57 protein-coding genes (2 of these 57 cut by a window edge) are annotated in these 55,954 nt (G+C 69.5%); 31 read left to right on the forward strand and 26 right to left on the reverse strand.

Annotated features, from left to right (window positions below; translation table 11 throughout):
• Positions 1-120, forward strand: the final stretch of a protein-coding gene (locus tag EV193_RS18630; protein WP_242613492.1) for a TetR/AcrR family transcriptional regulator. Its footprint begins 492 nt before the window's first position; 120 of the gene's 612 nt are visible here — the last part of the coding sequence; its start codon lies off the left edge, out of view; its stop codon occupies positions 118-120.
• Positions 121-182: 62 nt separating this feature from the next.
• Here the strand turns inward: EV193_RS18630 and EV193_RS18635 are convergent, their stop codons facing one another.
• The 4 genes from EV193_RS18635 to EV193_RS18650 are packed head-to-tail and all read right to left on the reverse strand — an operon-like array spanning position 183 to position 3,129.
• On the reverse strand, positions 183-1,001 hold the full coding sequence (locus EV193_RS18635) for a methyltransferase domain-containing protein (RefSeq protein WP_130345459.1): 819 nt from the start codon (positions 999-1,001) through the stop codon (positions 183-185).
• A 45-nt stretch (positions 1,002-1,046) separates the two neighbouring features.
• Positions 1,047-2,075, reverse strand: coding sequence for an S-adenosylmethionine:tRNA ribosyltransferase-isomerase (locus EV193_RS18640; RefSeq protein ID WP_130345460.1), 1,029 nt, complete (start codon positions 2,073-2,075; stop codon positions 1,047-1,049).
• On the reverse strand, positions 2,072-2,446 hold the full coding sequence (locus tag EV193_RS18645; protein WP_130345461.1) for a VOC family protein: 375 nt from the start codon (positions 2,444-2,446) through the stop codon (positions 2,072-2,074). The genes EV193_RS18640 and EV193_RS18645 overlap by 4 nt, the downstream gene beginning before the upstream one ends.
• Positions 2,443-3,129: an SDR family oxidoreductase gene (locus EV193_RS18650; RefSeq protein WP_130345462.1), complete on the reverse strand. Its 687-nt coding sequence runs from the start codon at positions 3,127-3,129 to the stop codon at positions 2,443-2,445. Before EV193_RS18650 ends, EV193_RS18645 begins: the two co-directional genes overlap by 4 nt.
• 228 nt (positions 3,130-3,357) lie before the next feature.
• Between EV193_RS18650 and EV193_RS18655 the strand changes: the two genes are divergently transcribed.
• Together EV193_RS18655 and EV193_RS18660 are read left to right on the forward strand one after the other, a co-directional pair.
• The gene (locus EV193_RS18655) at positions 3,358-4,488 is read left to right on the forward strand and encodes a GAF domain-containing sensor histidine kinase (protein WP_130345463.1); all 1,131 of its coding nucleotides are present in this window, start codon (positions 3,358-3,360) and stop codon (positions 4,486-4,488) included.
• Positions 4,481-5,113 carry a response regulator gene (locus EV193_RS18660; protein WP_130345464.1) on the forward strand — a complete coding sequence of 211 codons (633 nt, stop codon included), beginning with the start codon at positions 4,481-4,483 and terminating at the stop codon, positions 5,111-5,113. Before EV193_RS18655 ends, EV193_RS18660 begins: the two co-directional genes overlap by 8 nt.
• Here the strand turns inward: EV193_RS18660 and EV193_RS18665 are convergent, their stop codons facing one another.
• On the reverse strand, positions 5,114-5,923 hold the full coding sequence (locus tag EV193_RS18665) for a BTAD domain-containing putative transcriptional regulator (protein WP_130345465.1): 810 nt from the start codon (positions 5,921-5,923) through the stop codon (positions 5,114-5,116).
• A gap of 170 nt (positions 5,924-6,093) precedes the next feature.
• The gene (locus EV193_RS18670; RefSeq protein WP_130345466.1) at positions 6,094-6,546 is read right to left on the reverse strand and encodes a hypothetical protein; all 453 of its coding nucleotides are present in this window, start codon (positions 6,544-6,546) and stop codon (positions 6,094-6,096) included.
• A gap of 234 nt (positions 6,547-6,780) precedes the next feature.
• Here EV193_RS18670 and EV193_RS18675 point away from each other — a divergent pair, with 234 nt between their 5' ends.
• A complete protein-coding gene (locus EV193_RS18675; RefSeq protein ID WP_130345467.1) occupies positions 6,781-7,419 on the forward strand; it encodes a DUF1707 domain-containing protein in 639 nt (212 codons plus the stop codon).
• Between the two features lie 80 nt (positions 7,420-7,499).
• Here EV193_RS18675 and EV193_RS18680 read toward each other — a convergent pair whose 3' ends face one another.
• Positions 7,500-8,744, reverse strand: a complete 1,245-nt coding sequence (locus EV193_RS18680) for a S8 family peptidase (RefSeq protein WP_130345468.1) — start codon at positions 8,742-8,744, stop codon at positions 7,500-7,502.
• Positions 8,745-8,841: 97 nt separating this feature from the next.
• Here EV193_RS18680 and deoC point away from each other — a divergent pair, with 97 nt between their 5' ends.
• The 10 genes from deoC to EV193_RS18730 all read left to right on the forward strand — a co-directional run bounded on the left by deoC (position 8,842) and on the right by EV193_RS18730 (position 16,463).
• Positions 8,842-9,807, forward strand: coding sequence for a deoxyribose-phosphate aldolase (gene deoC / locus EV193_RS18685; protein WP_130345469.1), 966 nt, complete (start codon positions 8,842-8,844; stop codon positions 9,805-9,807).
• Positions 9,807-11,240, forward strand: a complete 1,434-nt coding sequence (locus tag EV193_RS18690; RefSeq protein ID WP_130345470.1) for an aldehyde dehydrogenase family protein — start codon at positions 9,807-9,809, stop codon at positions 11,238-11,240. Before deoC ends, EV193_RS18690 begins: the two co-directional genes overlap by 1 nt.
• The gene (locus tag EV193_RS18695) at positions 11,233-12,099 is read left to right on the forward strand and encodes an aldehyde dehydrogenase family protein (RefSeq protein WP_130345471.1); all 867 of its coding nucleotides are present in this window, start codon (positions 11,233-11,235) and stop codon (positions 12,097-12,099) included. The genes EV193_RS18690 and EV193_RS18695 overlap by 8 nt, the downstream gene beginning before the upstream one ends.
• A gap of 35 nt (positions 12,100-12,134) precedes the next feature.
• Positions 12,135-12,461 (forward strand): hypothetical protein, encoded by a 327-nt coding sequence (locus EV193_RS18700; protein WP_130345472.1) that lies wholly within the window; start codon positions 12,135-12,137, stop codon positions 12,459-12,461.
• Positions 12,458-13,456, forward strand: coding sequence for a C40 family peptidase (locus EV193_RS18705; protein WP_207222706.1), 999 nt, complete (start codon positions 12,458-12,460; stop codon positions 13,454-13,456). The genes EV193_RS18700 and EV193_RS18705 overlap by 4 nt, the downstream gene beginning before the upstream one ends.
• Before the next feature lie 65 nt (positions 13,457-13,521).
• Positions 13,522-13,929 carry a YbaB/EbfC family DNA-binding protein gene (locus tag EV193_RS18710; RefSeq protein WP_130345473.1) on the forward strand — a complete coding sequence of 136 codons (408 nt, stop codon included), beginning with the start codon at positions 13,522-13,524 and terminating at the stop codon, positions 13,927-13,929.
• A 101-nt stretch (positions 13,930-14,030) separates the two neighbouring features.
• Entirely contained in the window at positions 14,031-14,375 is a 345-nt protein-coding gene (locus EV193_RS18715; RefSeq protein WP_130345474.1) for a hypothetical protein, read from the forward strand.
• 2 nt (positions 14,376-14,377) lie between these two features.
• On the forward strand, positions 14,378-15,469 hold the full coding sequence (locus tag EV193_RS18720) for a C40 family peptidase (RefSeq protein WP_242613493.1): 1,092 nt from the start codon (positions 14,378-14,380) through the stop codon (positions 15,467-15,469).
• Between the two features lie 11 nt (positions 15,470-15,480).
• Complete coding sequence (locus EV193_RS18725) at positions 15,481-15,888, forward strand: YbaB/EbfC family nucleoid-associated protein (RefSeq protein ID WP_130345476.1); 408 nt, start codon at positions 15,481-15,483, stop codon at positions 15,886-15,888.
• 50 nt (positions 15,889-15,938) lie between these two features.
• Positions 15,939-16,463 (forward strand): YbaB/EbfC family nucleoid-associated protein, encoded by a 525-nt coding sequence (locus tag EV193_RS18730; protein ID WP_130345477.1) that lies wholly within the window; start codon positions 15,939-15,941, stop codon positions 16,461-16,463.
• Between the two features lie 3 nt (positions 16,464-16,466).
• Here the strand turns inward: EV193_RS18730 and EV193_RS18735 are convergent, their stop codons facing one another.
• A complete protein-coding gene (locus tag EV193_RS18735) occupies positions 16,467-17,567 on the reverse strand; it encodes a serine hydrolase domain-containing protein (protein ID WP_242613494.1) in 1,101 nt (366 codons plus the stop codon).
• Positions 17,568-17,826: 259 nt separating this feature from the next.
• On the opposite strand from EV193_RS18735, the gene EV193_RS18740 reads away from it, so the two are divergent.
• Positions 17,827-18,762, forward strand: a complete 936-nt coding sequence (locus tag EV193_RS18740; protein ID WP_130345479.1) for a threonine ammonia-lyase — start codon at positions 17,827-17,829, stop codon at positions 18,760-18,762.
• 92 nt (positions 18,763-18,854) lie between these two features.
• Complete coding sequence (locus EV193_RS18745) at positions 18,855-20,165, forward strand: primosomal protein (RefSeq protein ID WP_130345480.1); 1,311 nt, start codon at positions 18,855-18,857, stop codon at positions 20,163-20,165.
• 92 nt (positions 20,166-20,257) lie between these two features.
• Here EV193_RS18745 and EV193_RS18750 read toward each other — a convergent pair whose 3' ends face one another.
• Positions 20,258-21,349, reverse strand: a complete 1,092-nt coding sequence (locus EV193_RS18750) for an adenosine deaminase (RefSeq protein WP_130345481.1) — start codon at positions 21,347-21,349, stop codon at positions 20,258-20,260.
• Between the two features lie 253 nt (positions 21,350-21,602).
• On the opposite strand from EV193_RS18750, the gene EV193_RS18755 reads away from it, so the two are divergent.
• Complete coding sequence (locus EV193_RS18755) at positions 21,603-22,592, forward strand: PA containing protein (RefSeq protein ID WP_130345789.1); 990 nt, start codon at positions 21,603-21,605, stop codon at positions 22,590-22,592.
• Between the two features lie 105 nt (positions 22,593-22,697).
• On the opposite strand, the gene EV193_RS18760 is transcribed toward EV193_RS18755, so the two are convergent.
• From EV193_RS18760 to EV193_RS18775, 4 genes are all read right to left on the reverse strand, one after another.
• Complete coding sequence (locus tag EV193_RS18760; RefSeq protein ID WP_130345482.1) at positions 22,698-26,138, reverse strand: DUF2961 domain-containing protein; 3,441 nt, start codon at positions 26,136-26,138, stop codon at positions 22,698-22,700.
• A gap of 310 nt (positions 26,139-26,448) precedes the next feature.
• A complete protein-coding gene (locus tag EV193_RS18765) occupies positions 26,449-27,735 on the reverse strand; it encodes a thymidine phosphorylase (RefSeq protein WP_130345483.1) in 1,287 nt (428 codons plus the stop codon).
• Positions 27,736-27,744: 9 nt separating this feature from the next.
• Positions 27,745-28,068 carry a DMT family transporter gene (locus tag EV193_RS18770; RefSeq protein WP_130345484.1) on the reverse strand — a complete coding sequence of 108 codons (324 nt, stop codon included), beginning with the start codon at positions 28,066-28,068 and terminating at the stop codon, positions 27,745-27,747.
• Complete coding sequence (locus EV193_RS18775; protein ID WP_130345485.1) at positions 28,065-28,805, reverse strand: SDR family NAD(P)-dependent oxidoreductase; 741 nt, start codon at positions 28,803-28,805, stop codon at positions 28,065-28,067. Before EV193_RS18775 ends, EV193_RS18770 begins: the two co-directional genes overlap by 4 nt.
• Positions 28,806-28,892: 87 nt before the next feature.
• Between EV193_RS18775 and EV193_RS18780 the strand changes: the two genes are divergently transcribed.
• Positions 28,893-29,528 (forward strand): TetR/AcrR family transcriptional regulator, encoded by a 636-nt coding sequence (locus tag EV193_RS18780; RefSeq protein WP_130345486.1) that lies wholly within the window; start codon positions 28,893-28,895, stop codon positions 29,526-29,528.
• 10 nt (positions 29,529-29,538) lie between these two features.
• On the opposite strand, the gene EV193_RS18785 is transcribed toward EV193_RS18780, so the two are convergent.
• The 3 genes from EV193_RS18785 to EV193_RS18795 form a co-directional block, all read right to left on the reverse strand.
• The gene (locus EV193_RS18785; RefSeq protein WP_130345487.1) at positions 29,539-31,941 is read right to left on the reverse strand and encodes a penicillin acylase family protein; all 2,403 of its coding nucleotides are present in this window, start codon (positions 31,939-31,941) and stop codon (positions 29,539-29,541) included.
• Positions 31,942-32,005: 64 nt separating this feature from the next.
• Positions 32,006-34,471 (reverse strand): penicillin acylase family protein, encoded by a 2,466-nt coding sequence (locus tag EV193_RS18790; RefSeq protein ID WP_242613495.1) that lies wholly within the window; start codon positions 34,469-34,471, stop codon positions 32,006-32,008.
• Between the two features lie 24 nt (positions 34,472-34,495).
• Positions 34,496-35,665, reverse strand: coding sequence for a DUF222 domain-containing protein (locus EV193_RS18795; protein WP_130345488.1), 1,170 nt, complete (start codon positions 35,663-35,665; stop codon positions 34,496-34,498).
• A gap of 192 nt (positions 35,666-35,857) precedes the next feature.
• Here EV193_RS18795 and EV193_RS18800 point away from each other — a divergent pair, with 192 nt between their 5' ends.
• A complete protein-coding gene (locus EV193_RS18800) occupies positions 35,858-36,247 on the forward strand; it encodes a cytidine deaminase (RefSeq protein WP_130345489.1) in 390 nt (129 codons plus the stop codon).
• Here EV193_RS18800 and EV193_RS18805 read toward each other — a convergent pair.
• The 6 genes from EV193_RS18805 to EV193_RS18830 form a co-directional block, all read right to left on the reverse strand.
• On the reverse strand, positions 36,222-37,487 hold the full coding sequence (locus EV193_RS18805; RefSeq protein WP_130345490.1) for an MFS transporter: 1,266 nt from the start codon (positions 37,485-37,487) through the stop codon (positions 36,222-36,224). The genes EV193_RS18800 and EV193_RS18805 overlap by 26 nt on opposite strands.
• A gap of 44 nt (positions 37,488-37,531) precedes the next feature.
• Positions 37,532-38,068, reverse strand: coding sequence for a hypothetical protein (locus tag EV193_RS18810; protein WP_130345491.1), 537 nt, complete (start codon positions 38,066-38,068; stop codon positions 37,532-37,534).
• A 29-nt stretch (positions 38,069-38,097) separates the two neighbouring features.
• On the reverse strand, positions 38,098-39,357 hold the full coding sequence (locus EV193_RS18815) for an ABC transporter permease (protein ID WP_130345492.1): 1,260 nt from the start codon (positions 39,355-39,357) through the stop codon (positions 38,098-38,100).
• Positions 39,354-40,511, reverse strand: a complete 1,158-nt coding sequence (locus EV193_RS18820) for an ABC transporter permease (protein ID WP_130345493.1) — start codon at positions 40,509-40,511, stop codon at positions 39,354-39,356. Before EV193_RS18820 ends, EV193_RS18815 begins: the two co-directional genes overlap by 4 nt.
• Positions 40,511-42,016, reverse strand: a complete 1,506-nt coding sequence (locus EV193_RS18825; protein ID WP_341273173.1) for an ABC transporter ATP-binding protein — start codon at positions 42,014-42,016, stop codon at positions 40,511-40,513. The genes EV193_RS18820 and EV193_RS18825 overlap by 1 nt, the downstream gene beginning before the upstream one ends.
• A 95-nt stretch (positions 42,017-42,111) precedes the next feature.
• Positions 42,112-43,155, reverse strand: a complete 1,044-nt coding sequence (locus EV193_RS18830) for a BMP family lipoprotein (RefSeq protein ID WP_207222723.1) — start codon at positions 43,153-43,155, stop codon at positions 42,112-42,114.
• A gap of 204 nt (positions 43,156-43,359) precedes the next feature.
• Between EV193_RS18830 and EV193_RS18835 the strand changes: the two genes are divergently transcribed.
• Genes EV193_RS18835 through EV193_RS18845 form a run of 3 tightly spaced genes read left to right on the forward strand, consistent with a single transcriptional unit; the run spans position 43,360 to position 46,346 of the window.
• On the forward strand, positions 43,360-44,823 hold the full coding sequence (locus EV193_RS18835) for an NCS2 family permease (RefSeq protein WP_207222707.1): 1,464 nt from the start codon (positions 43,360-43,362) through the stop codon (positions 44,821-44,823).
• Between the two features lie 29 nt (positions 44,824-44,852).
• Entirely contained in the window at positions 44,853-45,437 is a 585-nt protein-coding gene (locus EV193_RS18840; RefSeq protein WP_242613496.1) for a TetR/AcrR family transcriptional regulator, read from the forward strand.
• 54 nt (positions 45,438-45,491) lie between these two features.
• A complete protein-coding gene (locus EV193_RS18845) occupies positions 45,492-46,346 on the forward strand; it encodes an imine reductase family protein (RefSeq protein ID WP_130345497.1) in 855 nt (284 codons plus the stop codon).
• On the opposite strand, the gene EV193_RS18850 is transcribed toward EV193_RS18845, so the two are convergent.
• From EV193_RS18850 to EV193_RS18860, 3 genes are read right to left on the reverse strand one after another with little or no spacing between them, the layout of a single operon-like run.
• On the reverse strand, positions 46,343-46,696 hold the full coding sequence (locus EV193_RS18850; protein ID WP_130345498.1) for a hypothetical protein: 354 nt from the start codon (positions 46,694-46,696) through the stop codon (positions 46,343-46,345). The genes EV193_RS18845 and EV193_RS18850 overlap by 4 nt on opposite strands.
• Complete coding sequence (locus tag EV193_RS18855) at positions 46,693-47,718, reverse strand: hypothetical protein (protein WP_130345499.1); 1,026 nt, start codon at positions 47,716-47,718, stop codon at positions 46,693-46,695. The genes EV193_RS18850 and EV193_RS18855 overlap by 4 nt, the downstream gene beginning before the upstream one ends.
• Complete coding sequence (locus EV193_RS18860) at positions 47,715-49,022, reverse strand: hypothetical protein (protein ID WP_130345500.1); 1,308 nt, start codon at positions 49,020-49,022, stop codon at positions 47,715-47,717. The genes EV193_RS18855 and EV193_RS18860 overlap by 4 nt, the downstream gene beginning before the upstream one ends.
• Positions 49,023-49,187: 165 nt before the next feature.
• On the opposite strand from EV193_RS18860, the gene sdhC reads away from it, so the two are divergent.
• The 7 genes from sdhC to EV193_RS18890 all read left to right on the forward strand — a co-directional run bounded on the left by sdhC (position 49,188) and on the right by EV193_RS18890 (position 53,980).
• Complete coding sequence (gene sdhC, locus EV193_RS18865) at positions 49,188-49,625, forward strand: succinate dehydrogenase, cytochrome b556 subunit (RefSeq protein ID WP_130345501.1); 438 nt, start codon at positions 49,188-49,190, stop codon at positions 49,623-49,625.
• Positions 49,626-49,628: 3 nt separating this feature from the next.
• Entirely contained in the window at positions 49,629-50,045 is a 417-nt protein-coding gene (locus tag EV193_RS18870; RefSeq protein WP_130345502.1) for a succinate dehydrogenase hydrophobic membrane anchor subunit, read from the forward strand.
• Between the two features lie 31 nt (positions 50,046-50,076).
• A complete protein-coding gene (sdhA, locus tag EV193_RS18875) occupies positions 50,077-51,831 on the forward strand; it encodes a succinate dehydrogenase flavoprotein subunit (RefSeq protein ID WP_130345503.1) in 1,755 nt (584 codons plus the stop codon).
• Complete coding sequence (locus EV193_RS18880; RefSeq protein ID WP_130345504.1) at positions 51,831-52,628, forward strand: succinate dehydrogenase iron-sulfur subunit; 798 nt, start codon at positions 51,831-51,833, stop codon at positions 52,626-52,628. The genes sdhA and EV193_RS18880 overlap by 1 nt, the downstream gene beginning before the upstream one ends.
• A gap of 183 nt (positions 52,629-52,811) precedes the next feature.
• Positions 52,812-53,051: a FitA-like ribbon-helix-helix domain-containing protein gene (locus tag EV193_RS33395; protein ID WP_165401410.1), complete on the forward strand. Its 240-nt coding sequence runs from the start codon at positions 52,812-52,814 to the stop codon at positions 53,049-53,051.
• Entirely contained in the window at positions 53,044-53,451 is a 408-nt protein-coding gene (locus tag EV193_RS18885; RefSeq protein WP_165401411.1) for a type II toxin-antitoxin system VapC family toxin, read from the forward strand. The genes EV193_RS33395 and EV193_RS18885 overlap by 8 nt, the downstream gene beginning before the upstream one ends.
• A 100-nt stretch (positions 53,452-53,551) precedes the next feature.
• Positions 53,552-53,980 (forward strand): type II toxin-antitoxin system Phd/YefM family antitoxin, encoded by a 429-nt coding sequence (locus tag EV193_RS18890; RefSeq protein WP_130345506.1) that lies wholly within the window; start codon positions 53,552-53,554, stop codon positions 53,978-53,980.
• 15 nt (positions 53,981-53,995) lie between these two features.
• Here EV193_RS18890 and EV193_RS18895 read toward each other — a convergent pair whose 3' ends face one another.
• Positions 53,996-54,454, reverse strand: coding sequence for a CBS domain-containing protein (locus tag EV193_RS18895; protein ID WP_130345507.1), 459 nt, complete (start codon positions 54,452-54,454; stop codon positions 53,996-53,998).
• Positions 54,455-54,611: 157 nt separating this feature from the next.
• Here EV193_RS18895 and EV193_RS18900 point away from each other — a divergent pair, with 157 nt between their 5' ends.
• Positions 54,612-55,910: an ArsB/NhaD family transporter gene (locus EV193_RS18900; protein ID WP_130345508.1), complete on the forward strand. Its 1,299-nt coding sequence runs from the start codon at positions 54,612-54,614 to the stop codon at positions 55,908-55,910.
• On the forward strand, positions 55,907-55,954 hold the 5' end (the start) of the coding sequence (locus EV193_RS33770) for a hypothetical protein (RefSeq protein ID WP_207222709.1). It continues 339 nt past the right edge of the window; 48 of the gene's 387 nt are visible here — the first part of the coding sequence; it begins with the start codon at positions 55,907-55,909; its stop codon lies beyond the right edge, outside the window. The genes EV193_RS18900 and EV193_RS33770 overlap by 4 nt, the downstream gene beginning before the upstream one ends.

Genomic DNA, 55,954 nt, shown 5'->3' on the forward strand with positions numbered 1-55,954 from the left:
ATGGTCGACTGGACCCTGGGTGACAAGAAGAGCAGTCCCGATGAGCTCTCGGACGTCGCCGCCGCGATCCTGATGGCGGGCTTCGACCTTTTCCGCAGCGAGATTCCAGAAACCGTCTAGCGCACAACCCACCAGGCCCAACATCGAGAAGACGTTGGCGCGGTTGAAGAAGCGGGCCGAAGCTACGGCTTGACGGCCAGCACGCCGAACATCGTCACGGACAGGAAGAAGTCACCGCGCTCACCGGCGGCCGCCAGGTCCGCGACCAGGGTGTGCCGCTGCTCGTCGGTGATCCAGCCATTGTCCACCGCCGCCGCGCCGAGCATCTGGGTCAGCGGTCCGGCCGCGGCCTCCTGCGGTTGCACCAGTGCCTGCGATCCGATGTCGGTGACGGTCAGTCCGGCGGCGGTGAGCTGGCCGGGCAGCCGCCGTCCGGACAGCGGATTCGACCTGTTCACGCCGATCATCCCGCTCACCACGACCTTGGCCACCTCGGGATCGCCCGGGTGCAGAATCGCGGTCGCCCAGTCGGAGTCGATCAGCACCACGCGCCCGCCCGGCCGGAGCACCCTGGCGAACTCGTCGGCCGCCCGCTGCGGCTCGTCGAGGTGCTGGAACACCCGCTCGCAGCGCAGCACGTCCACGCTGGCGTCCTCGAACGGCAGCGCGTAGGCGTCACCGTCGACGAACCGCGCCACCGACCCGGCCTCGGCCGCCCGCTTCTCGGCCAGCGCGCGCATCGCCGGGTTCGGCTCGATCCCGAGCGCCTCGCCGTCGGTCCCGACCTCGGTGGCGAACCGTTGCGTGCACTCGCCGGTGCCGGACCCGACGTCCACCACCCGCTCACCGGGGCGCACGGCCAGCCCGTCCATCGCCCAGTCACGCAGCCGCCGCACACCGTCCAACGCGGCCTGCATGTCCAGAATGAACGCCAGCCGCTCGGTGTCCTGCTCGCGGATCTCGTTGGCGTGGAAGGAAACCCGATCGGTACCACTGGTCATGACACATCACCCCTGTGTGGAAGATCGCCCCGGTCGCGGTCGAGGTTACGGCAGCAACAGGTTCACATCGCCGAACTCGTGCCACAGGTAGCCCTCCGCGACCGCCTCGGCGTAGACCCGTTCCAACAGCCCGAACCCGGCGACCGCGGCCAGCATGTCCAAATGAGACGCTCGCGGCTCGTGGAACCCGGTGAGCAGGCCGTCCACCGCGCGCACCCCGCGCTCCGGCGTGACCACCAGCTCGGTCCAGCCGGACGCGGCGCGCACCACGCCGTCCTCGCCGGTCGCCGTCTCCAGCGCGCGCACCGCCGTGGTGCCGATCGCGATCACCCGACCGCCGGCCGCGCGCGCCTGGTTGACCACCCGCGCGGTGTGCTCGGACACCGCGTACCGCTCCGGGTACGGGCGCTCGTGCGCCTCCGGTGAGGCGACGCCGGTGTGCAGCAGCAGCGGCGCGAACTCGACGCCGGCCGACACCAGCCGGGTGACCACCGCGTCGGTGAACGGGCGGGCCGCGCTGGGCATCTCGGCGCTGCCCGGGGTCGTGGCGAACACGCTCTGGTAGAACGACAGCGGCCACGGCCGGCGCACGTAGCCGTACCGGATCGGCGAGCCGAAGTGCCGCAGGAACGACCGCACGCCGAGCACCGTTCCGGTGTCCACGTCGGCCTCCCACAGCCGGCCGGTCGAGAACGGCTCGCGCAGCGTGACCGAGCCGCCGCCGGGCAGCGGGTAGCGGTCGCCGGCCATGCCCTCGACGTACTGGGCGGTGGCCTTGCCGTCGGACCGTCGCAGCTCGATCAGCCACCGGCCGTGCGCGAGCTCGGTGGAGAAGTGCACCACCAGCCCGCTGCCCACGACTCCGACCGCGGCGGGCAGGGTCGCCGAGGTGTTGACCACCAGCACGTCGCCGGGTTTCAGCAGGCTCGGCAGCTCGGTGAACCGGTGGTGGCTCACCCGTCCGGTCGCCGCCGAGCCGGCCAGCAGCCGCACGCCGTCCCGCTCCAGCCCGCGCGCCTCCGGTGGCGCGGGCGCCTCCAGTTCGGCGGGCAGGGTGAATTCCAGTGTCTTCATGATTCGCTCCAGACCATCACGTGCGCGCCGGCGGGGCCGCCGCGCAGTTCGAATCCGTAGTGGCCGCGCGGGTAGGTGTGCGGCCGGTGCACGATGTCCTCATCGGACGGGCTCCAGCGGATGAACAGCTCGTCGACCTCGCGGACGCTGGACAGCTCGAAGGCAAGCGGCACAACGGTTTCCGGCTGTGATCCCATCTGGGGCGAGACGAACTCCAGGTAGGCGCCGTCGGCAACGCGCAGCACCGCGCCGTGCTCGCCGTCGCGCCGCCATTCGTCCACTTGCGACAGTCCGATGTGGTCGGTGAAGTACCGAACCGCACTGTCCACATCGGACACCTGGTACGGCAGCCAGAGCGCGTTCGGGCTCATGGCGCGACCAACAGATCGGCCAGCCGCACCCGGCCGGACACCGGCTTGTCGGCGAGCAGTCGCAGGAACGCCGGCAGCACGGTCTCCGGCAGCGGCCGGTCGGAGATGTCCTCGCCGGGGAAGGCGTCCTGGTGCATCCGGGTGCGCAGGTCGCCCGGGTCCACCCACCAGACCCGCACGCCGGGCTCCTCGGCGGACAGCACGTTGCTGGCCTGCTCCAGCGCCGCCTTGGCCGAGCCGTATCCGCCCCAGCCCTCGTACGGCTCGCGCGCCGCGTCGGAGGTGATGTTGACCAGCGCGCCGGACCGCTCGCGCAGGCCGGGCAGCACCAGCTGGGTGAGCGCGAGCGGGGCGAGCACGTTCGCCTCGTACACATCGCGCAGCACGTCCAGCGGGTACTGGGCCAGCGACGGCTGCGGGCTCGGGCCGAGGATGCCGGCGTTGTTCACCAGCAGGTCGGCTCCGCCGAGCCGGTCGGCGGCCTCGACGAGCGCGAACCGGTGCGCGGCGACCGTCACGTCGCCCTGGACCGTGGTCACCTCGCCGTCGATGGTGGCCGCCGCGGCGTTCAACGCGGCGCCGTCCCGCCCGTCCACGACGAGCTTCCACCCGGCTTCGCCCAACCCGGCGGCCAGAGCGAGTCCGAGCCCCCGGGACGCCCCGGTGATGATCGCGACCGACATGGCAAACCTCCTGATTACTTGATGTATGCCACGACGCTATGCCGGCACGGCGTCCCCGCCATCGGGCTCGAGGCGCGATCGACCTACGACCTTCGACCTACGCCGCACGACGCGGTGCGAACGCGCGAGTCCCGCGCTCAGACACGGTGAGTCCCGCGCTCAGGCACGCCCGAACGCGGGACTCGCTGGTGCAGGGCGCGGGACTCGCGGGCGGGTACCGTCCACGGTGTGGAACGGTTCGGGCGGGACGAGCTGCGCGAGATCAGTGCCGCGGTACTCGCGGTCACCGCGCACCTGTCCGTGCGCGACGTGCTGCGCACGATCCTGGTGTCCGCGCGCCGGCTGCTGGACGCGCGCTACGCCGCACTCGGGGTGCCCGACGAACAGGGCTCGTTCCAGGAATTCCTGGCCGACGGGATCTCCGACGAACAGTGGGAGGCGATCGGCCCGGTCCCCCGCCAGCACGGCCTGCTCGGCGTGATGCTGTCCGACCCCAACCCGGTGCGCCTGGACGACATCCGGGCGCACCCCCAGTTCGGGTGGTGGCCGGACGCGCACCCGGTGCTCGCCGACTTCCTCGGCATGCCGATCGTGGACGGCGAGGAGATCCTCGGCGAGATCTTCCTGGCCAACAAGCGCACCCCGGGCGGGTTCACCGAGGACGACCAGGAGCTGCTCCGGCTGCTCGCGTCGCACGCGGCGATCGCCCTGGTCAACGCGCGGCTCTACGAGCGCAGCCGGGAACTGTCCATCGTTGAGGAACGCACCAGGATCGCCCGCGAACTGCACGACGCCGTGACCCAGAAGCTGTTCAGCCTGCGCCTGACCGCCGACGCGGCCGCCCAACTGGTGGCGCAGGACCCGGAGCGGGCCGTCGCCGAACTGGAGAACGTGCGCACGCTGGCCGCCGAGGCGTCCGCCGAACTGCGCTCGGTGGTGATCGGCATGCGGTCCGCGGATCTCGCCGGCGACGGGCTGGACGTGGCGCTGCGCAAGCAGGTCGAGCTGCTGGACCGGGTGCACGACGCGACGATCACCTTCACCGCGGGCACGGTCTGCCGGCTGTCCCCGGTACAGGAGGCGGCCGCCTACCGGATCGCCCAGGAGGCGTTGCACAACGCGCTGCGGCACGCCGACGCCGCCACCGTCCACGTGCGACTGTCCACAGTGGACAGCAAGTTCACCCTGGAGATCGCCGACGACGGGACCGGGTTCGACCCGGCCAAGGCCGAGGAGTCCGCGCGCCGGCTCGGCATCTCCTCCATGCGCGAGCGCGCGCGAACCGCGGGCGGCAAGCTGGCCGTCGCGTCCACCCCGGGCGAGGGCACCACGGTGCGGCTGGAGGTGCACTGTGGATAACAACATCAAGGTGCTCGTCGTGGACGACCATCCCGTTGTGCGACAAGGGCTTCGCACGTTCCTGGACCTGCAGCCGGACATCACCGTGGTCGGCGAGGCCGGCGACGGATCGTCGTGTGTGGAGGCGACCGAGCGGCTGCGCCCGGACGTCGTGCTGCTGGACCTGATGATGCCCGGCGTGGACGGCGTGACCGCGCTCCGCGAACTCCGCGAACGGCGGATCAGTACCAAGGTCCTGGTGATCACCAGCTACACCGACCCGGCCGCCGTGCTCCCCGCGATGCGGGCCGGCGCGGCCGGTTACGTCTACAAGGACGTCGACCCGCCGGCACTCGCCGCGGCGATCCGATCCGTGCACGCCGGGCACGTACTGATGCACCCCGACGTGCTCAGCGCGCTGGCCGCCGGCGAGCCGACACCGCCCGCCGCACGCCTGACCGCGCGGGAGACCGAGGTGCTGGGGATCCTGGCCCGCGGCCGGTCCAACCGCGAGATCGCCCGCGCGCTGAACCTGTCGGAGAAGACCGTGAAGACGCACGTGAGTGCGATCCTGACCAAGCTGGATCTATCCGATCGCACACAGGCCGCACTGTTCGCGGTGCGCAATGGTTTGGTCGACACCTGATCAGCGCTCCTGCCAGTCCAGGATGCTCGTGTGCAGCTCACGCATGCGAGGGGTCGGCTCGACGCCGAGTTCGGTCACCAGCAGGTGCCGCCAGTCGTTGTAGACGAGCAGCGCGTCGGCGACCCGCCCGGACTTCGCCAACGCGATCATCAGCGCGGCGCGGAGCTTCTCCCGCAGCGGGTGCCGCTGGACGAGGTCGACCAGCTCTGGCACCAGTCGCTGATGCTGGCTCAGGGAGAGCTCGGCGTCGATGCAGTCCTCCATCGCCGCCAGCCGGAGCTCGCTCAGCCAGGTGTCGGCCCGTCGCACGATCGGCGCGGTGAGCTCGGGCTGCACCGTGCCCTCCCAGTCCTGCAGCGTGGCGCGCATCAGCCGGACACCGGACAGGGGTTGTCCTCCGGTCAGCAGCACCCGCGCCGAGCCGATCTGGTTGCGCGCCCGATCCAGGTCCAGTTGTCCGGCGCCGACGACGATGCGATACCCGGCGCCCACCGTCTGTATCGGTGAGGCGATCCGCTCGGACACCTCGCACATCTTGCGCCGCAGCCGCGAGATCAGGTCCTGCACCCGCGCGCGGGCCGAGGTCGGCGGCTCGTCGTCCCACAAACCCTCGACGAGTTGATCGACGGTGACAACACGGTTGGCATCGAGCAACAACGCGATCAGCATTGCCCGCTCCTGCGGAGGTCCGAGCGACAGCCATCGAGTTCGCGCGAACTCCACACGTAACGAACCGAGCAGAAAATACGACCAACCATCGGCGCAATCTCTGCCCGCGGCCGGATCCATGACGCTTTTCCCCACAGCCATGGCCTGTCCCCCTGGCACTTATCTTTCCCTCAGTGAAACCCATCGTCACATCGCGAAGCATCCGCGTGTACCTCCGAACGAGGGACGTGAACGATCGTGCCTGAAACGAAATAAAGAATCCCGCTCTCGCCGTTGTCGGTGAGAGCGGGACATTCCATCGGCTGTTCGGGTTAAGCCTGGCCGCGCACCCAGGCGGTGCATCCGACACCGCTCAGGCACACCCTCAGCAAGACGTACTTGCCCTCCGCGATCTCCAGGTTGCGGTGACCGCAGCCCGCCGAGGCGCCGTTGCCGTCGGCGACCGAGGCCCGCACGGCCCCGTCCCAGTACAACTGCGAGGTCACGGTTCGCCCGTCCGCGCTGCGGTCGCAGGCGTACAGGTGCTCGCCGTAGGAGTAGAAGTAGCCCTGCCCGCGGAGCACGCCCCCGGAGTAGGCGTTGATCTGAACGTCGATCGCCTGGATGCCGGGCGCCTCACCCGGCACGGCGGTCGTCGCCGACGACTCGGCCACATCCTGGGCCGCCGCGGTGTCCGCGCCGGCCGAACTCCCTCCCGCGAACATCAGCGCAATGGCGATGACGGTCGCGGCGATCCCCGCCACAATAGATCGAATGTATTTCATGTTCCCTCGCTCACTATTAGTCGGTTATCCGGGGGCGGAACGACCCCCATAATTGGATAACCCCCGCCGCTATGCGCCCGCTCTGTTTCGCCTATGCGGCGCGACTCGCGCGGTTGTCACCGATCGCATAAAAGACTCTTCCGCCGCCGCGAGTCCCACCCTCCGCGCGCCGAGTTGGTGGGACTCGGCGTCCTGGAGGTGGGACTCGCGCGGAGGGGGCGCTAGTCTCGCGGCGTGAACGAGGTGCCGGACCCGAGCCAACTGCGGGCGTCGAACGCTGACCGCGAGCGTGTCGCGAAGATCCTGAACAACGCCATGGCGGAGGGCAGGCTGACCGTCAGCGAACTCGAGGAGCGGCTGGACGCCGTCTACTCCGCCAAGACGATCGGCGAACTGGGGCCGCTCACCCACGACCTGCCCGCCGGCCATTCGCCGGCGGTGCGTGGGGAAACGCACCTCGCGGTGCCGCAGGCCGGCGCGATCGACCGGATCGGCGGCGAGCCGACGTCCAAGTCCTCGATCGCCTTCATGTCCTCGGCCGACCGCAAGGGGCCGTGGGTCGTGCCACCGAGCTACAGCGTCGTGGCGATCATGGGCGGCAGCGCCATCGACCTGACCCACGCGCGCTTCGCCGAGCACGAGACCACGATCAACGTGTTCACCTGGTGGGGCGGTGTGGAGATCTACGTGCCGGACGACATCACCGTGCACGTCACCGGCAGCGGATTCATGGGCGCGTTCGACGACAGGGCGCACCAGCAGGTCGGCCCGCCCGGCGCGCCGGTGGTCAAGATCACCGGCCTGGCGATCATGGCCGGCGTGGAGGTCAAGCGCAGCAAGAAGAAGCAGCGCCGGCAGCGGATCGGGGAATAAGAACCGGCCATCACCGGGTGGGCCAGAACCCGGTGACGGCCGGTCGGTGGGGCGCGCCGGGTGGGTTGGCGCGCCCCGGCTCATTCACCCAGCGATCCCGTGTACAGCAACAGGTTCGGCGTGCCGGGCAACGTCCAGCCGATCTTGTCCTTGGTCGCACTGTCCACCAGTGCGCGCCGCACGTCCTCCGGCGAGGCGTCGGGATTGCGGGCCAGGTACAGCGCCGCGGCACCGGCCACGTGCGGCGCCGCCATCGACGTGCCGCTCATCGGCCCGCTGCTCCGGTCGTCGGCGAAAGTCGAGGACACGATGTCGGTGCCGGGCGCGATGATGTCGACGCAGTCGCCCCACTGGCTCTCCGCCGAGCGGTGATCCTTCTGGTTGGAGTTGGCGACCGTGATCGCCTCGCGCACGTTGGCCGGGTAGAACGTGCACGCCGGCACGTAGAAGTTGCCGGCGGCGATCGTGTAGGTGATGCCGGAGGCGATCGAGCGGCGCACCGCGTTCTCCAGGGCCGGCGAGCTGCCCGGGTAGCCGAGGCTCATGTTCACCACGGCCGGGCGCTTGGCGTTGGCCGTCACCCAGTCCACCCCGGCCAGCACCGAGTCGCTGGCGACCAGGGTCACGCCGCAGCTCTGCACGCGGACCGACACGATCCGCGCGGCGGGGGCCACGCCGAAGGTCTTGCCGGCCACCGTGCCGGCGACGTGCGTGCCGTGCCCGCAGGCGTCGCTCGCGTCCGGGTCGTTGTCCACGAAGTCCCAGCCGGACGTGGCGCGGCCCTCGAACTCCTCGTGGGTGAGCCGCACGCCGGAGTCCAGGATGTACGCGGTGACACCGGCACCGCCGTCGCGCGGCCGGGCGGAGTCGCCGTCCAGCGGAAGATCGCGCTGGTTGACCCGGTCGAGGCCCCAACTCGACACGGCGGACCTGGTCGCCTGTCGCGCGGGTGCGGGCTGGGACGTGGGCTGGGGCGCCTTGACCGTGCGCACCGCCTCGACCGAGGACACCGCGGAGTCCGCGGCCAGGCGCTTGGCCTGGGTCTCCGCCATCCGCGCGGAGAACCCGCGAATCGTCGCGCGGTACCGGTTCTCGACCGTGGCGCCGTACTTCGCGGCGAGCCGGTCGACGGCGTCGGCCGCGGTGTCCTTCAACACGACGACGTACCGCCCGGCGACCGCGCCCTCCGCGCCAGCGTTGACAATGGCCCCCTCGGCGGGAGCGGCGGGCTCGGCGGTGGCGAGCGTGCCACCGATCACGGCCGTCGTGGCGAGCATCGCGGCGCCGGCCAACCACAGCGCGCGACGAGCTGTCTTGCGGTTCATGCCGCGGAGCCTACCAGTTGATGAACGCACATGTTCACAGAACTTCTGGGGCGTACTGTCCGGCGTGGTCGTGGGCGTGCGGTCCTAGACTCGGGGCATGGTTGCCCCTCCGACGGCGTCGGGGCTCACGCCCGAGTTCGCCGACGTCACCCGTGACGAGTCGAGCCTGCGCCGTTTCCTGCACGGGCTGCCCGGAGTCGATCAGGTGGGCGTGGAACAACGCGCGGCCGGCCTCGGCACCCGCAGCATCAAGAAGGCCAGCAAGCTCTGGGCGATCGACACCGCCATCTCCATGGTCGACCTGACCACGCTCGAGGGCGCCGACACGGTCGGCAAGGTCCGCTCGCTGTGCGCCAAGGCGCGCCGGCCGGACCCGGACCGCCCGGAGGTGCCGAAGGCCGCCGCCGTCTGCGTCTACCCCGACCTGGTGGAGACCGCGGTCAGGGCACTGGCGGGCAGCGGCGTGGGCGTGGCGAGCGTGGCCACCGCGTTCCCCAGCGGACGGTCCAGCATGCGGGTCAAGATCGCCGACACGGAGCTGGCCGTGGCGGCCGGTGCGTCCGAGGTGGACATGGTGATCGACCGGGGCGCCTTCCTGTCCGGGCGCTACGGGCAGGTGTTCGACGAGATCGCCACGATCAAGCACGCCTGCGGGGACGCGCACTTGAAGGTGATCCTGGAGACCGGCGAGCTGGCCACCTACGACAACGTGCGGCGCGCGTCCTGGCTGGGCTTACTGGCCGGCGGTGACTTCATCAAGACCTCGACCGGCAAGGTGTCGCCGGCCGCGACGCTGCCCGTCACGCACGTGATGCTGCAGGCCGTGCGCGACTGGCACGACTCGACCGGCGAGCTGCGCGGCGTGAAACCCGCCGGCGGCATCCGGACGACCAAGGACGCGATCCGCTATCTGGTCGCCGTGCACGAGGTCGCCGGCCCGGAATGGCTGTCCCCCGAGCTTTTCCGGTTCGGCGCGTCCAGCCTCCTCAACGACCTGCTGATGCAGCGGCGCACCCAACTGGACGGCCACTACAGCGGCCCCGACTACGTGACGGTGGACTGATGACTACGTGGGAGTACGCCCCGGCGCCCGAGAACCGGGACATCGCGAACCTCAAGCCGAACTACCGCATGTTCGTCGACGGTGAGTTCACCGAGGGCACCGGCGAGCCGCTGAAGACGGTCAACCCGGCCACCGAGGAGGTGCTGGCCGAAGTCAGCACCGCCTCCACGTCCGACGTGGACCGCGCGGTGAAGGCGGCCCGGCGCGCCCACGACCGGGTGTGGGGCAAGATGCCCGGCGCCGAGCGGGCCAAGTACGTGTACCGGATCGCGCGCATGATCGCCGAGCGCGCCCGTGAGCTGGCCGTGCTGGAGAGCCTGGACAACGGCAAGCCGATCAAGGAGTCGCGCGACGTCGACGTGCCGCTGGCCTCGGCGCACTTCTTCCACCACGCCGGCTGGGCGGACAAGCTGTCCTACGCGGGGTACGGGCCGGATCCGCGCCCGGTCGGCGTTGCCGGTCAGGTGATCCCGTGGAACTTCCCGCTGCTGATGGCGGCCTGGAAGATCGCGCCGGCGCTGGCCTGCGGCAACACCGTGGTGCTCAAGCCGGCGGAGACCACGCCGCTGACCGCGCTGGTGCTCGCCGAGATCGTCCAGCAGGCGGATCTGCCGCCGGGCGTGGTCAACATCCTGCCGGGCGCGGGCGACGTGGGCGCGGCCGTGGTGGAGCACCCCGGCGTGGACAAGGTGGCGTTCACCGGGTCCACCGACGTCGGCAAGATCATCCAGCGGGCGATCGCCGGCACCGGTAAGAAGCTGACCCTGGAGCTGGGCGGCAAGGCGGCCAACGTGGTGTTCGACGACGCGCCGCTGGACCAGGCCGTCGAGGGCATCGTGAACGGGATCTTCTTCAACCAGGGGCACGTGTGCTGCGCCGGGTCGCGGCTGCTGGTGCAGGAGTCGGTGGCCGACGAGCTGCTGGAGAAGTTGCGCGCCAGGGTGTCCACGCTGCGCGTCGGCGATCCGCTGGACAAGAACACCGACGTCGGCGCGATCAACTCCGCCGAGCAGCTGCGCAAGATCACCGACCTGGTGGCGTCCGGCGAGGCGGAGGGCGCCGAGCGGTGGACCAGCGCGTGTCCGTTGCCGGACAAGGGTTTCTTCTTCGCGCCGACCGTGTTCTCCGGTGTCTCCCAGGCGATGCGGATCGCGCGGGAGGAGATCTTCGGGCCGGTGCTGTCCGTGCTCACCTTCCGCACGCCCGAGGAGGCCGTGGCCAAGGCGAACAACACGCCGTACGGGCTGTCCGCCGGGATCTGGACGGACAAGGGCTCGCGAATCCTGTGGATGGCGCAGAAACTGCGCGCCGGCGTGGTGTGGGCCAACACGTTCAACCGGTTCGATCCCACCGCGCCGTTCGGTGGTTATCAGGAGTCTGGCTTCGGTCGCGAGGGCGGCCGCGTGGGACTGGAGGCGTACCTCGATGTCTGACCGTATGTCGGTCTTGAAGACCTACAAACTCTTCATCGGGGGCGCCTTTCCCCGCTCGGAGTCCGGCCGCTCGTACCCGGTGAACGATCACCGGGGCAACTTCCTGGCCAACGCGGCGCAGGCGTCCCGCAAGGACGTGCGCGAGGCGGTAACCGCCGCACGCAAGGCTTTTCCTGGTTGGTCGGGCGCCACCGCGTACAACCGGGGGCAGGTGCTCTACCGGGTCGCCGAGCTGCTGGAGGGCCGGCGCGAGCAGTTCATCGCCGAGGTCGCCGCGAGCGAGGGCGTCCAGGCCAAACGCGCACAGTCCATTGTGGACGGTGCGATCGACAGGTGGGTCTGGTACGCCGGGTGGACCGACAAGCTGGCCATGGTGTTCGGCTCCAGCAACCCGGTCGCCGGCCCGTACTTCAACTTCACCATGCCGGAGCCGACCGGCGTGGCCGGCGTGCTGGCCCCGCAGCAGTCCTCGCTGCTCGGGTTGGTCAGCGTGCTCGCGCCGGTGATCGCCACCGGCAGCACGGCCGTCGTGGTGTCCAGCCTGGACCGCCCGCTGCCGGCGATCACGCTGTCGGAGGTGCTCGCCACGTCGGACGTGCCGGGCGGCGTGGTCAACATCCTGACCGGGCGCGCGGCCGAGTTGGGGCCGTGGCTGGCGTCGCACGCGGACGTGAACGCGATCGACCTGACCGGCGCGCCCGAGTCGATGCGCGCGGACCTGGAGCGGGCCGCGGCCGGCACGGTCAAGCGGGTACTGCGCGCGCCGTCGTCGGAGCCGGACTGGACGAGGGCGCCGGACATTTCTCGGTTGAAGCGGTACCTGGAGCACAAGACCGTGTGGCATCCTGTGGGCGTGTGAACACCCGTGTTCTCCATTCACCCACAGGCGGACCGATGGAACCAATACAGGGCTTCGACGTCGACACCTCGGCGCTGACCGGCTACTCCAGGAGTGTCACCCCGCTGGCCGACGAGCTGAGCGCCGCGGCAGGCGAGCACCTCACCGGCTTCACCGAGGGCGCGTTCTCGCTGGTCGGCGTGCACTCCGGGTTCACCAGCCAGCTCGCGGCGGCGATCGAGCGGCACAACGCCGAGGTCACCGGGCACGCCTCGGCGATCGCCGGCATGGCGGCCGCAGTCGGGCAGACCGGCACGCACTACGACGTCCAGCAGGCCGGCCACAGCCAGACCTTCGGCGCGATCGGCGGTGAGCGCGCGTGACCTCCCCGATCATTCCGCTGGTCGAGGCGCTCGGGCAGGCCGCCGTCACCGCGTCGCGGCAGTTGCTCACCAACGACGACGCGATCGACACGCTCGGCGCGGCCCAGCGCCAGGTGCGGGACACCGTGTCCCGCGTGGCCACCGACGTCGGCAACCAGACCGCCGGGCTCGCCCAGATGTGGACCGGCCAGGCCAGCGGCCGCCAGCAGACCGACGGCGCCGCGCTGGACGGAATCGCGCGGCAGCTCACGGCCAACAGCACGACGATCCAGGGCGCGATCGGCCAGGGCTTCGAGATCCTCAAGGGCGCGCAGGTCACCAACGTCGCGGACTTCGAGACGTTCAAGCAGCGCGCGGTCAACATCCTGATGGCGGCGCAGGCGGCGGCGTTCACCAATCCGTTCGGCGCCGCGATGAAGCTCGGCGAGCTGATCACGCTCGGCGGGGAGCTGGCCGGCAAGGTGTCCGGCAACCTGCGGGGCACCGTGCAGCAGCTCACCGGCGTGGGCCAGAAGCTGCTCGGCGACCTCGGCATGGGTGGCACCACACCGCAGCAGAACGGCTCCCCCGGCACCCCGCCCGAGGCGTACAACGGCGCGCCGCAGAACAACGCGCCACCGCCCAGCGGAGCCGGCGCGCAGGCCGTGGAGAACGCCAAGAAGTTGCTCGGCATGCCGTACGTGTGGGGCGGCAAGGACCCGAACCGCGACGGCGGCGTGGACTGCAGCGGCCTGGTCACCTGGGCGTACGGGCAGGCCGGCGTGGACGTGCCCGGCCCGGCGCAGAGTCAGGACATCGGCACACAGGTGAGCAAGGAGGACCTGCAGCCGGGCGACCTGCTCGTCTGGGAGGGTGGCGAGGCCGGCGGTCACGTGGCGATCTACGCCGGCGACGGGCAGCTCATCGAGGCCGGCGATCCGGTGCAGATGGGCCCGCTGCGGGAGACCAACATGGCCGGCCAGACCTTCCGCGGCTACTGGCGGCCCACGGCGTAGCCATGTCCGAGAACCCCGAACGCCGGCGGATTTTGCCCGAGCTGTCGGACACGGCGTAGCCGGCCATGGAGATCGACATCACGCGGGAGAGCGCCGCGGTCGCCGAACGGGTCGAGCGGGTCACCGACACCGTGCGGGAACGCATGGATCAGGCCGGCCCGCTCGCCGGCTCGGCCAAGTCGCCCGACGGCACGATCTCGGTGACCGTGGCGCCCGGCGGCCTGATCACCGGGATCACGCTCACCGAAGCGGCACTGGCGGGCGGCTCCACCGAGCTGGCGCGCAACATCAGCAAGCTCGTCGAACGGGCGACCAGGCGTGCCGGTGACGCCGTGTACCGCGCGCTCGCCCCCGCGCTGCCCGCCGGCGCGCTCGGCGAGCTGGCGTCGCTCGGCTACGTCCGCTACGACGAGGACGACGGCGACGCCGGAGACGACTACCGGTCGCCGATCATTCCCCCTGACAAGGTGTAACCGTTTTCCCACGGTGTGACCCGCGTTGTTCTAATCTTGTACCGGCGCGTGGGGATCCGATGGGGGCCGGTGTACGTCACACCCGGGTCAGGGAGGGACACATGAACGATCCGCATCATCGGCGGCCGAGCAACCAAGGCTACGACGTCGACACCGATGCGCTCACCGACTACGCCAGGCGCACCAACCCCGTCTCCGACGAGGTGCGCGGCGCGGCCGGGATGACCGGAGCCGATTTCGACGACTACGCGTTCTCCAAGATCGGCAGCGAGGTCGGCCTGTCCTCGGCGCTGCGGGACGCCAACCAGCGCCAGCGCGACGACCTCGCCGGCCTGTCCACGAACATGGACAACATCGCGCAGGCCGTGCACAACACCGGCGTGAACTACACCGACCGCGAGGACCAGGGCCGCCAGGCGCTGCGCCGCGCCGCCAGGGAGGAATGAGCGTGGCACCGCCCAACGCAGGACCGGTGCTCGCGCCGCTCGTGGAGCCGGGCGCCACCGCCCAGACCCACCTGCGCACCGACAACGGTGGCATCAACGCCGTCAAGGACGCGCACGGCAACGTGGTGACCCGCCTCGACGGCACGCAACAGGTGGTCAACACCAACAACCAGAACGTCAACGCCAACTGGCAGGGCCAGGGCGCCGACCGGGCCGTCGGCGACCAGCAGTCGCAGGGCGGCCAGTTCCGCGACATCAGCACGTACAGCACGCAGGTGCAGAGCGCGGTCCAGGAAGCGTCGGGCATCCTGCAGGTCGGCCAGAACACCAACCAGCAGGCGATCCACGACTTCATGAACCGGGCGGCGCCGATCATGGAGGCGGCGGCCGGCCTGCGCGCGGCGGGCAAGCACGCCGACGCCGCCGCGAAGCTGTCCGACCTGGCCAAGCTGGCCGACGACTTCAACGGCCAGGTCAAGATCAACCTCAAGGACGTGCAGGGCCAGCTCACCGGCGTCGTCGACAAGATCAACGGTGCCGGCGGCAACCGGCCCAAGAGCGGTGGCGGCGGTACCCGCACGCCGTCCGCGTACACCCAGGGCGGCGGGGGCGGCCGGAGCGGTGGCAGCAGCGGGGGCGGAGGCGGCGCGGCGTCCAAGAAGCGCCTGCCGGCGGCGATCCCGATGCAGCCCGGCACCGGCGTGAAGGTCAACCTTCCGGACGGCAGCACGGTCGAGGCGCCGAACGAGACGGCCGCGAAGGCGGTGCGCGCGGCGCTCACCCAGCTCGGCGTGCCGTACGTGTGGGGCGGCACCTCTCCCGGTCAGGGTCTGGACTGCAGCGGTCTGACCCAGTACGCCTACGGCGAGGGCGGCATGGACCTCCCGCGCACCTCGCGCGAGCAGGACATCGGCGCGGAGGTGCCGAACGCGGATTCCCTGCTGCCCGGCGATCTGGTGTGCTGGGAAGGCCATGTGGCCATGTACATCGGCAACGGGCAGATCGTCGAAGCGGGCGACCCGGTGCAGACCGGGCCGCTGCGCACGACGAACTCTGGTATGCCTTTCGTGGGCTTCTACCGCCCCACTGGCTGACGGAGGAACACGTGGAGATCGACATCGAGCGCGAGATCGCGGCGCTTGACGAGCGGATGGCCCGCGCGGGCGAGCGCGCCGAGCAGCGGGTCGCGTCGCTCGGCAAGCTGTCCGGCACGGCGTCCTCGCCGGACGGCACGATCACGGTCGAGGTGGAGCCGGGCGGGCTACTGTCCGACCTGCGCCTGTCCCCCGCCGCACTGGCCCAGGGCTCGGACTCGTTGGCGCGCAACATCACCGCGCTGGTCGACAAGGCGACCAAGCGGGCCGGCGGCGCGCTGCACAAGGCGCTCGCGCCGACGATGAGCCCGGAGGCGGTCCGCGAGATCGAGTCGCTCGGCTACGTGCCGTACGAGGACGACGAAGAGGACTTCGATCCGGACTACAGCTCCAATCCCTTTGGGGGTCGCATCCGATGAACACAGCAGGGCGAAGCCCTTTCGATGAGAGGGCGGGGGCGGGGCAGAGGATGGTGATCGAGCGGGAGCCGCTGGAGCGCAGTACCGACCAGCTCATCGCCGACATGGACGCCCGGCGCGACGCGCTGGCCCAGGTGGAGCCGGTGCTCAAGAGCACCACCGGCACCGCGCACGATCCGCAGGGCACCGTGCAGATCACCGTTGACGGGCAAGGGAAACTGCTCAAGCTGTACATGCGCCCCGACGCGGTGAAGTGGGGCGCGGACACACTCGCCAAGCTGATCGTGGACGTGGCGCGAGTGGCCCACCAGGACGCCACGCAGAACGCGTACAACAAGCTCGGCCCGCTGCTCGGCGACAACCTCACCTACGCCATCGAGCAACTGTCGGGGCTGCGCGCGCCGGCTCGCCAGGAGACCGAGGGCGGCATCACCGCCGAGGAGTTCCAGGCGAGGCGCGACGAGCGGGTCCGGCACGAATCCCAAGGGACGCAACAGGTTTCCCCGTCGTCCGCGGCGGATGACGACTACGACCTGGACACCTTCGACGCCTCGATGCTCCGGTCGGACCGGTAGCCGTCAGGGCCGGACCAGGGCCTCGGTGACGATCCTGGCCGTCTTGTCCTCGGCGGACGGGCTCACCAGGGCTCCCGGGCGGAGCAGGACGACCACGGTGCCCGAGCCGGGGTCGACCTGGACGGTCTGACCGCCGAGCCCCTGGGCCCAGTACATGTCCTGCGGCGCCCCCGGAACGATCTGGGTGTGCGGCGCGTTCGCGCTGTCCTCGTGAGTCCAGGCCTTCGTCACGCCGGCGACCGGGCCGAGGCGGTTGAGCCACCAGAGGTACCCGTACGCGGTGGTGATGTCCTGGGAGGGCTTTCCGGTGGCCTCGGCGACCCACTGCTCGGGCACGACCTGAGTGTCGCGCCAGTGTCCGTTGCGTAGGAACAGATAGCCGAACCGGGCCATGTCCTGGCAGGTCGACTGCACGCCCATGAACGTGTTGGTGTTGCCCGCCTGGTCCTTGGTCATGGTCGAGTTCTTCATGCCCAGCGGCTCGAGGAGTTTCTTCTGGGCGTAGTCGACGGGCTCCTCTCCGGTCGCCCCGTGCAGCACGTCGTCCAGCGTCTGGATGGCGGTGTTGTTGTAGGCCCACACGTCGTTGGGAGGGACGTCCTGGGGTACCGAGACGGCGTAGCCGGTTCGGTCCGACGCCCCGAAGACCGCCCCGGCGTCGTCCAGGGCGCCCGTCCAATGCCGGCCGGAGTCGTTGCTCAGCAGGTCCTTGACCGTGACACCGTCCGAGGGCGTGCCCACCCAGGGGGCAAGGTACTTCGACGCCTTGTCCTCGATGCTGAGCTTCTGCTCGGCCGCCGCGATTCCGACCAGGGTGCTCGAGACCGACTTGGTCACCGACCACACTTCCTGCTTGGAGTCGGGCCCGGTGCCGTTCCAGTACCACTCGGCGACCAGCCGCCCGTGCCGGATGACCGCCAGGCAGTTCGACTTGTCCGCCTTCAACTCCTCGGCGATCTGTTCGAGCTTGGCGGGGTCGAACCCGGCCGCGGCGGCGTCACCGCGCTCCCATTCCGCACCCGGATACGGGTCATCATTCGGACCGGCGAAGGCCGAACCGTTCGACGCGACGGCCGCACCGGCCACCAGCGCCGCGACGGCCACTGCGGAAACGACCCTGCGACGAGCAGAAGAAAGCACACCGACCTCCGACCCCGACAGATCACCTCGAAGCAGAGTGGCGGCGACCGGGAAATCGTGTCAACGCGCCGCCGGATTAGTTGTCACGCCTGCGCAGCCCGCGAGTCCCGCGCCCCGCACCGGCGAGTCCCGCGCTCAGGCACCGCGTCGCCGCGCGAAAAAGTTGCGTGGCGGCGGGAAAACTTTCAATCGCGGTGACCGGCGCCGCGGCTAGCGTCAAGCCATGGACCTCGATCTGGAGCGCATCGAACGCGCCGCCACCACCGTGAACCCGGTGTTCCTCAACAGTCCACAGTGGACTGATGACACGCTGGCCGAGGCGCTCGGCCGCCGCGTGCTGGCGAAGCTGGAGACGGCCAACCCGCTGCGCAGCTTCAAGGGCCGCGGCGCGGACTTCGCCGCCGCCGAGTTCGACCCGAGCCGGCCGGTCGTCTGCGCGTCCAGCGGCAACTTCGGCCAGGCGATGGCCTACGCGTGCCGCGCGCGGGGCATCCCGGTCGAGGTGTTCGTGCCGGACGACATCAACCCCGGCAAGCGGGCCAGGATGGAGGCGTTCGGCGCGAAGGTGATCCCCGCCGGCGTGGACGGCAACGCGGCCGGCGAGCGGGCCGTCGAGCACGCCGGGCGGACCGGCGCGCGGTACGTCAAGGACGGCGATCTGGCGGCGATCTCCGAGGGCGCCGGCACCATCGGCGTCGAGCTGCTGCGCGGCGGCACCACGATCGACACGGTGATCGTCCCGGTGGGCGACGGCGCCTTGATCACCGGTGTGGCGCGCTGGGTGAAGGAGCACTCGCCGCACACCAGGATCGTCGGCGTCAGCGCGGTCGGCGCACCCGCGATGGAGCGGAGCTGGCGGGCCGGCGAGCCCCGCCCGACCGAGTCGATCGATACCGTCGCGGAGGGCATCGCGATCCGCACACCGGTGGCGAATTCGGTGGCACGTATGGGAAAACTCGTCGACGACATGGTGCTGGTGGACGACAAGCAGATGTTCGACGCGATGGCCTTGGCGGTCCGCACGATCGGCGTGCTGCTGGAGCCGTCGGGGGCCGCCGGGCTGGCCGCGCTGGCCGTGCACGAGATCCCCGGCGACACGGTGGCGACGGTGCTCACCGGAAGCAATCTGCGGCCCGAACATCTCGGCACAGCCCTGTGATCGCTCCCATAACGCGGACCACGTAGGCTGCCTGCCGTCGGCGCGCCACCCACGTGCGCCGGTGGGACGCGTTACCCGGGAGGATCTCCGCAATGGCTCAGGACATCGTTCCGATCGAGCTCGGCCTGCCCCAGGGCGACCTGGTGACCCTCTGGGCACCTCGGTGGCGGGAAGACGGCGAGGAGTGGGAGGCGTTCCTCGGTCACGAGGAAGATCTCTACGCCTTCCCCGACGTCGCGCATCTCGCCGCGTTCACCCGCACGGTGGCCGAGCACGACCTGGCCGATCATCCGGCGTGGCAGGTGGTCCCGGCGCTGTCGGCGCCCGAGCTGCTGCCCGACGAGGCGCACCAGTTCGACCTCGTCGGCGTGCCGGAGCTGGCCGCCGAGGACCCGGACACCTGGACGATCGGCGAGCTGGCCGACATCACCGCGATCGTGCGGTCGCTCGCCGACGTGTGCGAGCTGGACGACGTGCACGAGGTGCTCGACTCCTCCGACGGGTTCGCGCTGCTGTCCGAGGGCACGCTGCCGTTCACCGGTCGCGACGGTCAGAAGCTGTGGGACGACCTGGCCAAGACGATCGCCGAGCGCTGGGACGAGGTGCTCGACGCGATCGACGGCGTGGTCACCGTTCCGGACGTGGACGACACCGCGCTCGAGGCGGCCGCCGAGGAGCTGGCCGCGTTCGAGCAGGAGTCCGAGGACTCGGCCGGCGCGCTGGGCGTCGACGTCGAGGACATCGACCCGGTGGACACCGAGGCCGACACCGACACCGCCGCCGCGAAGTCCGACGAGTCCGATGAGGACAGCGCGGACGACGACGGGGACGAAGACGAGGACGACGAGCCGGTCGGGTTCTGGGGCGAGGTCGGCATCGACCCGGTCAAGATCATCACCGGTGGGCACGAGTACTACTCGCTGCGCTGCTACCTCGACGACGAGCCGATCTTCCTCGGCTCGGACGGCAAGATCGACGTGTTCACCTCACCGCGCGCGCTGGCCAACCACCTCGCGCAGTCCGAGGACGACCACGACCTGACCGAGGTGTCCACCTGGCCGGAGGTCGCCACCAGGGCCACCGACGGCGACCTGGACATCGAGGTCGACGTGGACAACACCTACGTACTGCAGGGGCTCGCCGACGACCTCGCCGAGGGGCCGGACGCGATCGACCCGACCCAGCTCGACCTGGCCGTCGAGCTGATCACCGACGCGGCGGACTGGGCCGGCGACGACAGCGTCTCCGAGGCGCTCGGGCAGTCGGAGAGCCTCGGCTGGCTGGTGTCCTTCGTGCTGAACCCGGACCCGACCCGGCTCGCACCGAGCGCGCCGTTCGACGCCGAGGTCACCGCGTGGCGCGAGCTGTCCGAGTCCTTCGAGAACCGCCTGCGCCCCCACTGACAGCGAACCGATCCTTAGCAAGCCTAAGGTATTCAGCGGGCTTATTCACGCTCGAACCCCCGAGATTCAGCGGGCTCGATCCCGCGGGAGCGTCAGCCGATGAGCGCCGCGTAGCCGGGCTTGATCACGTTGTTGATGATCGCCAGGCGTTCGTCGAAGGAGATGAACGCCGATTTCATCGCGTTGATCGTGAACCACTGCAGGTCGGCCCAGTCGTAGCCGAACGCGTCCATCAGCGCGGCCATCTCGCTGCCCACCGAGCAGCCGCTCATCAGCCGGTTGTCGGTGTTGATCGTGACGCGGAAGCGCAGCCGGGTGAGCAGGCCGATCGGGTGCTCGGCGATGGACGGCGCCGCACCGGTCTGCACGTTGGACGACGGGCACATCTCCAGCGGGATCCGGCGGTCCCGCACGTACGCGGCCAACCGTCCCAAGTGGACAGTGCCGTCCTCGGCGACCTTGATGTCGTCCACGATCCGCACGCCGTGCCCGAGCCGCTCGGTGCCGCAGTGCTGGATCGCCTCCCAGATCGACGGCAGCCCGAACGCCTCACCGGCGTGAATCGTGAAGTGCGCGTTCTGCTGGCGCAGGTACTCGAACGCGTCCAGGTTGCGGGTGGGCGGGAAGCCCTCCTCCGGGCCGGCGATGTCGAACCCGACCACGCCGCTGTCCCGGTACCGCACGGCCAGCTCGGCGATCTCCAGCGAGCGCGCGTTCTGCCGCATCGCGCACAGCAGCGTCTTCACGCTGATCGTGCTGCCCGCGCCGGCCGCGCGCCGCTCGCCGTCGGCGAAGCCCTCCTGCACGGCCTGCACGATCACGTCGAGGGACAGCCCGCGCTCGGTGAACAGCTCCGGCGCGTAGCGCACCTCGGCGTACACCACGCCGTCGGCGGCGAGATCCTCGACACACTCGGCGGCCACCCGGCGCAGCGCCGCCTCGTCCTGCATCACGCCGCACGTGTGCGCGAACGTCTCCAGGTAGCGGACCAGCGAGCCGGAGTCGGCGGCTTCGCGAAACCAGGCACCGAGTTGCTCGGCGTCGGTGGTCGGCAGCGCGGTGTACCCGCTCGCCTCGGCGAGCTCGACGACGGTGCCGGGTCGCAGCCCGCCGTCGAGATGATCGTGGAGCAGGACCTTGGGGGCGCGACGGATCGTGTCCGGCGTGACGGGTGCGGCTGGCATGGCCCAACGCTACCGAGTAGGCCAAGTGGTGGGAACGCGGTGACCCCCATTCGGCCGCATGGTCGTGACCCAACGTCCGAGGTCAAAAGCATGTCACCCGATCGTGGGCGCAAAACCGGCCCGCTAACCTACGGGTGGTGTTTAGACGGGGACCGGCTGTGGCTAGGCTCGGCGCCGTCGCCCCACTCCCCTCCCCAGACAAAGGTCACCCACCGTGCAGGAGAACAACAACGCCACGGTTTCGTTCGACCGGATGCGCACCATGCTTGTGCGTGCGGCCGAGATCCGTGAAAGCGAGCAACAGCAGATCTTCGACGCGCTGGACGAGATCCACGCGCGCATGGCCCCCATCGAGACGCTCGGCACCATCCGCAAGCGCCTCACCGAGATGTCCGACCGCGCCGAGGTCGTCGTGCTCGCCGAGCGCGTCGACGCGGTGATGTCGAAGCTGGACTCACAGGACGCGGCGATCGCCGCCGTCGGCCGCGCCGTCGAGTCCATCGTGGACAAGCTGGCCACGCCGTTCGCCCAGCTCGACGGTCGTCTGGACGGCGTCGCCGGCCGGATGGAGGGTGTCGCGGGCCGGATGGACGGCCTGGAGGACAAGCTCCTCAACATCCACCGCCGGCTCGACGAGCTGGACGGCCACCTGTCCAAGCAGGACGACCGCGTCGCCATGGTTCCCGGCGAGGTGACCGTTCCGGTCCGCGAGCGCATCGAGGCGCTGGAGGGCGGGCTGCGCGCGCGGATCGACGAGGTGGACGACCGGCTGCACGAGCACCTGGACGGCACCAAGGACGCGCTGCACGCCGCGGTCAACGAGACCCGCGAGACGGTGGACGCGAGCGACCGGCTCAACGGGCTGGCCGAGCGCCTCGAGCAGGTGACCTCGCGTCTGGACTCGATGACCAGCCGCCTGGACACCGTCGAGGACGGCTTCACCGCGGCGCTGGGCAGCCTGTCCGGCTCGATCGAGCAGAGCCTGACCAAGGTCGAGGGCACCCTGACCGAGCGGCCCGACTCGCAGTCGGTGGAGTCGATGGTGCGCAAGAGCAACGCCGAGTCCGAGCGCCGCATCGGCGGCCACCTGGACGAGGCGATGGCCACCTTCGCGGAGCTGATGCTCGGTGGCGGGCCGGCGCCGCAGCCGCCGACCACACTGCCCCGCCAGGGCACCCGCCGGCGCACCACGAAGAAGGCCGGCACGAAGAACAACTCCACGGACGACGCCGACATCGCCTGAGTTCGCGAGTCCCGCGCTGAGACATTCACCGGGACACCCCGAGTCCCGCGCTCCGCACTGATGCGGAGCGCGGGACTCGCCGGTGCAGGGCGCGGGACTCGCGGGTTACCGGATCAGGCACTGGGACGAGCCGCAGTAGCGGCCTAGCCCCAGCCGGTCCAGCACGGTGCCGTAGACCGGTACGGAGGTGCGCGCCTGCGGCGAGGGTGGCACGCTCGGCGGCGTCTGGGCGATGGCGATGCCCAGACCGCCGATCAGGCTCGGCTGCGGCCACTCCAGGAACAGCGCGAACCGGTCGTGCCACTTCCAGTTCGTCTGCGCGAATCGCCCGCCGTCGGAGAACGACACGAACACATCCGCCGCCTCACCTCTGGTGTAGGCCACGAGATCGTCACGCCCGTCGCCGTTGAAATCACCGATGCCGGGAATCTCCTGTCCCAGGGCGAAATGCTCGCTCCATCTCCAGCTGTCCTGCACGAATCGCCCGCCGTCGGACAACGACACGAACACGTCGGCCACGTCACCGCGCATGAACGTCACGATGTCGTCGCGCCCGTCGCCGTTGAAATCACCGGTGCCGGTGACCTCGTTGCCCAGCGCGAAATGGTCGTGCCACTTCCAGATCGCGTGCCGGAAAACGCTGCCGCTGGACAGCGACACATAGGAGTCGGCCCGGTCGCCGCCGGTGAACGTGATCAGGTCGTCGCGCCCGTCGCCGTTCACGTCGCCGATCCTCGGCACCTCGTTCTCGATGGCGAAGAAATCGTGCCAGCGGCGGCTCGGCCCGAAGCCCGAACCGTGCGACAGCGCCACCCACACGTCCGCCGACGTGCCGCGGGTGAACGTCACGATGTCGTCCAGACCGTCGCCGTTGAAATCGCCGACCGCGGGCAGTTCCGCGCCGAGTGCGAAGAAGTCGTGCCACTTCCACGCGCTCTGCACGAATCGTCCACCGTCGGAAAGGGACACGTACACATCGGCCGCGGGGCCGCGGGTGAACGTGACCACGTCCTGCTTTCCGTCGCCGTTGAAATCGCCGGCGAGCGGGATCTCGCCGCCACCGCCGAAGAACTCGTGCCAGCGCCACGCGTCCTGCACGAACCGTCCGCCGTCGGAGAACGAGGCGTACACATCGGCCGCGTCGCCACGGGTGAAGGTGAGCGCGTCGTCGAGCCTGTCGCCGTTCAGGTCGGACTCGGTGGAGGCGCCCACCCGGCCGGTGCCCACACCGCTGGCCGGGCTGGACGCGCCGCGGTGATCCACCGCGACCACGCTGTACTGGCGCACCGTGCCGACGGGCAGCGCCTTGTCCTGGAAACCGGTACCGCGTGTGGTGCCGATCTGCCTGCCGGACGCGTAGACCCGGTAGAACGCGATCCCGGTGTCGTCGCGAGGCTCGGTCCAGGACAGTTGCACGCCGTGCTCGCCGTTGCCGACCTGTACCGGTGTCGGTGGCGCGGCCGGTGCCGCCGAGTCGGTGTACCCGCGCACCAGGCTGTCCGCCCAGTACGAGGAGGCCGTCCAGTGCGGCGCGCCGCCGAGCGGCCGCAGCTCCACGCGTACTCGCGACTTGCCGGCCGTGACCCCGGCGGGCAACGCGAAGTCGTCGGCATGCCAGTACTGCACGTCGTTGCGGAACGCCTGCAGCCAGGTGCCCACAGCGGTGCCGTCCACCAGCACTTGTGCCGCCTGGCCGCCGAACCGTTGATCGGATATTCGGCGCAGCACCACACCGGCGTTGTTCGGGTTGGTGGCCATGTCGAACGCGATCGCGCCGAGGCCGAAGCGCACGTCGTCGCGCACGGTCAGCTCGTCCTCGTCGCCCTCGAAGACGCCCTCCATGGTGAACTGCTGGCCGCTGTCGGCGTACGCGTGTTGGGTGCGGCTGGCCGCCGACCCGACGTCCAGCACGTCGGTCCGCTGATGCCCGAACCCTTGCTGGGTATAGAGAAACGCGGTCGACCGGTAGATCGCGTCCACGTCGTTCTGGGCGCCGTGCTCGATGCCGAATCGCAGCGACGAGTGGTACGGCACGGCGTCGGTGAGCAGCAGCCGGTACGGCGAGTCGCACTCGGTCGCGCACCCGCGCGCGGCGACCTCGTGGCCGGGGTTGCCGTTGAGCGGGTTGGTGAACGTGCCGCGGTGGAAGTACCACCCGGCCTCGTAGAAGTCCTCGGTGCCGGTGCCGTGCACCTGCGGGGTCTGCATGCCGTCGACGTAGACCCGCTCGTCGCCCTCCAGGTACAGCCGCCGGTCGCCCTCGCCGGGGCGCACCCGCCCCTCCATCGCCTGCGTGACGCCGACCAGCTTGCCGCGCCCGCTGCGCTCGGCGATGGTCCAGTCCCCGTCGCGCACCGGGTTGCCGGAGCGGGAGTCGGTGCTGAAGTAGCCGGCCGATCCGCCCGGCGCGAGCTCGTTGGTCCACTGCGGATCGGGTGCGCTGGTGAGCTGTGACTCGACGCCGGACAGCGTGCGGCCGCTCCGGTTCACCAGGCTGACCGTCGCGCCCTCCCGGAACGGCATCGGCCACCACGTCGAGTACCAGCCGCCGGCGGCCGGGTCCATGGCGAACAGCAGCGAGCGCACCGGGTACTCGCCGAGCCCGGTGCCGAAGAACTCGCCGATCGGTGAGTCCACTGTGGACTGTCCGTCGAAGGTGATGCGCAGCCGCAGGCCGGCCAGGGTGTCGTCGGTGGCCAGCGCGTCGGGCACGCGCAGCCGCAGGCCGGTGATCGTGCGCGGACCGGTGAGCCGCGCGATGTCGGTGCTCTGACCGGACGCGAGGTTGCTGGTCGCCGGCTGGGTCACCGCGTCCGAGCGGTCCGGCTTCGGGTCACGGGTGCCGGCCGCACGCAGCTTGTCCACCACGTCCGCCGCGCGGTCGGCGGGGTTGAACGTGGGCACACCCTCCGCGTCCGGGAAGTGCCGGTAGCTCACGTGATGGAACAGCGGGTTGTTCTGCACGGTGACGCGCATCGAGGACCGGTACGGCATCGGCACCTTGATGTACACGCCGCCGGAGCTCTGGTCCGCGTTGGCCACCAGCGGATAGACGAACGGTGCGCCGAGCGCACCGTTCACCACGTCCTGCAGGCCGGCGTCGATCACCCGGCGGCCGTCCAGCTCGACCAGGATGCGGCCGGTGAGCCGGACGTCGCCCTCGTCCGGGATCGGGTCGGGGTTGGAGCCGATGCGGGTGAACCAGATCGAGCCGATCTCGCCGGCACCGGCGTCCTCGGCGATCACGCAGCCGGCCGGTGAGCCGTGCAGGCAGGAGTATCCGCCGTAGAAGCCGTCCTCGGGATTGCCGCCGCCCCGGTCGAAGCTGGACGACTGGCGAATCTGCGATCCGGCCGACAGGTACGGCAGTTGGTCGAGCCTGCGGTACATGTCCCAGCCGACCGGCCCCTTGGAGGTCGGCGGCGGTTCGGCCGAGGCGGAAGCCGACGCTGGGGCCGCACCCACCGTCGTCATGATCGCTGCCATGCTCAGGCCAAGCAGGGTGGCGAGCAGGACGGCGAGCGCGCGGCGGTGGGGGCGGTGCATGTGATCACCTCGACTTCGATGGCGAGACCACACGGGTAAACGATTACTCGTGTGATCAGAGTGTGAGCAGCCGAGCGTCACGCGTCAAGCACATTCAGTCGCGTCGCTGGCCTGGATAGATCCAGACAATCAGCCGTGTAACGGACAGGCTCCTTGGGCCGATTGGAGGTGTCCGATTACGCAGGTGCACCGACGTTTTGGACGCAAGAAAACGATTACTCCTTTGGAGAAAGACGATCTTCACTCAGGCCGGCTTTTCCGGGCGAACGATCACCGACGGTCACCTGAAGGGGCGACCGGCGCCGTCGCGTCAACTGCGGAGCGTATCGATGATCAACGGGGCGCGCTCCGCACCGGCGTCGCCAATCGTGACCCCGCCGTTAAGCGCGGCCAGCGCGCCGCCGAGGGTGTCCTCGTTGTTCGTGCGCAACTCGAGCAGCGGCTGGCCCGCCGACACCCGATCGCCCGGCTTGGCGTGGCACAGCACGCCGGCGGCGTGGTCGACCGGATCCTCCTTGCGCGCCCGGCCCGCGCCGAGGCGCCACGCGGCCACCCCGACGGCGTACGCGTCCAGGCCGGTGAGCACGCCGTCGGACTCGGCGGTCACCTCGCGCACGTGCCGCGCGGACGGCAGCGGCGCGTCCGGGTCACCGCCCTGCGCGGCGATCATGCGACACCAGGTCTCGTAGCCGCGGCCGGACGCCAGCACCTCCGCCGGGTCCACTGTGGACAGTCCGGTGAGGGAGAGCATCTCGCGGGCCAGCGCCATGGTCAGCTCGACCACGTCGGCCGGCCCGCCGCCTTTCAGCACGTCGACCGACTCGGCCACCTCGACCGCGTTGCCCACGGCGGCGCCGAGCGGCACGGACATGTCGGTGAGCAGCGCGGTGGTCGGCACGCCGTGCTCGCGGCCGATCCCGACCAGCGCCGCGGCCAGCGCGCGGGCGTCCGCCTCGGTCTTCATGAACGCGCCGGCGCCGACCTTCACGTCGAGCACCAGGCCACCGGCGCCCTCGGCGATCTTCTTGCTCATGATCGAGCTGGCGATCAGCGGGACGGACTCCACGGTGCCGGTGACGTCCCGCAGCGCGTACAGCTTGCGGTCGGCCGGCGCGAGATTGGGCGTGGCCGCGCACACCACGGCGCCGACCTCGTCGAGTTGGCGCGCGATCTCCTCGGTGGACAGGCCGGCCCGCCAGCCGGAGATCGACTCCAGCTTGTCCAGCGTGCCGCCGGTGTAGCCGAGGCCGCGGCCGGAAAGCTGTGGGACGGCGGCGCCGCACGCGGCCACCAGCGGGGCCAGCGGCAGGGTGATCTTGTCGCCGACGCCGCCGGTGGAGTGCTTGTCCACGGTCGGGCGGCTGGTGCGCAGCGAGAGCCGCTCGCCCGAGTCGATCATCGCGCGGGTCCACCTGGCGGTCTCGACGGCGTCCATCCCGTTGAGCAGGATCGCCATGGCGAGGGCGGACATCTGCTCGTCGGCGACCACGCCACGGGTGTAGGCGTCCACCACCCAGTCGATCTGCTCGCCGGTCAGCGTGCCGCCGTCCCGCTTCGCCCTGATGATGTCCACAGTGGACAGTGGTTCCCACGTCATGGACACACTCTAAGCCTCGACAAGTTTCAGCCCGATGATCCCGGCGACGATCAACAGCAGGAACCCCAGTCGCGACAACGACATCGCCTCGCCGAACAGCGCCATCCCGGTGACCGCGACGCCGACCGTGCCGATGCCCACCCAGACGGCGTACGCGGTGCCGACCGGCAGATCGGCGAGTGCTATCGAGAGCATGCCGAGGCTGACCGCGGCGACCGCGATCCCGATCACGGTCGGCACGAGTCGAGTCAAGCCGTCGGCCTGCTTCAACGCGACCGACCAGACGATCTCGAGCAGTCCGGCCGCGACGAGGATGACCCAGGCACGGCTCACGCGGTGACCCCGCCGTCCACCGTCACGGTCGCGCCGGTGATGTAACGGCCGGAGTCGCCGACCAGGTGTGCCACCGTGGCGGCGATGTCCTCGGCGGTCCCGTAGTGGCCGAGCGCGGTGACCGCCCGCTCGCCGTCGGCGTGGTCGCCGTCGGCCGGGTTCATCTCGGTGTCGATCGACCCCGGCTGGACGAGGTTGACCGTGATCCCGCGCGGCCCCAGATCGCGTGCCACTCCCTTGGTGAAGCCGATCAGGGCCGACTTGCTCATCGCGTACAGGCTGTAGCCCGGCGCCGGCACGCGATCGGCGAGGCTGCTGCCGATGCTGACGATCCGCCCGCCGTCGGGCAGGTGCTCGACGGCCGCCCTGGTCGCGGAGAACACCGCGCGGGCGTGCACCGCCATGAGCTCGTCGTAGTGGTCGACCGTGGCCTCGCCGATCTCCCCGGAAATGAACAGGCCCGCGTTGTTGACCAGGATGTCCAGCCGCCCGAGCCGCTCGACCGTCTCGGTGACCGCGGCGCTGATCGCGGCGTGGTCCGCGGCGTTCGCCTGGATCGCGACGCCCCGGCCGCCGGCGACGGCGACCGCGGCGAGCACGTCGTCGGCACGGTCCTTCGCGGTGTTGTAGGTGATCGCGATGTCGGCGCCGTCGGCCGCGAGCCGGGTGGCGATGGCTGCCCCGATGCCCCGGCTTCCGCCGGTGACCAGTCCGACCTTGCCGTCGAGTTTCTGCACGAGCTGCTCCTATTTCTGCAGTGAACGCTTCCTAATTACTGTAGCCTTGCTAGTGTGGAGACGGCAACCACACGGGAAGGGAGCGCGATGGCACCGCCGGGACGACCGCGCGGCTTCGACCGCGACGCGGTACTCGACGCGGCGATGCGGCTGTTCTGGCAGCACGGCTACGAGGGCACGTCGATCAGCGACCTCACCGAGACGACGGGCATCGGCACGCGCAGCCTGTACGCCGCGTTCGGCTCGAAGGAGGAGCTCTTCCGGGAGGCGGTGACGCTGTACAACAGTGCGAGCGTGATCAGCTGCGGTGCGCTCGACGAGGAGCCGACCGCACGTGCGGCGATCGAGACGCTGTTACGCGCCAACGCCGATGCCTACGCGGATCCGACGACACCGCGCGGCTGCATGATCGTCCTCGGCGCGGCGACCGGCACGCCGGAGAACGAGCCCGTCCGGCGGTTCCTCGCCGACTGCCGCGACGCCGACCGCACGGCGGTGTCCGCCCGGCTCGAACGCGCGGTGGGCGACGGCGATCTGCCGCCGGACGCGGACACCGAGGCGATCGCGACGTTCTACCTGACCGTCCTGCACGGCCTGTCGATCGGCGCCCGCGACGGCGGCACCCGCGAGGCCATGCACCAAGTCATCGACATGGCGATGTGCGGGTGGGACGGCGTGGTGTCGCAACGGCGACGCTCAGCCCGCCCAGCCCGAAGCCGGTGAGGAGTTCTCGTCAGTCGAGCACCGTGGTGGTCAGCGCCGGCGAGGCGTCGATCTCCGCGTCGGTGAACCGTGGTGTCACCCATCCGCCGGACGAGTACAGCTTGGTCTGGTCGGAGAAGTGCGGCGAGGTCGGGTCGGAGGACTGCGAGTACGTCAACACTGTCGACACCTTCGGCGCGCCCCGCCCGAACTGGATCACCTGGATGTAGGACGACCCGTGCGGCACCTCCACGTAGCCGCGCTTCGGGTCCCAGGTCGCCGTGATCACGTTCAGCACGCCGAGCTGCCCCGGCCCGCCGTGGATCGGGATGCGCTCGCCGTTGCGCGTCACGGTCTGCCCCTGCGCGAGCGGCGCGTCCAGCGCCAGCCCGGCGGCGAGCACCTCGGCCGCCGCGTTGCCGAACGCCAGCGCCACCTCGGGCTTGTCCGCGGCCAGCGTGTTCGGCGTGTGCACCGGATTGCGCGGGTCGAACGGCACCTTCCACGGCCCGCCGGGCACCCGGCCGAGCTGCGCCCAGAACCGTTGGAACAGCAGGGATCCACGGCTGTCGTTGGTGTACCCGTGCTGCCACGACGCGAGCGCGGGACACGCCGCGCGCACGTCGACCGGGCCGGAGGAGGACGGCGCCTTGCCGTCCGGGAACGCGGCACACATCTTCGCCGTGTCGGCCGCGGTCAGCTCGGCGTTGCGGCTGTGGTCGGAGAACAGCACGGCGCGCATCGACTCGTTGCTGAACCCGCGCCCCGGCAGCCCGTCGGTACCGGTGATCCGCCGCTGGGTCGCGATGATGCTCTCCTGCGTGCGGGTCGAGCGCTGCTCCAGGGTGTCGCCGAACACGCGCGGGTAGCTCAGCGGCCGGGCCGGGTTGGCCAGCCACGGGCTGTCGTTGGCGTTGGTGACGAAGTCCTTGCGGGTCAACGACGGCATGCGGGACGGCCCGAGCAACCCGGGCTCCAGCGCCTCGCCGTCGGTGCCCCACTGGCAGGCGCTCCGGCCACCGTCCAAAATGGACAGTCCGTCGGAGGCGAAGGTCTCCTTGCCGAGCGGGGTGCCGCACGTGGCGGCGTGCTCGTCGGTCACGTGCGGGACGACCTGCGAGTCGGTGTACAGCGCGTTGCCGTCGCGGTCGGAGGCGATCGTGTTCACCCACGGGATGCCCTGGCCGCGGCGCAGCACGTCGCGCAGACCGGCCGTGTCGCGCGCCTTGGCGAAGCCGAACCAGGTGTTCAGCGCGCGCAGGTTCCCGGCGTTGGCGTCGCGCATCACGTGCGCGGTCTGGCCCCACGGCAGATCGATGCCCTCGACCTCGTTGGTCACCGGGCCGTAGCGGGTTGACCAGAGGGTGCGCTCCACGGTGCCGATCGAGCCGTCGTCGTTGCGCACCTGGACGGCGACCCGCTGCGAGGTCATGTCCTCCGGCTTGCCGTCCACCAGGTATTGGGTCGGCTTCCCGGGTGTCAGCGGCACCTCGAACAGGCCGAACGGGATCACGGTGGACACGGTGTGGCTCCACGCCACGCGGTCGGTGTGCCCGATGTTGATCGCCGGCATGCCGATCAGACCGGCGCCGGAGACGTCGATCTCGCCGGGGATGGTGAGGTGGCTCTGCCAGAAGCGGCGCGAGCCGTGCCACGGGAAGTGCGGGTTGCCGAGCAGCACGCTGCGGCCGTCGGTCACGCCCTGCGAGCCGACGGCGATCGCGTTGCTGCCGATGTCGGCCGGGCCCTTGCCGGCGCCGAGCGCGGCGGACAGGCGGCGCGCGGTGTCCGGTGCGGGGGCGCTCACCGGGGTGGCCGGCGGCTGCGCGTTGACCTCGCCGTCGACGCTGCCACCGGAGCCGGCGCCGACCACGACCGAGTACACGTGCCGGTACACGTCGAGGTCGGTGATCGGGCGCACCCACTCCTGGCCCTTGCAGCGCGGGTCGGTGATCGCGCCGCCGTGCTCGGCGAGGTACTTGTTGTATCCCTTGGCGTATCCGCGAACCACGTCGCGCACCCGCGGCTCGGGGCCGTTGGGGGCCGGCTGGTCGACCAGGCGCTCGACGACACGGCTGTCGTTGATCCGCTGGAAGTGCAGGTCGCTGTTCAGGCTGGTGGTGGAGCCGCCGAGACCGGGGCTCACCGGAGCGTTCGGGCCGAGATAGCGGGACCGCTGCCCGCTGACCGTGAGATAGCTGTCGGCGAGCAGGCAGACGTTGTCCTTGGCGGAGGCGAAACCGAGGCCTTCGCCGAGCCCGCCGTAGTCGCGCGCGGTGATGTGCGGGATGCCGTACTCGGTGTACCGGATCTTCACCTTCGGCGACCCGGCCGCCGCGGGTTCGGCGGTGGCCGGGGTGTTGGCCACGGCGATCGCCGTGGCGACGGCCGCGATCGCACCTACCGCTCCGGTGATCTTGATCGCGCGTCTCATCGTCGCGTCCTCCCCTGAATCACGTGGTGTGCACCCCGCCCCACACGGGGCACACACTACGTGATCACCGGGACAGCGTGACCACGGTCAGCTCCGGCGAGGCGTTGATCTGCTCCTCGGTGAACCGCTCGGGAACCCACTTGCCGGCCGAGAACAGCTCGGTCTGGTCGGCGTAGTGCGGCGAGGTGGGGTCGGTCGACTGCGAGTAGGTGAGCACGGAGTGGGCCGAGGGCGCACCGTCACCGAAGTGCGTGACCTGGATGAACGACGAGCCGTGCCGGATCTCGGGGTAACCGGCCTTGGGGTCCCACAGCGGGGTGATCACGTTGAGCACGCCGAGCTGGCCCTGACCGCCGTGGATGGGGATGCGCTTGCCGTTGCGGGTGACCGACTGGCCGTCGGAAAGCGGTGCGGCCAACGGGATTCCGGCCGCGCGCAGGTCGTTGACCGCGTTGCCGAAGGCCAGCCACACGTCGGGCCGGTCGGTGGCGAGCTTGCGCGGGGTGTTGACCGGGTCCTTCGGGTCGAAGCCGTCCTTCCACGGTCCGGGAAGGCTCGCACCGGCGAACTTGATCAGCCCGATGTGCGTCCAGAAGCGTTGGAACAGAACGGATCCGCGGCTGTCGGCGCGGAACGAGCCGTCCCAGTTCTCCAGCACCGGGCAGGCTTCGCTCACGTTGATCAGCCCGCCGCTGAACGGTGCGAGGCCGCCGAGGAAGCCCTTGCACATGGCGACGGTGTCGGTGCGGGCGAGTTCGGCGTTGCGGCTGTCGTCGCGGAAGAGGACCTCGCGCATGGTGTCGCCGTCGAAGCCCTTGCCGGGTAGGCCGTCGACGCCGGCGAGGCGGCGCTGGGCGGCGACGATGCTCTGCTGGGTGCGAGTGGAGCGGGCGGTGTTCATGTCACCCATGACACGGGGGTGGGACAGCGGTTCGGCGGGGTTGGCGAGCCAGGCGCTGTCGTTGGCGTTGGTGACGAAGTCCTTGCGGGTCAACGAGGGCATGCGGGACGGGCCGAGCAGTCCGGGTTCGAGCGCGTCCGGGTCGTTGCCCCACTGACACGCGCCGCGGCCACCGTCCAAAATGGACAGTCCCTGCAGCGAGAAGGTGACCTTGCCGAGGAGCGTGTTGCAGGCGTTGGCCTTCTCGTCGGTGATGTGCGGGACGACCTGGATGTCGCCGTAGAAGGCGTTGCCCTTGCGGTCGGAGGCGATCGTGTTGACCCACGGGATGCCCTGGGTGCGGCGCAGCACGTCCTTGATCTCGCCGGTGTCGCGGGCCTTGGCGATGTTGAGCCAGGTGTTCATGCCGCGAAGGTTGGTGAGGTTCGCCTCGCGCACCGAATGGGCGGTGAGCGCCCACGGAAGGGGGATGGTGCCCATGATCGAGGTGGTGACCGGGCCGTAGCGGGTGGACCAGATGGTGCGCTCGACCTTGCCCGTGGAGCCGTCCGCGTTGCGGACGTCGACCGAGACCTGTTGCGCGGTCATCGATTCGACCTTGCCGTCGACCAGGTACTTGGTCGGATCCCACGGCACGACGGGAACTTCGAAGAGCCCGAACGGCGCGACCGTGGCGACCGTGTGGGTCCACGCGACGTCGTCGTTGTGCCCGATGTTGACGGCGGGCAGGCCGAGCAGGCTGGCGCCGCTGACGTTGAGCTTGCCGGGGATCGTGAGGTGGCTCTGCCACATGCGGTTCTTGCCGTGCCACGGAAAGTGCGGGTTGCCGAGCAGGACGCTCTTGCCGCCCGAGACGCCCTGCGATCCGGCGGCGATCCCGTTGGAGCCCATGCCCTCGTGCCGGTTGGACTGGATCGCGGAGGCGATGCGGCTGGCTGTGTCCTTGGCCGGCTTCGGTGCCGGTGCGTTGGCCGGCACGACAGCGGGTTTGGCCCCGACCACCCCGTCCAGGACGTAGTCGGTACTGCCCATGATCACGGTCATGTGGACGTGCCGGTACACGTCGATGTCGGAGATCGGGCGGACCCAGTCCTTACCCCGACAGGCGGGATCGGAGATGTTCCCGACGCCAGTCTCGGCCAGGTAGCGGTTGTACCCCTTGGCGTACCCGCGAACGACTTCCTTGACCTCGGGCTCGGGCCCCTGCGGCGCGGGCAGGTCCACGAGCCCCTCGACGATCTTGGCGTCCTTGAGGCGGGTGAAGTACAGATCGCTGTTGAGATTCGTGGTGGTCGCGCTCTGGCCGGGCGAGACCTGGCCGTCCGGGCCAAGGAACCGGGAGCGCTCACCATTGGCCGTGAGGTAGGTGTCGGCGAGCAAGCAGAGGTTGTCCTTGGCTACGGCGTACCCGTAGCCCTCGCCGAGGCCCGCGAAGTCCGACGCGGTGATGTGCGGGATGCCGAACTCGGTGTAGCGAATGGTGGCGGCCGCCGGTGCGGCCTCAGCGGTGTACTGCACGGCCACCGTGGTGGCCGTGGCCGCGACGGCCAGCACCGCCGCGCCTGCGACGGATGCTCGTAACCTCGTGCGGAACCTGCGGGTGTGCGCCATGGTGGCATGGTAGCGCATCAATGAACAGTAGTGTTCATTTAGTCAGGCGGACATCCCGACGAGGTGCATGGTGTTGCGGATCGGCTTGCGCTGCGGATCAACCCACGCGGGCGGGATGTAGTAGGGAATCCCGTTGCGCATGATGATTTCCCAGTCTTGTTGGTGGATGGTGGTGTGGTGGTGTCGGCAGAGCAGTGTCATGAGTTCTGCTGAGGTTATTCCACCGTCGATCCACGGGATGATGTGGTGTGCGTCGGTCCACTCCGGCGGCCGATCGCACCCAGGGAATGAGCAGCCTTTGTCGCGTGCGATGAGCGCCGCCCGAATCGTTGCGGTGACGAGCCGTTGTTCGCGTCCCACGTCGAGTGGCTTGCCTTCACTGTTCAACACGATGGGCGTGATTCCGGCATCACACGCGATCTGCCGAATGGTTTGCGGTGTGATCAGCGCACCGAAGTCACCATGGCCGAGGCCGATTTGGTCGCGAAGTTGTTCGTAGGAAATCGTGATCGCGAGGTGCGGCCGCCGTCCACCGTCCTGCGGGAGTGTGTCGGAGTTGAGGATGCGGTGCGCCAACTCGATCAGCGCGTCGGCCCACCTGCGGGCGGCTGATCGGTCATCATCTTTGCCGGCGGGTTTCGCCAGCGGCGACAGGGCTGCTTTGAGAACTTCGGCACACTCGGGCGAGAGCCGCCCGCGCACGATGATCATCCCGTCGACGTCTTCAATCATGGAGAATTCCATGCGTTTCCATGCGGCTTGTTCGTCGAGCACGACTTGTTCGGGTTGCAGGTGAGCTCGGGTGCGGGTGGCGAGCTTGCCGAGTTTGACCGGGTCGAAGCGCTCGGCTTCCTCCACGAGAAGGTGTTCCACGTCGGCGTGATGTTCGTCGGGAAGTGTGTCGATGGTGGTGCGCACGACCTGCACGTGGTCACGGCTGATCGCCCCAGCGGCGAGTGCCTTCGCCGCCACGGGTAGCTGTGCCTCGATGGGCTGCCCGGTCAACGTGGTCGACCCGAACAACGCGTTGGCGTCAGCTACTCGCCGTCGTGCGTCGGCGGGTGAGATCCGCACGGTGTCCCGCAGGAACGATGCCGTGGAGTAGGCGCCCATTTCTTTCGCGATGCCCTGCTCATGGATTTCGTGGACGAGTTGAAGTCGCTCATATTCGAGTTGTCGAATATGGATTTCGCGAGCCCGTAGCTCGTCGATTAGTTACTGTCCCCTCATACCTCGATTCTACCCAATTCGACCGACCACCATGGGGTGAACTAAAAGGAGCAAGGTGGCGGCGCAGTACGGGCAAAAGGCAGGCGGAGCCTGCCCGTAGCGCCAGCCGTTAGGGCCTCCCGCACAATTCCGCGCCGCCACACCCCAACACCAGCACGCACGTACGATCCCCCCATGAAGACGGACTGGGACACGCTCAGAACAACGGCCACCCAAGCAGCCACCCACGCGTACGCCCCCTACTCGAAACTCCACGTCGGAGCCGCCGCACTCTGCGACGACGGCAGAACAGTCACCGGCTGCAACGTCGAGAACGTCTCCTACGGCCTGAGCCTGTGCGCCGAATGCACCCTCGTCGGCCAACTCCAACTCACCGGCGGCGGCAAGATCACCGCCCTCGCCTGCCGCGACGCCGAGGGCAACCTTCTGATGCCCTGCGGCCGCTGCCGCCAACTCATCAACGAGTTCGCCGCCCCCGACTGCCTGATCGACACCCCCCACGGCCCACTCCCCATGACCGACGTCCTCCCGGACAGCTTCAGCCAGTCCGACCTACCCGCCTGACCACCACCACGGTCAGCACCGCAAATCCCGCACCAAGAACGCAGATCACCAAAGAGACCACGCCCACCGCGCCCCACCCCAGCGACGCCCCCACACAGGCGTACAGCGGCGGCCCGAGGAACGTCCCCACGTTGCCGCCCTGCGCGAACGCCCCGTGTGCCAGCGCCGCCATCCGATCCGACGCGACCAGCGGGATCGTCGCGAACGTCGCCCCCTGCACGCACCCGCTGAACAAGAACAGCACCACGCTCCCGACCAGCAACGCCCCGCCGTCCAACCACGCGAACACCGCGACGGCGGCCAGCGCCTCCCCGGCGAAGGACACGGTGAGCGTCGTGAACGGCGACACCCCGAGCCGCAACAGCACGGCCCCGACCAGAGTCGTCGCCACGATCGACAGCACGGCCAGCAGCGACATCCACGGCCCGAGTCCGTCCGCGCTCACGGCTCCCCCGGAGACGAGCGGCGCCCGCACGTAGGACAGGTACGAGCTGAACATCAGGCAGTGACACACGAACGCGGCCGTGGCGAGCATGATCGGCCCGTGCCGGTAGAGCCGCCCGTGGTCGGTGATCACGGTGCGCAGCAACACTTTCGCGCGCGCACCGGACGGCGGCGGCTCCAGCGTCTGCTCCCGCGCGAGCCGGTTCAGCCGAGGCACCAGCAGCACGGTCACCACCGCGAACAGCACCGCGTGCGCCCAGAACAGCGACCGCCAGCCCCAGCCGTCCACCAGCGCGGGCGCGACGAGATCGGTCAGCGCGAACCCGACCGCGAAGAAGCTGCCCCAGACGGTCATCACCAGCGTGCGATCACTCGGCCGGGCCACCACGCCCATCAGGCTCGGCGCGGCGACCACGATCACCAGGTGCGACAGGCCTTCGAACACGCGCAGCCCGAGGAAGGCCGAGGTGGACGACAGCACGGGGACCAGCGCCGAGGTGACTCCACCGGCGATCAGCGACACGGTCAGCAGCCGGCGCCGGCCCCACGCGTCGACCAGCGCGCCGGCCGCGACGCCGAGCACCACACCCATGAGCGCGACCAGTGACACCGCGAGCCCGCCGCCGATCGGGGACAATCCCAGCTCGGCCGACAGCGAGGGCAACACCGGCGGCACCTTCGCGAAGTGCACCGCCGCGGCGATTCCGGCGACGAACAGCAGCGCCACGCTGTACCAGTCGGTGCGCTCACGCGCCTCGCCGTAGTTCTCCGATAGCGCGTCGCAGTCCGCCGTCACGCCGACAGACTAGCCAGCGGGAGGCGTTGCGCCCCAAGGAGAATTCAGCGCCGCCAGGCGGCGTTGTACGAGTCGATCATGGCGAGCGCCGGGCCCGGGATGTACTGCCGGTACTGGTCGACCTGCGACTTGACCGGCGCCTTGGGTGCCGGAGCCTGCTGGGTGACCGGACGCGGCTTGGGCGCCGGGGCCTTCACCGGTGCCGCCTCCTGCGCGACGGCCAGCGCGGCGACCGGCGGCGCGACGGGCTCGGTGACCGCCACCTGCGCCGGCTCGTCCAGCGGCTCGTGGGTCACCATCACCGGCGACTCGCTCCCGACGACCGACGAGAAGCCCTCGCCGGACGCCAGCGGCTCGCCCTGCTGCCCGTCCCCGCTCCACGCCACCGACAGCGCGCCGGCGACGACCAGCGCGCCGGTGGCCGCGGCGATCGCACCGCGCCCGGCGGCGGCGTGCGCCCGGGAGGCGTCACGCACCGGTTCTCGACCTTCACGAGCGAGCAGGTCGGCTGCGGCGACACCGGAGTACGACCGGTGTACGCCCTTGTAGCCCGACTTCTGAACCGCGATCCGGCTGGCCATGGGCAAGACCATACCGAGGTGCGCAAGCCCTAGCCGCCCTGCCCCTTCCGATAGCTCTGCCCGATCCATTTCGGTACCCGGAGCCGTTGTGCCGCAAGCGAAAGCACCAGCAGCGTGACCACGTACGGCGCGGCCGTGACCAGCTCGGGAGGCAGCACGTCGGTGCTGGCGAACCAGATCAGGAACGCCACGCCGATCGCCGCGGCGACGCCCGCGATCCCGTACCGGCGCGCGCGAGCCTGGAACACGGCCAGCACGAGCAGCGCGATACCGAGCAGGAGCAGCAGCGCGTGCACGGCGTCCGCGCCGCGCAACTGCATCGCGTCGGTGTAGCCGAACAGGCCGGCACCCGCCGCCACGCCACCGGGCCGCCAGTTGCCGAAGATCATCGACGCGAGGCCGATGTACCCGCGGCCGGCGACCTGCTGATCGCGGAACTGGCTGGAGCTGACCGCGAGGATCGCGCCGCCGAGCCCGGCCAGCGCGCCCGAGCTCACGATCGCCGCGTACTTGTACTTGTAGACGTTCACGCCGAGCGATTCGGCGGCGACCGGCGCCTCGCCGCAGGAGCGCAGCCGCAGCCCGAACGGCGTGCGCCACAGCAGCCACGCGGTGAACACGAACAGCACAACCGCGAGCAATGTCAGCAGTGACACGTTGGTGGTCAGGCCGCGCAGCACGCCGGCCAGGTCGGAGATCAGGAACCAGTGCTTGGCCTCGATGTCGCCGAGCAGCGAGGAAAACCCGGGAATGCTCACCCTCGGCACGTCCGGGATCGGCGGGGACTTCTTCTGCCCGCCGCCGGGCGTGTCGGTGAAGTACAGCTTGGCCAGGAACAGCGTGAGGCCGGGCGCCACCAGGGTGATCGCCACACCGGAGATGATGTGGTCGACGCCGAAGGTCACAGTGGCCACCGCGTGGATCAGGCCGCCGACCGCGCCGAGCACGACGCCGAAGAACACGCCGGCCCACGGGCCCCACTGCCAGCCGGCCAGGCCCGCGCCGAACGTGCCGAGCACCATCATGCCCTCGAGGCCGATGTTGATCACGCCGGCGCGTTCGGACCACAGCCCGCCGAGACCGGCCAGCGCGATCGGCACGGCCGCGGTGAGTGCCGCGGCCACGGTGCCGGACGAGGTCAGGTCCTCGGCTCCGGTCAACGTCCTGATCAACGCGATGACGACGAACGCGCCGGCCGCGATCAGCACGTAGGTCATCGGCGAGATCCGCCGCTTGCGTGGTGCCGGCGCCTCCTCGACGCCGGCGCTGAGCCCTCCGCCCGCGGTCATGTGGTCACCTCCGCGGGAGCCGGGGTCTTCGTGGTGCCGAGCGCCGCGCCCACGTCACGCTGTTCGAGGCGCAGGCGGTAGCGGCGCACCAGTTCGTAGGCGATGACCACGGACAGCACGATCACGCCCTGCATGATCACCACGATCTCCTTGGGCACGCCGGTGATGTCCAGCGAGTTGGACGTCTGGTCCAGCACGCCCCACAGGATCGCCGCGATCGCCATGCCCACCGGGTGGTTTCGGCCGAGCAGCGCGATCGCGATGCCGGTGAAGCCGAGCCCGGCGGGGAAGTCCAGCGCGTAGGTGTGCGACGAGCCGAGCAGCTGCGGGACGCCGACCAGGCCGGCCACCGCGCCGGAGAGCACCATGCTCGCGACGACCATCTTCTTGACGTTCACGCCGCTGGCCACCGCGGCCGACTCGGACAGGCCGGTCGCCTTCAAGTCGAAGCCGAACCTGGTGCGGGACAACAGGTACCAGTACCCGACGCCGACCGCGACGGCCAGAATGCTCAGCCCGAACACCGTGGACGTCGAGCCCGGATACGGGATGCCGGACACCCGTCCGCCCTCGGTGATCGGCGGCGTGCCGATGTTGTTGCTGCCGCCGATCGGCACCGCGAGGCGCGACGGGTTCAGCAGGAACGCCACCACGGCGGTCGCCACCGCGTTCAGCATGATCGTGGAGATGACCTCGCTGACGCCTCGGGTGACCTTGAGGATGCCGGCGATGCCCGCCCACACCGCGCCGACCAGCATCGCCACGATGATCGTCATCGCGACGCGCAGGAACGACGGCAGGTTCTCCATGAACGCCGCGCCGGCCAGTGCCGCGGACAGCATCGCGGCGATCCGGTACTGGCCGTCCACACCGATGTTGAACAGCCGCATCTTGAAGCCGATCGCCACGGCCACCGCGGACAGGTAGTACGTCGTGGCGTTGTTCAGCGAGTTGGCGAACGTGCGCGGGCGCTCCAGCGAGTCCGCCATCTGCTGGGCCGCGTCGGCGGGCGAGTGGCCGGTCACCGACAGGATGATCACCGACACGATGGCCGCGAACACCAGCGCGCTGACCGGGGCGGCCAGGGCCAAACCGACGCGGCGCAACGTGTGCCAGGAGAAGCGCCTCTTCAGATACGTCAGATAACCAGCCATCAGGCCGCCCCCTCCCCCGCGCCGGTCATGGCGGAGCCCAGTTCCTCGGGTGTGACCGTCTTCGGGTCGTACGAGGCGACCAGCCGCCCGCGCAGGATCACCGACAGGCTGTCCGACATGCCGATCAGCTCGTCCAGGTCGGCGGAGATCAACAGCACCGCGAGGTGCTCGGCGCGGGCGCGACGGATGTGCTCCCAGATCGCGGCCTGCGCGCCGACGTCCACCCCGCGCGTGGGGTGCGAGGCGATCAGCAGCACCGGGTTGCCGCTCATCTCCCGGCCGACGATCAGCTTCTGCTGGTTGCCGCCGGACAGCGAGCCGACCGCCACGTCGATGCCGGGTGTGCGGACGTCGTACTCCTCGACGATCCGCCGCGTGTCCTTGCGCGCGCCGCCGCGGTTGATCAGCACGCCGCGCACGCTGGGCGCCTTGGTCTGGTGCCCGAGGATCCGGTTCTCCCACAGCGTCGCCTCGAGCAGAACACCCTGGCGGTGCCGGTCCTCGGGGATGTAGGCCATACCCGCGTCGCGCCGGTCGCGGGTGGACAGCTTGCTGATTTCCTTGTCCCGCAAGAAGATCCGGCCCGAGTCCAGCGACCGGATGCCCATCAGCGCCTCGACCAGCTCGGCCTGACCGTTGCCCTCCACGCCCGCGATGCCGAGCACCTCGCCCGCGTGGATCGTGAAGGACAGGTCCTCGAGCACCGCGCGCCCGTCCGGGGTGTTCACGGTGAGGCCGTCGACCTCGATCACCGGCACGTCGGTGACCGTGGACTCGCGCAGCTCCGGCACCGGCAGCGCGCTGCCCACCATCAGCTCGGCGAGCTGGCGGGCCGTCGTCTCGCGCGGCGCGACGCTGGCGACCGTGGTGCCGCGGCGCATCACCGTGATGTCGTCGGCGACCGACAGCACCTCGTCCAGCTTGTGCGAGATGAACAGGATCGTGAGCCCCTCGGCCTTGAGCTCGCGCAGGTTGCCGAACAGCTCGTCGACCTCCTGCGGCACGAGCACGGCGGTCGGCTCGTCGAGGATCAGGATGCGCGCGCCGCGGTAGAGCACCTTGAGGATCTCGACGCGCTGCCGGTCACCCACGCCGAGCTCGTCGACCAGCCGGTCGGGCTCGACGCCGAGGCCGTAGCGCCCGGAGATGTCGCGGATCTTCCCTCGCGCGGCCTTGAAGTCCAGCCGGCCCCCGGAACGCGGCTCGCTGCCGAGCACCACGTTCTCCAGCACGGTCAGGTTGTCGGCCAACATGAAGTGCTGGTGCACCATGCCGATGCCGGCGGCGATCGCGTCGGCCGGCGAGTGGAACGTCGCCGCCTTGCCGTCGATCTCGATGCTGCCCTCGTCGGGGCGCTGCATCCCGTAGAGAATCTTCATCAACGTGGACTTGCCCGCGCCGTTCTCCCCGACCAGCGCGTGCACCGTGCCCGGACGGACGGCGACGTTGACATCGGAGTTGGCGATCACGCCGGGAAACCGCTTGGTGATCCCGAGCAACTCCACCGCGTTCGTGTCGCTGATGGTGCGCTCCCCTCATGAACGGGCGAACCCGGGGCGACTCTAGGGCCAGCCCCGGGTCCGTCTGCCCGTCACCCGAATTACTTCTTCGACGGCACCTGAACAGTGCCGGAGATGATCTTCTGCTTGTACTCCTCCAGCTGCGCCTTGATGTCGTCCACCTTGCCGCCACTGGTCGCGTACTCGATGCCGCCCGATTTCAGGTCGTAGACCTTGTTGCCGGAGATCGGCTTGCCGGCCTTCACGCTGGTGATGAAGTCGTAGACCGCCAGGTCCACCTTCTTCACCATGGACGTCATGATCACGTCCTTGACGTCGGCCAGCTCCGGCACGTTGTACTGGTCGGAGTCGACGCCGATGCCGAGCTTGCCCTTGGACTTGATCGACTTGAACGCGCCGCTGCCGGAGCCGCCGGCCGCCGCGTAGATCACGTCGGCGCCCGCGTCGAGCTGGCCGGTGGCGGCCGTCTCGCCCTTGGCCGGGTCGTTGAAGCCGGTCATGTCCGGCGGCTGGGTCAGGTACTTGACCTCCACCGTGGCGGTCGGCTTGGCGGCCTTCACCCCGGCGGCGTAGCCGACCTCGAACTTCTGCAGCAGCGGGGTGTTCACGCCGCCGACGTAGCCGACCTTGTTGGTCTTGCTCTTCAACGCGGCGGCGACACCGACCAGGAACGAGCCCTCGTGCTCGGCGAAGGTCAGGTTCGCGATGTTCGGGCCGTCGTCGGTGCCAGGCGAGTAGTCGTCGATGATCGCGAACTTGACGTTCGGGTGATCCTTGGCGACCTTGCCGATCGGGGTGGCGTACGCGTAGCCGATCGCGATGATCGGGTTGAAGCCGCCGTCGGCGAGCTGACGCAGCCGGTCCTCCTTGGCGGAGTCGGTCTCGCCGGGGCTCGCCTCGAGCTCACGGGTCTCGATGCCGGTCTCGGCCTTGGCCTTGTCCAGCCCGCGCGCGGCGGAGTCGTTGAACGACTGGTCGCCGCGACCGCCCACGTCGTAGGCCAGGCCGATCTTCAGCTTGCCGTCGCCGCCGCCGGCCGGCGCTTCGTCCGACCCGCACGCGGCGAGACCGGCGAGGCCGAGGCCCAGCGCCAGCGCTCCGGCGACGAGTCGTATTCCTCGCACTCGGCGCAAGGCGTTCTCCCTTCCCCTTGCCACGCCCGGCACCCCCGAGCGCGGTTCTTGTTCGCGAGACCGTACCCCCACGACGTCGTCAAGCCCCGTCCACTCTCTGGTGCGTGACCGAATCGTTGACCGGTCCGCCCGCGCCGCTACTCTCCGGTGGGCGGACGTCGCAGCACAGGGAGGCGCCGGTCGATGAGCACCCGAATGACGGACCGAGTGGACCGTTTCTTCCTGGTCAGTGCCCGAAAGTCGACCTTGGCTCGGGAGGTCCGGGGCGGCCTTGCCACGTTCTTCGCGATGTCCTACATCGTGGTGCTGAACCCGTTGATCATCGGCACCGCGAAGGACCGGAACGGCGAGCTGATCGCCGGCGGCACCGACGTGACGACAAGCGTCGTCGCGGTCGCCGGCGTCACCGCGCTCACCGCCGGAGTGCTCACGATCCTGATGGGCGTGGTCGGGCGGTACCCGTTCGCGATCGCCGTGGGCCTCGGTCTGAACTCGTTCCTCGCGGTCGGAGTAGCGAGCCAGACGACGTGGCCGGAGGCCATGGGCCTGGTCCTACTCGAGGGCCTGATCATCATGGTGCTGGTGCTGACCCGCGTGCGGACGGCGATCATGCACGCGATCCCCGCCGACTTGAAGACCGCGATCGGCGTGGGCATCGGACTGTTCCTGGTACTCATCGGGCTGGTCGACGCCGGGATCGTGCGCCGGATTCCGGACGCGGCCGGCACCACCGTGCCGGTCGGGTTCGGGGTGGGCGGCGAGTTGGAGGGCTGGCCGATCCTGGTGTTCGTGGTCGGGCTGGTGCTCACCGCGATCCTGGTGGTGCGGCGCGTGCCGGGCGCGATCGTGATCGGCATCCTGTCCTCCACCGTGCTGGCGATCGTCGTGGAGGCGGTGTTCCATCCGGGCCCGTCGGTGGTGGACGGCAAGCCGGTGTCGCCGACCGGGTGGCAGTTGAACGTGCCGAGGGCGCCGACGGACTGGTTCGCGCTGCCCGATCTGTCGCTGGTCGGCCAGGTGGATCCGTTCGGCGCGTTCGGCCGGATCGGCGTGATCGCCGCGCTGATGATCGTCTTCGCGCTGCTGCTGTCGGACTTCTTCGACACGATGGGCACGGTCGTCGGGCTGACCGCGCAAGCTGATCTGCTCGACTCGAAGGGGCAGGTGCCCGGCATCGGACGAGTGCTGTTCGTGGACTCGCTGGCGGCCACCCTCGGCGGCGCGGCGTCCAGCTCGTCGAACACGACGTACGTCGAATCGTCGGCGGGGATCGGCGAGGGCGCGCGCACCGGCATCGCGAGCGTGATCACCGGATCGCTGTTCCTGGCCGCGATGTTCTTCGCGCCGCTGGTGACCGTGGTGCCGTTCGAGGCGGCGACCCCGGCGCTGGTCGTGGTGGGCCTGGCGATGGTGTCGCAGATCAGGCACATCGACTTCACCGACAACGGGATCCTGCTGCCGGCGCTGCTGACCGCCGTGCTGATGCCGTTCACGTACTCGATCTCGGTCGGCATCGGCGCGGGCCTGATCAGTTACGTGATCCTGCGGGTGTTCCAGGGCCGGGCGCGGGAGATCCACGCGCTGCTGTGGATCACCGCCGGCCTGTTCGCGATCTACTTCGCGACGCATCCGCTGAAGTCGCTGTTCGGTATCGAGTGACCGGTCCAGAGCCAAGGAAACGAGCGGGCATGCGAGCCAGAAGGATGACGCGGGAGCAGCGCAGGAGCCAGTTGCTCGCGACGGCCGCCGAGATCATCCGCGCGGAGGGGACCGACGCGCTGACGCTCCTTCGGCTCGCCGAGCGTGCCGGCGTCTCCCGTCCGGTCGTCTACGACCACTTCGAGACGCGCGAGGGGCTGCTCATGGCTCTTTACCGCGACTACGACGACCAGATCGGCCGGGCGATCCGGCAGGCGCCGCGCGATCAGCCGGAGACGCTGGAGAACGTGGTGACGATCCTGAGCAGCGCGTACGTCGACGGTGTACTCGCGGCGGGCCCGGAGTGCGAGCAGGTCTACGCCGCGCTGTCCGGCAGTCCGCAGACGCGGGGTTTCCGGCAGCGGTCGTCGGATTTCTACGTCGAGGAGTTCCGCGCCGCGATCGAACCGTTCGTGCCGCTGTCCCCCAAGTCCGACCTCGCGCTGCTCACCGGAATGTTCAACGTGGTCGAAGGTCTCTCCCGCGCCGCGGCCACGGGCCGGATCTCACGCGCCGAGGCGATCTCCGTGTCGACGGACATCGTGCTCGGCGCCCTGCGGGGCCGCGCCTCCTAGCCGCTACCTACAAAGTGTAAGCTACATTTTGTAGATAGCGATTGGGGAGGAAACGTGCGAGCGACGAACAAACAAGCAGCGGAACCGGTCCTGGTCATCGGGAACAATCCGAGGTCATCGGCCCTGGCCACGGCGCTGACCCGAGCGGGACACACGGTCACCGTCTGGGCTCCCGCCGACCCACCGGACGCACCGGCGGCCGCACTGGCCACGGCGCGCGTGGTCGTGCTGTGCGTCGGCGACTACGACGAACTGTGGCGCGTCCTCGATCAGGTCGAACAGCCCATGACCGGACACGAGATCGTCAATCTCACCTCCGGGACGAGCGCGCAGGCCCGGCAGGCCGCCGCGCGTGTGTCGGCCCTCGGCGGCCAGTACCTGGACGGCGCGCTGATGGCCCACCCCGAGCACGTGGGCGACGAGCACACGGTGTTGGTCTACAGCGGCGCGGAGCGGGTGTTCCAGAACAACGAATCCCTGTTCGGACACTGGGGCAGCGCGACGTACCTTGGCCCCGATGCCGGCACGGCGTCGCTCTACGACGTCGCGATGCTGAACTTCGCCTGGGCGACGCTCATCGGCTACCTGCACACGGCGACGCTGCTCGGGGCCGCCGGCGTCCAGGCGAGGACCTTCACTCCGTTGCTCACCCGGTGGCTCAAGGCGACCGTGGTGGACGTCATCGAGGACTACGCCGCGCAGATCGACGACCGGAAGTACCCAGGCGAGGAGGAATGGCTCGAACTCGACGCGCCGTTGATGGATCACCTCGTGCGGGCCAGCGAGGAGCACGGCCTGGACGCGGCCCTGCCGGAGCTGATCGCGTCCCTGACCGCCAAGGGCATCGACGCCGGCCGCGGCAGGGAGAGTTTCGCGAGCCTGGTCGAGGTCATCAGGACACGTCGCTAGTCGCCCTTCGGGCCGGGGATGCCGATGCGCTCGTGCGCCTTCGCCACCGCCGCGAGGCCTTCGACGCAGATGCGCTCGGCCAGCTCGAAGTCCTCTTCGGTCTTCGCCTTGGTGAGCACCGATCCGGCGGTGACCCACCGCTCACGCGCGTCCCGCAGCAGTTCGGCGGCGCGCACGTCGTCGGTCGCAGCCGGCGTCTCCACGTAGTGCCCGAGTTTCGCGTGACTCGACCGGGCCGCGATCGCCTCGTCGTTGCTGCGCAGCGCCAGCCGCTTGCGCCGGCCGAGCAGCGGCACCAGCGCGCCGGCCGCGACGATCACCGCCGCCAGTGCGATCAACCAGGGGCTCACCGGCGCACCATCTCCTCGAGTGAGGACAGCTCTCTGTCCACTTCGGACACCGGCCCGCGGTCGGAGAACTCCTTGAGCACCAACACATATCGCCGCGCCAGCTCAGCCTGGTGCTCCGCCTCCGCGGCGTCGTGCGGCCGCCGAGGGTGCAGCACGTCGTCAGACAGGCTGCTGATCCGCGCGTCGATCTCGATCCGTCTGGTGTCCATTCCGGACTGGCGGTCGGCGCGCCGGCGCCACAGCAGCGCACCGACGTGCAGCAGCGCGAACAACGCCACCGAGGCGAGCATGATGCCACCGAGCGAGGTCACGATCTGCCGCGTCTGCACCGGATCCGGTGCCGGCGCCGGTGGCTGGATCACCGCACGGCGAGGAATCGAGACGTTCTTCTCGGCGATCTTCGCGTCGAACGCGAGCACGAACTCCTCGATCTCCGGCGTCTTGTTCGTCTCGGTGGCCCGGTACTGCCACGCCTGCTCGGGCGCCACGAGGAAGGAGAACCCGAAGTCGGAGTTCTTCAACCCGTTGTGCGCGTTGCCGAACTGCTTGCCGACACAGTACGACGAGTCGTAGCCGTCCTTGTTCTCCATGGCGAAGGTGATCACCAGGTTGGTGGCCGCGATCTCGGCGATCTCCTCGCACATGTCCTGGCCTTCGAGGCCCATCCTGGCCGGCGGCAGCGGAGTGCTGTCCAACATGGCCACCACGATCGGGCGGTCGCCGATCACCTGGCGTACCCGCTCGACGTCGACCACCGGCGGCGCGCCAGGCGCCACGTACACCGAACCGGTCCGCAGTCCCTCGGCAGCGGCCAAAGCCTTGGGGGACAACGGTTTCGGCCCCTGCACCGGGTTGCCGAAGAACACGTACCCGAGTGCCACACCGACCACGACCCCGAGCACCAGCCACCTCGGCAGCCCGAGCCACTTCGGCCGGCGCAGGTACGCCCAGACCTTCACCCGGTGCTTCCACAGCGGCGGCACGATGAACATCGCGGCGATGACCAGCCACACCGCCGTCATCGGGAATCACCGGCCATCTCGATCCCCTCGTCGGCGATCTTGGCCACCTGCGCCATCGCGACCGGCGTGTGCGCCTGATCGAACAGCGACCGCGCGGTGTCGTGCCGCTCGGCGACGGCGGAATCGACCGGATCGCCGCGCTCTTCCGCCGCCAGCACGAGCGCTCCCAGCGCACTGATCTTCGCCGCCGCCTGAGCGCTCGCGATCCGCAACTCGGTCGAGTCGACCTTGTCCCGCCGCCCGCGCAGCCGCCACAGGAACACCCCGGTGCCACCGAGCACACCGGCGGACCCGAGCAGCGCCCACGGTGCGGCCGCGCTGATCGTCCTGCGCACGTCGTAGGGCTCGGGCCTGGGTTGGGCCGGCGGCTGCGGGCGCCCGAACGGCTTCTTGTTCCGCAGCGTGTGCAGCCGCTCCAACACGGTGCCGATCCGGTCGGACATGGTGCTGCCCTTGGTGAAACTGCCGATCTCGAACCGCCCGTACGCGTAGTCCCGCGACGAGGTGATCTCCGCCTGATCCGGGCCGACCGCGTCGAGCCACCGGCCCTGCGTGACCATGATCACCTCACCGGGGAAGCGACCGGCAAGGGCGGGCGCGTAGTCGATCAGCGGCTGCCCCCGGGTGAGCCGCGGCAGCGCGGCGACCCGCAGCGTGATTCCCGCCCGCCCGGCCTGGTCGGCGAGATCCGCCAGCACCGGGTCCTCCCGGCCGGGCGCGTTGTAGATCTTCGTGCGCTCCAGATTGCGGGCCATCGCGTCCACCTGCGACGGCGTGGGCGGCACGACCTTGTCGTTGGTGTACTCGAACCGCCACGACTGGTCGCGCGGCACGCCCTTGGCCAGGCGGGCCAGCGTCAGCACCGACTGCGTCACGTCCAGGTACGCGGTGGTCTGGCGCAAACTGGGGATGTCGGACGGGCCATATCCCGGGCCATCGGTCACGTCGACGCCCAGCCCTTCGACCTTGATCAGCCGCAGGTTCGTGCGCTTGGCCCACTCCTCGATCGGGTTGTACACCTGGTTCTGGTAGTCGTCCTTGCCCGGATAGTTGTCGCCCTTGTAGGGCGCCACCAGAATCCGGGTATTCGGCGCCATCTCGGCGCGCACCCGCTGCTCGTCGATCCACGCCACCGCGCCGGGCGCACGATGGATCGGCGTCGTCTCCAACGCCGTGAGCGCGGCCGGCACGTCGAGCTTCGGCGGCTGCGCGGGCGTGGGTTCGGCCTGAGCCGGCAGTGGCGCGACGACCAGCGCGAAGGCCAGCGCGGCCAGTGCTGCGAACACGCGTCGGATCCCCGTCACGGCGCGAATCCTGCCACGACGGCTCCTGTCTGCTGTGTCACACAGGGGATCAGTGAGTTGGGTCGGCCGGACGAGCCCGGTCTAGCATCCGGGAGTCAACGTCGGCGGTATGTCCACTTGCGACACGCAGGCCGATCCCTCAGTGACGTTGGAGGCCGTCAACCGATGTCCGAATCGGCCGGCTCAGGCGCGAAGACGGAGAGCGCGCCAGCTCGCACCCGCAGGAGCGGGACCGTCTATCGCGGCGACCCGGGTATGTGGTCGTGGGTGGCACACCGGATCACCGGCGTGCTCACGTTCTTCTTCCTGTTCGCGCACGTGCTGGACACCGCACTCGTGCGGGTCTCGCCCAACGCGTACAACGAGGTCATCGAGACCTACAAGACCCCGCTGGTCAACCTAATGGAGATCGGCCTGGTCGGCGCGGTGCTCTACCACGCGCTCAACGGAATCCGCGTGATGCTGGTGGACTTCTGGGCCAAGGGTCCGCGCTACCAGCGGCAGATGCTCTGGGGCATTCTCGGCGTCTGGGTCGTGGTGATGGTGCCCGGTGCGTACTTCATGATCGAGCGCACCGCGCGCGAGATGTTCGGGGGTCACTGAGCCATGGCCGAACTCGCACTCGACAAGCCGCGCGCCCCACGCCGTCCGGCCGCGCGCCGCAGCAACTTCGAGCTGTACAGCTGGCTGTTCATGCGGCTGTCCGGCATGGCGCTGGTGGTGCTCGTACTCGGGCACCTGTTCATCATGAACATCCTCGACGGCGGCGTGCACCGCATCAACTGGGGCTTCGTCGCCGGCCGCTGGGCGTCGCCGTTCTGGCAGTTCTGGGACCTGTCGATGCTGTGGCTGGCACAACTGCACGGCGGCAACGGCCTGCGCACGGTCATCGACGACTACGCGCGCAAGGACTCCACCCGGTTCTGGCTGAAGATGCTGCTCTACGTGTCGATGGTGCTGATCCTGGCGCTCGGCACGTTCGTGATCTTCACCTTCGACCCGCAGATGGACATGCGGGACTGACCCCACCACGCGTCAGAAGAGAGAAGCGGCAATGCAGTTCCACAAGTACGACGTGGTGATCGTCGGCGCGGGAGGCGCCGGGATGCGCGCGGCCATCGAGTCCGGCCAGCGCGCGCGCACCGCGGTACTCACCAAGCTCTACCCCACCCGTTCGCACACCGGCGCGGCGCAGGGCGGCATGTGCGCGGCGCTGGCGAACGTGGAGGAGGACAACTGGGAGTGGCACACTTTCGACACGGTCAAGGGCGGTGACTACCTCACCGACCAGGACGCCGCGGAGATCATGGCCAAGGAGGCCATCGACGCGGTGCTGGACCTGGAGAAGATGGGCCTCCCGTTCAACCGCACGCCCGAGGGCAAGATCGACCAGCGGCGCTTCGGCGGCCACACCCGCGATCACGGCAAGGCCGCGGTGCGCCGCTCCTGCTACGCGGCCGACCGCACCGGCCACATGATCCTGCAGACGCTGTACCAGAACTGCGTCAAGCACGGCATCGAGTTCTACAACGAGTTCTACGTGCTGGACATCGCGTTGACGCCAGACGAGGACGGCAATCCGGTGGCCACCGGGGCGATCGCCTACGAGCTGGCGACCGGCGAGATCCACGTGTTCCAGGCGAAGTCGATCATCTTCGCCACCGGCGGGTTCGGCAAGGTCTTCAAGACCACGTCCAACGCGCACACGCTCACCGGCGACGGCATGGGCATCGTGTTCCGCAAGGGACTTCCCTTGGAGGACATGGAGTTCTACCAGTTCCACCCGACCGGTCTGGCGGGCCTCGGCATCCTGCTCACCGAGGGTGCGCGCGGCGAGGGCGCGATCCTGCGCAACGCCGACGGCGAGCGGTTCATGGAGCGCTACGCCCCCACGATCAAGGACCTGGCGCCGCGCGACATCGTGGCCCGGTCGATGGCGCTGGAGGTGCTCGAAGGCCGTGGCGCCGGCCCGGACAAGGACTACGTGCTGCTGGACTGCACGCACCTCGGCGCCGAGGTGCTGGAGACGAAGCTGCCGGACATCACCGAGTTCGCGCGCACGTACCTCGGCGTGGACCCGGTGACCGAGCCGGTGCCGGTGTACCCGACGGCGCACTACGCGATGGGCGGGATTCCGACCAACGTGCACGCGGAAGTGTTGCGGGACAACGACAACGTGCTCCCCGGGTTGTACGCGGCCGGCGAGGTCGCGTGCGTGTCGGTGCACGGCGCGAACCGGCTGGGCACCAACTCGCTGCTGGACATCAACGTGTTCGGCCGCCGGGCCGGAATCGCCGCGGCCGAGTACGCGACCACCCACGAGCACGTCGAGCTGCCGGAGACCCCGGCCGCCGGTGTCGAGGCCATGCTGGAGCACATCCTCTCCGAGCACGGCAGCGAGCGGGTCGCGGACATCCGCACCGAGCTGCAGTCCACGATGGACAAGAACGCGTCGGTGTACCGCACCGAGGACACGCTCAAGCAGGCGTTGCACGACGTGCAGGCGCTCAAGGAGCGGTACGCGCACATTTCCGTGCAGGACAAGGGAAAGCGGTTCAACACCGATCTGCTCGAGGCGATCGAGCTGGGCTTCCTGCTCGAGCTGGCCGAGATCCTGGTGACCGGTGCGCTGGCCCGCAAGGAATCGCGCGGCGCGCACGCGCGCGAGGACTACCCGAACCGCGACGACGTGAACTTCATGCGGCACAGCATGTCCTACAAGCAGGGTGACGGTCTCACGTCGGACATCCGGCTGGACTACAAGTCCGTCAACTTCACCCGGTACAAGCCGATGGAGCGCAAGTACTGATGTCCACTTCCACCACGAGCGACAAGCCCACCAGCGTCTGGGGCTCCCACGAGTCCCAGCCTCCGGTCCCGGACGGCGCGGTGTCGGTGACCGTGAAGCTCCTCCGGTTCAACCCGGAGGTCGACTCCGAGCCGCACTGGCAGTCCTTCGAGGTGCCGGCGCTGCCCACGGATCGCGTGCTGAACCTGCTGCACTACGTGAAGTGGTACCTGGACGGCACGCTGACCTTCCGCCGCTCCTGCGCGCACGGCATCTGCGGCTCCGACGCCATGCAGATCAACGGCATCAACCGGCTGGCCTGCAAGGTCCTGATCAAGGATCTGCTGGCGAAGAAGGGCAAGCCGACCACGATCACGCTGGCGCCGATCAAGGGCCTGCCGGTGAACAAGGACCTGCTGGTCGACATGGAGCCGTTCTTCGAGGCGTTCCGGGCGGTCAAGCCGTACCTGATCACCTACGGCAACGAGCCGACGCGCGAGCGGATCCAGTCCGCGGCCGACCGCGAGCGGTTCGACGACACCACCAAGTGCATCCTGTGCGCCTGCTGCACCTCCTCGTGCCCGGTCTACTGGAACGACGGCTCGTACTTCGGCCCGGCCGCGATCGTCAACGCGCACCGGTTCATCTTCGACTCGCGCGACGAGGGCGCCGAGGAGCGGCTGGACATCCTCAACGACGCCGAGGGCGTGTGGCGCTGCCGCACGACGTTCAACTGCACCGACGCCTGCCCGCGCGGCATCGAGGTCACCAAGGCCATCCAAGAGGTCAAGCGCGCGCTGCTGTTCAAGCGCGTCTGACCCGAGTTATCCACAAGCTCCGGGTTATCCACAGATTCGGAGCGCGCCCCGCCATGCCCGCGTGATCGGGCCGACGATGGACGCATGACAACAGCACTCGCACCACCCAGCGAAACATCACCATGCGACGCTCCACCCGATCGAGCTAGCGCCATTTCAGCGCTACAGCGCTACTCTAGCGCCATGCCCACCATCCAGATCCGCGATATCCCCGACGACATCTACGACTACCTGCGGAAAGACGCCAGGGCGAACGGAAAATCCCTGCAGTCCTACATGCGCGACCAGGTGATCAATCTGGCTCGAAAGAGGCGGAAGATCGAGTCCTCGGAACGGCACCGGCAGGTGCTGGAGCGGGTTGGCCCGAGCACCGCCACCCTCGAGGACATCGTCGCGACCATCCGGGAAGTGCGCGGTGACTGACCTGGTGATCGACGCGTCCGCCTTCGTGTTCGCCAAGGCGGAGCAACACACCGCGGCGGTGGCCATGAACGACCGTTTCGACGACACCGTCTGTCACGCGCCGCATGTCGTGGACGCCGAGGTCGGCCATGCCCTGCGCAAGCTGGAACGAGTCGGCGAGATCGGTCACGAACTCGCCGCCAGCGCGCTGTCCGACCTGTGGTGGACGATCGACGAGCGCTATCCGCACACGGGTGCGCTCACCGACCTCGCCTGGCAGATGCGGCAGTACATGTCGTTCTACGACGGGCTGTACGTCGCGCTGGCCTGCCTGCTCGACGTGCCGTTACTCACCGCGGACGCCCGCCTGGCCAAGGCCGCCGCCGACCTCCCCTGTGAGGTCGAGCTGATCACTGCTTAGCGCCGGCCAGCAGTAGCCCCATCTGTCCACAAGCGTCGAGTTATCCACAGATTCGACGCGCACCCCGTCACGCCCTCATCACAGAATCGAGCACGACCCCATGACTTCACCAATCGACTCAATCCCAGCAAATCTCGGCTCCGTGGTCCGCGAGGTCGCCTACTCCGGCGAGGAGGCGATCATCACCGACAGCGGCAGCGAGATCGCGGTGATCATCAGCATGGCCGACTACGAGCGTCTGCACGAACACGCGGACATCACGGATGCCGTGCGCATCAAGGAAATCCGCGAGCGTGGGTTCGCATCCACCCACTGGTCGACATGCTCGACAAGCTTGATGCGAGCCCGTCGGAAGTCCACACCTCGTGAAGATCGAGTTCCGCCCGGACGTAGACAAGCAGCTGCAACGACTGCCGCGCGACGTCCTCGCACGAATGTTGGAAATCGTCATGAGCCTGGCGGATGCCCCGCGGAGGCCGGGCTGATCACGATCATGCGAGTGGCGAAGCGCTCCGACGTCTACCGGTGACGGCTGCCCGACGGGTCAGGGCCGATCCGCGAGCAGGAGCAGTTCGAGGAGATGGGAGGCGGTCACCACGCCGTGCACCTCGTCCTTCTCCGCGACGACCAGCAGCGGGGTGCGCAGCCTGGCCATCAGTGCCGCACATTCCATGACCGTCGCCGAACCGTCCACAATGGCCAGTTCGTGCCGCTTCTCCTTGGGAGGCAACAATTCCTTGACCGTACGCCCCCGTAGGGTGCTCGCACACTTGTCAGCGGTGCGCTCGTCGTAGACGCGCGCGAGTGACGGGTCGTCCTGCACGTACCCGGGGATCAGGAACCGCAGCACCTGCGAGCCGGGTAGGACCGTCACCGGGCGGCCGCCGTCGTCCACGACCACGACACCGGGCAGCCGCCGCTGGGCAAGCAGCCGTGCCGCGTCCAGCGCGTCATCGGACACCTTGACGAGCGGATAGTCCTCGGCGACCTCCCTGGCACGCATGGGGTCAGCGTAGGAGCATTCGGCCATCTGAGCGCGCCTGGATTTGCGGAATCTTGACGATCTCCTGCAGAGTGTTCACACGGAGCGCCGGGAAGTCTGGTCGGCATGTAGGTAGAGCGACGACTTCTCCGGGAGCTGACATGGCGACGGTGTACCGATGACCACGCCACAAATTCTGTCGGTGATCGTCTTCGTCGCCGCCTACGTCCTGATCGCCACCGAGCGGGTGCACCGGGTGGCCGCCGCGCTCGGCGGCGCGGCGATCATGCTGGCGCTGCGCCTCACCGACGGCGAGACGGCCTTCCACTCGCTGGACGCCGGCATCGACTGGAACGTCGTGTTCCTGCTGCTCGGCATGATGGTCATCGTCGGGGTGATCAAGCAGACCGGTCTGTTCGAGTACCTGGCGATCAAGGCTGCGAAGAAGGCTCGCGGCCGGCCCTTCGTGCTGATGGTCATGCTGGTGGTGATCACCGCCGTGGCGTCGGCCCTGCTGGACAACGTCACCACCGTGCTGCTGATCGCGCCGGTGACGTTCCTGGTGTGCGACCGGCTGGGGCTCAAGCCGATCCCCTACCTGATCGCCGAGGTGCTCGCGTCCAACATCGGCGGCACCGCGACGCTGATCGGCGACCCGCCGAACATCATCATCGCGAGCCGCAGTGGCTTGTCGTTCAACGACTTCATCGTTCACCTCGCGCCGTTCGTCGTGGTGATGATGATCGTCTACATCGCGGTGTGCCGATGGCTGTTCCGGGACGCGTTCACCGTGGACGAGGAGCGCGTCGCCGAGGTGATGGCGCTGTCCGAACGCGACGCCATCCGGGACAAGGTGCTGCTCGTGCAGAGCCTGGTGGTGCTCACGCTGGTGCTCGCCGGGTTCGTGCTGCACACCGAGCTGCACTTCGACCCGTCCGTGGTGGCCCTGCTGGGCGCCGGCCTGCTGGTGGCCGCCACGAAGGTCACCGTCGAGGACGCGATCAACGACGTCGAGTGGGAGACGCTGGTCTTCTTCATGGGCCTGTTCGTCATGGTCGGCGCGCTGGTCAAGACCGGCGTGATCGGCATGGCGTCGCGCGCGCTGGCCGACGCGACCGGCGGGCGGCTGCTGCTCGCGGTGATGGTGCTGCTCGTGGTGTCCGCGCTGCTGTCCGCCGTGGTGGACAACATCCCTTACGTGGCAACGATGTCGCCGATCGTGGCCGACCTGGTCGCAGCCGCGGGCGGCACGCCGCAAGCCGAGTCGCTGTGGTGGTCGCTGGCACTCGGCGCGGACCTCGGCGGTAACGCGACCGCCGTCGGGGCGAGCGCCAACGTCGTGGTGCTCGGGCTGGCCGCCCGCAACGGCACCCCGATCAGCTTCTGGACGTTCACCCGCTACGGCGCGGTGGTCGCCGGCCTGTCGATCGCACTCGCCGCGCCCTACCTGTGGCTGCGCTACTTCGTACTCGCATGACCACGATCGACGTCCCCGACGAGCTGGCCGCCGCCCAGCACAAG

The organism is Herbihabitans rhizosphaerae, from assembly GCF_004216555.1.
In the GTDB taxonomy this organism is placed as follows: domain Bacteria; phylum Actinomycetota; class Actinomycetes; order Mycobacteriales; family Pseudonocardiaceae; genus Herbihabitans; species Herbihabitans rhizosphaerae.

Excerpts from the sequence above, each read along its gene's own strand:
- EV193_RS18800 (WP_130345489.1), top strand. The coding sequence starts at position 35,858 with ATGAAGACGGACTGGGACACGCTCAGAACAACGGCCACCCAAGCAGCC.
- EV193_RS18695 (WP_130345471.1), top strand. The coding sequence starts at position 11,233 with ATGTCTGACCGTATGTCGGTCTTGAAGACCTACAAACTCTTCATCGGG.
- EV193_RS18680 (WP_130345468.1), bottom strand. The coding sequence starts at position 8,744 with ATGAACCGCAAGACAGCTCGTCGCGCGCTGTGGTTGGCCGGCGCCGCG.
- EV193_RS18755 (WP_130345789.1), top strand. The coding sequence starts at position 21,603 with ATGCGCACCATGCTTGTGCGTGCGGCCGAGATCCGTGAAAGCGAGCAA.
- deoC (WP_130345469.1), top strand. The coding sequence starts at position 8,842 with ATGGTTGCCCCTCCGACGGCGTCGGGGCTCACGCCCGAGTTCGCCGAC.
- EV193_RS18870 (WP_130345502.1), top strand. The coding sequence starts at position 49,629 with ATGGCCGAACTCGCACTCGACAAGCCGCGCGCCCCACGCCGTCCGGCC.
- EV193_RS18835 (WP_207222707.1), top strand. The coding sequence starts at position 43,360 with ATGACGGACCGAGTGGACCGTTTCTTCCTGGTCAGTGCCCGAAAGTCG.
- EV193_RS18810 (WP_130345491.1), bottom strand. The coding sequence starts at position 38,068 with ATGGCCAGCCGGATCGCGGTTCAGAAGTCGGGCTACAAGGGCGTACAC.
- EV193_RS18780 (WP_130345486.1), top strand. The coding sequence starts at position 28,893 with ATGGCACCGCCGGGACGACCGCGCGGCTTCGACCGCGACGCGGTACTC.
- EV193_RS18890 (WP_130345506.1), top strand. The coding sequence starts at position 53,552 with ATGACTTCACCAATCGACTCAATCCCAGCAAATCTCGGCTCCGTGGTC.
- EV193_RS18635 (WP_130345459.1), bottom strand. The coding sequence starts at position 1,001 with ATGACCAGTGGTACCGATCGGGTTTCCTTCCACGCCAACGAGATCCGC.
- sdhC (WP_130345501.1), top strand. The coding sequence starts at position 49,188 with ATGTCCGAATCGGCCGGCTCAGGCGCGAAGACGGAGAGCGCGCCAGCT.
- EV193_RS18730 (WP_130345477.1), top strand. The coding sequence starts at position 15,939 with ATGGTGATCGAGCGGGAGCCGCTGGAGCGCAGTACCGACCAGCTCATC.
- EV193_RS18645 (WP_130345461.1), bottom strand. The coding sequence starts at position 2,446 with ATGAGCCCGAACGCGCTCTGGCTGCCGTACCAGGTGTCCGATGTGGAC.
- EV193_RS18785 (WP_130345487.1), bottom strand. The coding sequence starts at position 31,941 with ATGAGACGCGCGATCAAGATCACCGGAGCGGTAGGTGCGATCGCGGCC.
- EV193_RS18880 (WP_130345504.1), top strand. The coding sequence starts at position 51,831 with ATGTCCACTTCCACCACGAGCGACAAGCCCACCAGCGTCTGGGGCTCC.
- EV193_RS18820 (WP_130345493.1), bottom strand. The coding sequence starts at position 40,511 with ATGGCTGGTTATCTGACGTATCTGAAGAGGCGCTTCTCCTGGCACACG.
- EV193_RS18855 (WP_130345499.1), bottom strand. The coding sequence starts at position 47,718 with ATGACGGCGGTGTGGCTGGTCATCGCCGCGATGTTCATCGTGCCGCCG.
- EV193_RS18715 (WP_130345474.1), top strand. The coding sequence starts at position 14,031 with ATGAACGATCCGCATCATCGGCGGCCGAGCAACCAAGGCTACGACGTC.
- EV193_RS33395 (WP_165401410.1), top strand. The coding sequence starts at position 52,812 with ATGCCCACCATCCAGATCCGCGATATCCCCGACGACATCTACGACTAC.
- EV193_RS18650 (WP_130345462.1), bottom strand. The coding sequence starts at position 3,129 with ATGTCGGTCGCGATCATCACCGGGGCGTCCCGGGGGCTCGGACTCGCT.
- EV193_RS18750 (WP_130345481.1), bottom strand. The coding sequence starts at position 21,349 with ATGCCAGCCGCACCCGTCACGCCGGACACGATCCGTCGCGCCCCCAAG.
- EV193_RS18640 (WP_130345460.1), bottom strand. The coding sequence starts at position 2,075 with ATGAAGACACTGGAATTCACCCTGCCCGCCGAACTGGAGGCGCCCGCG.
- EV193_RS18700 (WP_130345472.1), top strand. The coding sequence starts at position 12,135 with ATGGAACCAATACAGGGCTTCGACGTCGACACCTCGGCGCTGACCGGC.
- EV193_RS18815 (WP_130345492.1), bottom strand. The coding sequence starts at position 39,357 with ATGACCGCGGGCGGAGGGCTCAGCGCCGGCGTCGAGGAGGCGCCGGCA.
- EV193_RS18765 (WP_130345483.1), bottom strand. The coding sequence starts at position 27,735 with ATGACGTGGGAACCACTGTCCACTGTGGACATCATCAGGGCGAAGCGG.
- EV193_RS18895 (WP_130345507.1), bottom strand. The coding sequence starts at position 54,454 with ATGCGTGCCAGGGAGGTCGCCGAGGACTATCCGCTCGTCAAGGTGTCC.
- EV193_RS18710 (WP_130345473.1), top strand. The coding sequence starts at position 13,522 with ATGGAGATCGACATCACGCGGGAGAGCGCCGCGGTCGCCGAACGGGTC.
- EV193_RS18840 (WP_242613496.1), top strand. The coding sequence starts at position 44,853 with ATGCGAGCCAGAAGGATGACGCGGGAGCAGCGCAGGAGCCAGTTGCTC.
- EV193_RS18760 (WP_130345482.1), bottom strand. The coding sequence starts at position 26,138 with ATGCACCGCCCCCACCGCCGCGCGCTCGCCGTCCTGCTCGCCACCCTG.
- EV193_RS18745 (WP_130345480.1), top strand. The coding sequence starts at position 18,855 with ATGGCTCAGGACATCGTTCCGATCGAGCTCGGCCTGCCCCAGGGCGAC.
- EV193_RS18900 (WP_130345508.1), top strand. The coding sequence starts at position 54,612 with ATGACCACGCCACAAATTCTGTCGGTGATCGTCTTCGTCGCCGCCTAC.
- EV193_RS18790 (WP_242613495.1), bottom strand. The coding sequence starts at position 34,471 with ATGCGCTACCATGCCACCATGGCGCACACCCGCAGGTTCCGCACGAGG.
- EV193_RS18690 (WP_130345470.1), top strand. The coding sequence starts at position 9,807 with ATGACTACGTGGGAGTACGCCCCGGCGCCCGAGAACCGGGACATCGCG.
- EV193_RS18740 (WP_130345479.1), top strand. The coding sequence starts at position 17,827 with ATGGACCTCGATCTGGAGCGCATCGAACGCGCCGCCACCACCGTGAAC.
- sdhA (WP_130345503.1), top strand. The coding sequence starts at position 50,077 with ATGCAGTTCCACAAGTACGACGTGGTGATCGTCGGCGCGGGAGGCGCC.
- EV193_RS18665 (WP_130345465.1), bottom strand. The coding sequence starts at position 5,923 with ATGGCTGTGGGGAAAAGCGTCATGGATCCGGCCGCGGGCAGAGATTGC.
- EV193_RS18670 (WP_130345466.1), bottom strand. The coding sequence starts at position 6,546 with ATGAAATACATTCGATCTATTGTGGCGGGGATCGCCGCGACCGTCATC.